Consider the following 54,951-nt stretch of genomic DNA (forward strand, 5'->3'; position numbering starts at 1 on the left):
ATCAGTTCCTCCAGTATGACCTTGGCGCGAAACAAAGGCCAGCTACGACGAGGGATATGATCGCACGGAACTAAACAGTTAATCACGGCAGAGAGCCGTGCGGGTTGATTGTCGCTCAGCGACAATAATCCTTCAAGCTGCATATAACGGCGCTGCAAGGACCACTCGTCATTTTGTTCCAGCATCATGGCGCCGACAAGCCGGATAATAGCTTTGTCGTTGGGGAAGATGCCGATGACGTTGGTGCGGCGCTTGACCTCGGCGTTCAGGCGCTCCAGGGGATTGGTGCTGTGGATCTGGGTACGGTGCGCCTTGGGGAAGCCCATGAAGGTCAGCACTTCCTGCTCTGCGTCGTCCATCATGGCAGCCAGTTTGGGGAACTTGCCCCGCAACTGGTCAGCCACATTTCGCCATTGTGCGCTGGCCGCTTCCGAGCTCTCCTGCACGAAGATAGTGTTGATCATGGCCAGCACGGCCTGGCGCTGGCCTTTGCCGACATGGGCCAGCGCATTGCGGATGAAGTGCACGCGGCAGCGCTGCCAGCTGGTTTTGAAGACTTTGCTAGCGGCGGCCTTGAGCCCTTCATGAGCATCGGAGATGACCAGCTTCACGCCGCGCAGGCCGCGTCGGCTCAGGCCCCGCAAGAACTCGGTCCAGAACGGTTCGGCTTCAGAGGGGCCGGTGGCCACCCCAAGAATCTCCCGCACGCCGTCGGTGTTGACGGCCACAGCGATTATTACGGCTACCGATACCACCCGCCCGGCCTGGCGCGACTTGACGTAGGTGGCGTCGATCCAGAGATAGGGCCGATCGCCCTCGATGGGACGGTTGAGGAAGGCGTGCACCCGCTCGTCAATCTCCTCGCACAGGCGGGACACCTGGCTTTTCGAGACGCCGCTCATGCCCATCGCCTTGACCAGATCGTCGACCGAACGGGTGGAGATGCCCTGGATGTAGGCCTCCTGGATAACGGCGGTGAGGGCCTTTTCTGCCGTGCGGCGTGGTTCCAGGAAGCCCGGGAAGTAGCTGCCGCTGCGCAGCTTGGGAATTTTCAGGTCCACCTTGCCGGCACGGGTTTCGTAGGCGCGGTCGCGGTAGCCATTGCGGCTGTTGATGCGCTCCTCGCTGCGCTCGCCGTAGGCAGCGTGGCACAGGGCTTCCACGTCCATTTCCATCAGCCTTTGCAGGGCATGCTGCAGCGTTTGGCGGATGAAATCTGCGTCTGCCCCCTTTTCGGCGAGCTCGGATAATGCGATAGTGGCGTTGGTCATTGTGCTTCCTCATGGTTGAGTTGAGTCTTCGCAAACCCAAATTTACCTCAAGAATCACAATGGCCGCCCCTTCAGGCAGCCTTCCTAAACGCCGATTCCGGCGATTTCTTCATACACCACTCTGTGGGGCACCATCGTCAAGTGAAAACAGAGGTAATCGCTGCACAGCTGACTTGCATCAAAGCCCCAGCAGTACCCCGGAACTGTTGAGGGATATGGATGGTCGAACCATGGCAGGCACATCCGTGCCTTTTCATGGAGGATAAGATCATGCAGCAAGCTAACGAGATCCAGCGCCGTTTCCACTTGGTGCAGCATGCGATAGGGCAGGCGGCGCAAGCCTGTTCCGCTGAGCGCAGTCTCCCGGGCGAATTGCGCGACTGTATACAGCGGCTCGACAAGCACGCTGATCGCGCGCCGCAGGTACTGCTGTCACAAGATGGTCAGAGCATCCGCAAGCTGGCAGTGGACATGGAGCAGCTGGGCGGTCGAGCCGAGCGTGTGTGCGCCAACGTCACCCAACTCACCCCGCAACTGAAAAGCGCCGTCCGGCATATGCATAGCCAACTGCTGGAGTTCAAGCAGGAAGTGAAGTAGTCCTTTCGTGGGGCGCTCAGGCTAACACCATACCGCGTGGCCGAGGCGTTGGCCGCACTGGGCAAGCGCCTGGAACTACAGGTGGTCTGACTGTCACAGCACGCCGCGCGAACGCAGTTCAGCGATCTCGCCCGGGCTGTGGCCCAGCAGTTCGCGCAGTACTTCGTCCGTGTGCTGGCCCAGCAGCGGCGGAGCGACGCGGTTGCCGGTGTCGGTGGCCGACATGCGCATCGGGCTGCGCACCAGTTTCGTGCTGCCGGCGGTGGGGTGCGGCACCTCGATCACGATGCCGCGCGCCCGCACCTGCGGGTCTTCAACCACTTCGCCGACGTTGTTGATGGGGCCGCAGGGCACCCCGGCCGTTTCCAGTTCGGCTATCCACCACGCGCGCGGGCGCGTGGCCACCATCTCCGCCAGCAGCGGCACCAGCACGTCCCGGTGTTTTACCCGCAGCGGATTGGTGGCGAAGCGTGCATCGCCGGCCAGTTCCGGCCGGCCGCCCGCCTGTACGAATTTCTGGTACTGCCCGTCATTGCCGGTGGCGACGATGATGTGGCCGTCGGAACAGGCAAAGGTCTGGTAGGGCACGATGTTGGGATGCGCATTGCCCCAGCGCCGGGGCGGCTTGCCGCTGTTCAGGTAGTTGCTGCCCACATTGGCCAGCATGGCCAGCTGCACGTCCAGCAGCGCCATGTCGATGTACTGGCCGACGCCATCGCGGTCGCGCTGCATCAGCGCGGCCTGGATGGCGATGGTGGCGTACATGCCCGTCATCAGGTCGGTCAGCGCCACGCCCACTTTTTGCGGACCGCCGCCGGGCAGGCCGTCGCGCTCGCCCGTGACCGACATCAGCCCGCCCATGCCCTGTATCAGGAAATCGTAGCCGGCCCGGTGCGCATAGGGACCATCCTGGCCGAAGCCGGTCACCGAGCAGTACACGATGTCCGGCCGGATGGCCTTGAGGCTGTCGTAATCGAGGCCGTAGCGCTTCAGCTGGCCGACCTTGAAATTTTCCAGCACCACATCGCAATGCGGCACCAGCGCGCGGATCAGGGCCTGGCCTGCTTCGCTGGCGATATCGATGGTGACCGAGCGCTTGCCGCGGTTGGCGGACAGGTAGTAGGCGGCTTCGGTGGTGTCATTGCCGTCGGCGTCCTTGGCATACGGCGGGCCCCAGGCGCGGGTGTCATCGCCGCTGCCGGGGCGCTCGATCTTGATCACGTCGGCGCCCAGGTCGGCCAGGTTTTGCGAACACCACGGCCCGGCCAGGACGCGGCTCAGGTCCAGTACGCGGATGTGGCTGAGGGCTTTGCTGGTCATGTTCTCATTCCCATCGGTTGAAGTCTGCCTAGCTTAATCGCCGCGCGCCACGGCGGCCATCAGCGATGCGACATGAATTTTCCTTTAAGGCCAGGCGCGCTCCAGCGCTTCCACCATGGCGCGGGCGGCGCGCAGGCGGCTGGCGGGGGGAGGGATGGTTGGGCCGGTCGCGGTTCGGGTAAGCGGTGTCCTGCGCCAGCTTGCGGTAGTAGCCGGCCAGCTGGCGCGGCGTCCAGCCGGCGCGGGACGCCAGTTGCAGGCCGTAGCGGTCGGCTTCCACTTCCTGGTCGAAGTTGAGCTGCGCCAGCTTGGACATTAGGGCCACGTCGTGGTCCACAGCTTCCTCCAGTTCCTCGAACGGTTGCGCGGCCCGTTCCGGTTCCAGCCGCAAGGCCAGCTCGTATTCCTGCAGGTTGTGCCGCAGCACGGCATGGGCGATCTCGTGCGCCAGCAGCATGGCCAGCTCGGCGTCCGTCAGCGCCAGGCGCTCCACGTAGGATAGGCTGACGAGGATCTTGCCGCCCGCCATGGCATCGGCATTCTGCGCTGTGTCGCTGCTGGCGTGCACGTCCCACGCCCAGGCCGCCGTGCCGGGATGCTCGCGTGCCGCTTGCGCAGTCAGGCCGACGGCGATGCGCCGCAGCCGCGCCAGGAAAGCCTCATCCTGGTCCAGTTCGCCAGCCGCACGCAGCGATGCCAGCCGCTCCGCGTACATGCGCGCCGCCCCGGCCGCCACTTGTTCCTGTGTCAGGGGCAGTGCCAGCGCGGCGGCCAAGGCCGAGGCCGTTGCCAGCTGTGGAAAAAATGCCATATTGGTATCTCGGCCCGGGCTTTATGGTAGTGTTGAACGTTCTTCAGCCATCTTAGCAACGACAACACCATGTGGCCTTATCCTAAAATCGTGGCGCACCGGGGCGGCGGCACGCTGGCGCCGGAAAACACCATTGCCGGCCTGCGCGCCGGCCTGGCCTACGGCTTCCGGGCCGTGGAATTCGACGTCATGCTGTCGCAGGACGGCATCGGCGTGGTCATGCACGATCCCGACTTCGGCCGCACCGTGCCAGGCGCGGGCGCTGTGGCGCATACCGCCGCCGCCGAACTGGTGCGCAAGGACGCCGGCGCCTGGTTTAGCGCCGATTTCAAAGGTGAGCCGGTGCCGCTGTTCACGGAATTCGTCGATTACTGCAATTCCCAGCGCATCTGGATGAATATTGAAATCAAGCCGGCCCCCGGCCACGACGTTGAAACGGGCCGCTGGGTGGCGCGCACCACGCGCGGCCGCTTCCGCCCCGAACTGGACGCCGGCAAGTCCGGCGCCGCGCTGCCGCTGCTGTCATCGTTCAGCTACGACGCCCTGGCCGCCGCCCGCGACGAGGCGCCGGAGCTGCCGCGTGGTTACCTGCTGGACCGCATCCCGGACGACTGGCTAGCCCAGGCGGAAGAACTGCGGGTGGTGGCCATCCATACCAACCACAAGCATCTGACGCCAGCCCTGGCGGCCGCCATCCAGCAGGCCGGCTACGGATTGTTTTGCTATACCGTCAACACGCCCGAGCGTGCGCGCGAGATCCTGGCCTGGGGCGTGGACGGCTTCTGCACCGACCGCATCGACCTGATCGGCCCCGACTTCGCTTGACGCCGGCCCGGCCGCGTGCCTTTTTACCGCATTGAATCACGTATAATCCCTTTTTTGCACCAGCCAGATCACACTGTCGAGACATGAAATCATCCGAAATCCGCGAAAAGTTCCTGAAGTTCTTTGAATCCAAAGGTCACACCATCGTCCGATCCAGTCCGCTGGTGCCCGGCAACGACCCCACCATGCTGCTGACCAACTCCGGCATGGTGCAGTTCAAGGACGTGTTCCTGGGCCTGGACACGCGCCCGTACTCGCGCGCCACCACCGTGCAGCGCTGCGTGCGCGCCGGCGGCAAGCACAACGACCTGGAAAACGTCGGCTACACCGCACGCCACCACACTTTCTTCGAGATGCTGGGCAACTTCAGCTTCGGCGACTACTTCAAGCGCGACGCCATCAACTATGCCTGGGAACTGCTGACCAAGGTCTACCAGCTGCCGGCGGAAAAGCTCACCGTCACCGTCTACATCGAGGATGACGAAGCCTACGACATCTGGGCCAACGAAATCGGCGTGCCGAAAGAGCGCATCATCCGCATCGGCGACAACAAGGGTGCGCGCTACGCCTCCGACAACTTCTGGCAGATGGCCGACACCGGCCCCTGCGGCCCCTGCACCGAGATCTTCTACGACCACGGCCCGGACATTTGGGGCGGCCCCCCGGGTTCGCCGGAAGAAGACGGCGACCGCTTCATCGAGATCTGGAACCTGGTGTTCATGCAGTTCAACCGCGACGAGCAGGGCAACATGAACAAGCTGCCCAAGCCCTGCGTGGACACCGGCATGGGCATGGAGCGCCTGGCCGCCGTGCTGCAGCACGTACACAGCAACTATGAAATCGACCTGTTCCAGAACCTGATCAAGGCCGCCGCCCGCGAGACCGGCGCCACCGACCTGGAATCGAAATCGCTGCGCGTGATCGCCGACCACATCCGCGCCGCCTCCTTCCTGATCGTCGACGGCATCATCCCCAGCTCGGAAGGCCACGGCTACGTGCTGCGCCGTATCATCCGCCGCGCCCTGCGCCATGGCCACAAGCTGGGCCAGACCAAGCCCTTCTTCTACAAGCTGGTGGAAGACCTGAACATCGAGATGGGCAGCGCCTATCCCGAACTGGCCGAGGCCAAGGAACGCGTCATGCAGACCTTGAAGCAGGAAGAGGAGCGCTTCGGCGAGACGCTGGAACACGGCATGAAGATCCTGGAAGCGCAGCTGGCCAAGGACGCGACCAAACTGGACGGCGCCACCGCCTTCACGCTGTACGACACCTACGGCTTCCCGCTGGACCTGACGGCCGACATCTGCCGCGAGCGCAACGTCACGCTGGACGAGGAAGGCTTCAACGCCGCCATGGAACAGCAGAAGAAGACCGCGCGCGCGGCCGGCAAGTTCAAGATGGCCGCCAACGTCGAGTACAGCGGCGAAAAGACCAAATTCGTCGGCTACGACGACCTCAGCGTGAATTCCAAGGTCATCGCCCTGTACGCCAACGGCGCGCCGGTGCAGGAACTGAAAGCCGGCGAAGCCGGCATCGTGGTGCTGGACACCACCCCGTTCTACGCCGAGTCCGGCGGCCAGGTGGGCGACCAGGGCGTGATCAAGGCCGCCGGCGGCCTGTTCGAGGTGGAAGACACCCTGAAAATCCAGGCCGACGTGTTCGGCCAGCACGGCGTGCTGGCGCAAGGTTCGCTCAAGGTCGGCGACGCCGTCTCGGCCGAGGTCGACCTGGTCAAGCGTGGCCGCACCATTCGCAACCACTCGGCCACCCACCTGATGCACAAGGCCCTGCGCGAAGTGCTGGGCAGCCACGTGGCGCAGAAAGGCTCGCTGGTCGATCCGGACAAGACCCGCTTCGACTTCAGCCACAACGCCCCGCTGACCGCCGAGCAAATCGCGGAAGTGGAAGCCAAGGTCAACAAGGAAATCCTGGAAAACCACGCCACCAAGGCCCAGCACATGTCCTTCGATGATGCCGTCAAGCACGGCGCCATGGCCCTGTTCGGCGAGAAATATGGCGACGAAGTGCGGGTGCTGGACATCGGCACCTCGAAAGAGCTGTGCGGCGGCGTGCACGTGCAGCGCACTGGCGATATCGGCCTGTTCAAGATCGTCGCCGAAGGCGGCGTGGCCGCCGGCATCCGCCGCGTGGAAGCGGTGACGGGCGAGGGCGCCCTGGCCCTGGTGCAGGGCATGGCGCGCAAGCTGAACGAAGCCGCCGCCGCGCTCAAGGCCCATCCGGATGAACTGGCTGCCAAGATCGCCGGCGTGCAGGACCAGGTCAAATCGCTGGAAAAGGAACTGGCCGCGCTGAAATCCAAACTGGCCTCCGGCCAGGGCGACGAACTGGCCACCAAGGCGGTGGACGTGAACGGCATCAAGGTGCTGGCCGCCACCCTGGAAGGCGCCGATGTGGCCACCCTGCGCGAAACCATGGACAAGCTGAAGGACAAGCTGAAGACCGCCGCCATCGTGCTGGCCGCCGTCAATGACGGCAAGGTCAGCCTGATTGCCGGCGTCACGGCGGACTCCATCGGCAAGGTGAAAGCGGGCGAGCTGGTCAACTTCGTTGCACAGCAAGTGGGCGGAAAAGGCGGCGGACGCCCCGATATGGCGCAGGCCGGCGGCACCGATGCGGCGGCCTTGCCGGGTGCACTGGATGGTGTCGCAGCCTGGGTTGGCCAGCGGGTTTGAGGCTGATTTGATGCTGTAAAGCAGCGTAAATGCGGCCCGCGAGGCGACGCGGGCCGTTGCCGCTGTTTTTTTCGTGTTGTATACTCGCCAGCTCTCGTTGTGAACTTGCAACGTTGAATGAACTATTTTGGTGCAGCGCGTCAATCGCCGCTTTTTGGAGTAGTATGGCGCGAGTCGGTAAACAAAATATGCGGGATGACTGATGAGCGACACGATACTTGAGAACGAAACCGTGGAATTCCATAAGGAACTCGATGCACGCGGACTGAACTGCCCACTGCCTATCCTCAAGGCCAAGAAGGCCCTGGCGGAATTGCAGAGCGGCGAAGTGCTGCGCATCATGGCGACCGATCCCGGCTCCGTGCGTGACTTCCAGGCGTTCTGCAAGCAGACCGGCAATGGCTTGCTGTCCCATGTGCAGATCGGCCGCGAGTTCGTGTTTTTGATGCAGCGCAAATAACTTTTGCAGTAATTTTTTTCTTGCCGGGGCCGCCCGTCTGGTGCAGGCCCGTGCGTACGCAGGTGTTTCTGGAATCGTCTTTTTAGACGATTTCTTCTACCTAAAAATCGCACGATCGTGCTTTAATTTCGTGTGTCCGCCGGATATCTCTTATAATCTGGCTCACACTTGGTCCCGTTACACTTTATTTTTTCCAAAGGCACAGCTATGAAAGTCTTGGTACCCGTCAAACGCGTGGTCGACTACAACGTCAAGGTGCGCGTCAAGTCCGACGGCACTGGCGTCGATATCGCCAACGTCAAAATGTCGATGAACCCGTTCGACGAAATCGCCCTGGAAGAGGCCGTGCGCCTGAAGGAAGCGGGCAAGGTAACCGAAGTGGTGGCGGTGTCGGCCGGTGTGACCCAGGCCCAGGAAACCCTGCGCACCGGTCTGGCCATCGGCGCCGACCGTGGCATCCTGATCGAGACCACTGCCGAGCTGGAGCCGCTGGCCGTGGCCAAGCTGCTGAAAGCCGTGGCCGAGAAAGAGCAGCCGCAGCTGATCATCTTGGGCAAGCAAGCCATCGACGACGATTCCAACCAGACCGGCCAGATGCTGGCCGCCCTGCTGGGCTGGCCGCAAGCCACCTTCGCTTCGAAAGTGGTGCTGGAAGACGGCAAGGCCACCGTGACGCGCGAAGTGGACGGCGGCCTGGAAACCATCGCCCTGACCCTGCCCGCCATCGTCACCACCGACCTGCGCCTGAACGAGCCGCGCTATGTGACGCTGCCCAACATCATGAAGGCCAAGAAAAAGCCGCTGGACGTGACCAAGCCGGAAGACCTGGGTGTGGACGTCGCTCCCCGCCTGAAAACCCTGAAAGTGTCCGAGCCGCCCAAGCGCTCGGCCGGCATCAAGGTGCCCGACGTCGCAACCCTGGTGGCAAAACTGCGCACCGAAGCCAAAGTCATCTAAGGAAAACACATCATGGTCGCACTCGTAATTGCTGAACACGACAACGCCAGCCTGAAAGGCAGCACCCACCACACCGTGACCGCCGCCATCCAGGCCGGCGGCGAGGTGCATGTGCTGGTGGCCGGTTCCAACGCCGGCGCCGCCGCCGCTGCCGCCGCGCAGATCGCCGGCGTCTCCAAGGTACTGCTGGCCGACGCCCCTTATTTCGCCGACGGCCTGGCTGAAAACGTGGCTGAGCAGATCCTGGCCGTGGCCGGTTCATACTCGCACATCCTGGCGCCCGCCACCGCCTACGGCAAGAACATCCTGCCGCGCGTGGCCGCCAAGCTGGACGTGGCCCAGATTTCGGAAATCACCAAGGTCGACTCGCCCGATACCTTCGAGCGTCCCATCTACGCCGGTAACGCCATCGCCACCGTGCAATCGTCGGACAAGGTGAAAGTCATCACCGTCCGCACCACCGGCTTCGACGCCGCCGCCGCCACCGGCGGTTCGGCCGCCACCGAGAACGTGGCCGCCGTGGCCGACGTCGGCAAGTCGTCCTTCGTGGGCCGCGAAGTGGCCAAGTCGGACCGTCCGGAGCTGACTGCCGCCAAGATCATCGTGTCCGGCGGCCGCGGCATCGGCTCGGCCGAGAACTTCAAGGTCCTGGAACCGCTGGCCGACAAGCTGGGCGCCGCCATGGGCGCCTCGCGCGCCGCCGTCGACGCCGGCTTCGTGCCGAACGACTGGCAGGTGGGCCAGACCGGCAAGATCGTCGCCCCGCAGCTGTATGTGGCGGTCGGCATCTCCGGCGCCATCCAACACCTGGCCGGCATGAAGGATTCCAAGACCATCGTCGCCATCAACAAGGATCCGGAAGCGCCGATCTTCTCGGTGGCCGACTACGGCATCGTGGGCGACCTGTTCGAAGTCGTGCCTCAATTGGTCAAAGAACTCGGCTAAGGCCTTAGGAGGGCGTTTCAAAAAGACCATGGCGTCGTTGCAGCTCCTCGCCGTGCAGTCGCACTGCCTTCGGAGCTGCGCCTAGCCACGCTCATTTTGAAACGCCCTCCGAGCGCCGCATGGCCACGTAGGTCCGGCATAGCGCCCGGGCCGACGTGGCTTTTTTTTACCCAAAATATCGTCCAACCCGCAACAACGGAGACTGAGATGCCCTATCAAGCCCCCCTGAAAGACATGCTGTTCGTGATGAACGAACTGGCCGACCTGGCTGCCGTCAACGCGCTGCCGGGCAACGAGGACGCGACTCCGGACACGGCCGAAGCCGTGCTGGAGGAAAACGCCAAATTCGTCAGCAACGTGGTGGCGCCGCTGAACCACCCCAGCGACAAGGAACCGAGCTGGTGGCATGACGGCCAGGTCACCACCTCCAAGGGCTTCAAGGCAGCCTTCAAGGCCTTTGCCGAAGCGGGCTGGCAGGGCGTACAGCATCCGGCCGAGTTTGGCGGCCAGGGCTTGCCCAAGCTGTTCGCCACCCCCTGCATCGAGATGCTGAATTCGGGCAGCATTTCCTTTGCCCTGTGCCCGCTGCTGTCGGACGGCGCCATCGAGGCCCTGCTGACCGCCGGCAGCGACGAGCAGAAAGCCATCTATCTGGAAAAGCTGGTGTCGGGCGAGTGGACCGGCACCATGAACCTGACCGAGCCGCAGGCCGGCTCCGACCTGGCCGCCGTGCGCACCCGCGCCGAGCCGCAGGCTGACGGCACCTACAAGATTTTCGGCACCAAGATTTTCATCACCTACGGCGAGCACGACTTCTCGGACAACATCGTGCACCTGGTGCTGGCCCGCACCCCGACCGCGCCGGCCGGCGTCAAAGGCATTTCGCTGTTCATCGTGCCCAAGTTCCTGGTCAACGCCGACGGCAGCCTGGGCGCGCGCAATGATGCGCACTGCGTATCGATCGAGCACAAGCTGGGAATCAAGGCCAGTCCGACCGCCGTGCTGCAATTCGGCGACCACGGCGGCGCCATCGGCACCCTGGTGGGCGAGGAAAACCGCGGCCTGGAATACATGTTCATCATGATGAACGCGGCCCGCTTCGGCGTCGGCCTGCAGGGCATAGGCCTGGCCGAGCGCGCCTACCAGAAGGCGGTGGCGTTCGCCAAGGACCGGGTGCAGTCGCGCGACCTGGCCGGCTCGGCCGGTCCGGTGTCCATCATCCACCATCCGGACGTGCGCCGCCTGCTGATGAACATGCGCTCGCAGACCGAGGCCGCGCGTGCGCTGGCCTACTTCGGCGCCGGCCTGAGCGACATCGCCCACAGCCATGCGGACGCCGGGGTGCGCGCGGCCAACCTCGCCGTGTATGAATACCTGGTGCCCATCATCAAGGGCTGGTCTACGGAAATGTCGCAGGACGTGGCGCGCGATGGCGTGCAGGTGCATGGCGGCATGGGCTTCATCGAGGAAACCGGCGCCGCCCAGCACTACCGCGACGCCAAGATCCTCACCATCTACGAAGGCACGACCGCGATCCAGGCCAACGACCTGGTGGGCCGCAAGACTGTGCGCGATGGCGGCGCCGTGGCGCGCGGCCTGATCGCCCGCGTGCGCGAGACCGCCGCCGAGCTGGGTGCCTCCTGCAATGCCGACATCGCCGCCATCCAGGCCCAGCTGGAAGCTGGCGCCCACGACCTGGAAGCGGTGGTCGAGTTCGTGCTGGCCAACGTCAAGGCCGATATCAAGGGCGTATTTGCCGGCAGCGTGCTGTACCTGAAACTGGCCGGCATCGTGCTGGGAGGCTGGCAGATGGCGCGCGCCGCGCTGGCCGCGCAGCGCAAGCTCGCTGCAGGCGAGGGCGACGCCGCGTTCTACCAGGCCAAGATCGTCACGGCGCGCTTCTTTGCCGACCACATCCTGTCGCAAGCCTCCGGCCTGCGCCACGCCATCGTGGGCGGCAGCAGCGGCGTGCTGGCGCTGGGCGTAGACCAGTTCTAAGCACTACGCGCTTGCAACCCAAAGCAGCCTCCGGGCTGCTTTTTTTATGTGAATTCGCGCATATCGTAGGCACCTCACGCGCAAAGTCGTCACGATCCTTCTTGTCGTCATAAATGGCGCTACACTGACATGAAGGTACGCGAACTCATTGATTTGCTTCGATCCCACGGCTGGTATCACGTTCGGACGAAAGGAAGCCATCGTCATTTTCGGCACCCAACTATCCCAGGAACAGTAACTGTAGCGGGAGGCCAGGGCGTCGATGTGCCTCCCGGCACCTTACAGGCCATCTAGAAGCAAACTGGACTAACGAAGTAGGAGGTGACATGCGGTTTTTAGTGATACTCGAAGAAGGCCCGCAGTCCTTTGGCGCCTATGCTCCAGATCTTCCGGGCTGCATCGCAGTGGCGGAAACCAGGGAAGAGGCATTATCCATGATGCGTGAAGCGATCGTATCGCACTTGGAGGTGCTGCGCGCCGAAGGCCTGCCGATTCCCCGTCCATGTTCGACCGTGGAATCGGTTGAGGTTGAGGCAGCTTAAATCGTCGGGTGTATAGCCGTGGCTGGCGCCTTGCCCAGGACGTCGACCAAGGCTTGATACACACGCACCGGTTCCTCGGCGATGCGGTTCAGCACGTACAGGAAGTGCTCCTGGCCGAACACTGCGTATTCGCGGGTGGGGAAACCACGGTCGCGCAGGGCGGCAATCTGTTCGGTGCCTAGCCCGATCAGGGATTCGAATTCGTAGCGGCGCAGGTCCACGCGTTCTTTGATGATGAGTTCGCTGAGATCCTGCTGGATGGCGCGGTCGTGGGTGGCGATCGAGCACTTGTGGCCGCTCAGCAGCAGTTCGCTGGCGTAGTGGCGGTAGGCGTCGGCCAGCTCCGGGCTGTTGCGCTCCCAGGCCACGCCTTCCGGCTCCAGGTAGGCGCCCTTGACCAGGCGGATGCGCCCCGGCAGCTTCATCAGCGCCGGCAAGTCCTGCGCCGTGCGGTGGCGCCGGGCCGGCACCGTGATGCCGACATTGTGCAGCCCGTCCTCCCGGTGCAGCCGCGTGTACAGCGCATAAATATCGTCGCTGCGCTCGTAGCCTTCCATGGATATCATCACCTCGCGGTTGATCTCGGCGGCGGCGTGCGCGATACGGCGCGCGTTGCGGTAGCCCAGCTCGCGGTCCACCAGCATGCCCACGTGCGACAGGTCGAACGAAATGGAACAATTCAGGTTGCGCGCGACTATGCCGCGCACCAGCTCCGTGAACACCTCGGTCTCGGCCATGGCGAACGCCTCGTCGCGGCAGCTTTCGCCCATGTACTCGGCCGAGGCCGCATGGCCGCTGGCGACGATCTGTTCAACCCGCGCCAGGGCCTCATCCACGCTCTGGCCCGCCACATAGCGCTGCGACACCTTGTGCATGTAGGCGCGCAGCACCGGATCACTGCAAAACTTTTCCTTGGCTCCCTCATCCAGCGCCAGGCCGCGCAGGGCAGCGGCGGCCTGGTCGACCAGAGGCTGCCATGCTGAGGGAAAGGTCGGGGTGGGGATGGCTGGCACGATGGGCTCCGGTCATGCATAAATAAGGAAGCAGCAATTCTAACGGCTGGCGGCTGGTTGGCGCATAATGGCATGCCCATGAATGCAGAATCCGCCGCAGCCGCGCCCGCTCCCTCCGACGCCGCCATCCGCCGCCGTTCGCTGACGGCCGCCTGCGCCGCGCACGCCGTCCACGATGGCCTGACCGACGTCATGTATGTGCTGCTGCCCATCTGGCAGGCGCAATTTTCCATCAGCTTCGCCATGGTTGGGCTGCTGCGCGGTTCCTACATCGGCATGATGGCCGGCTTCCAGCTGGTGGCCAGCCGCATGGCGCGGCGCTGGGGCAGGGAGCGCCTGCTGGTGGGCGGCACCGCGCTGGCCGGGCTTGCCTATCTGATCGCAGGCCAGGCGGCCGGCATGGCCACGCTGATGTTTGCCCTGCTGCTGGGCGGCCTGGGCGCCAGCAGCCAGCACCCGCTCGCATCCTCGCTGGTCACCGATACCCACGAGGCCGGCGGCGGCGTCAAGGAGGCGCTGGCCCAGTACAATTTTTCCGGCGACATCGGCAAGACCCTGATACCGGGCGCCGTCGGGCTGCTGCTGGTGGTGGTGAGCTGGCAGGCCAGCGCCATGCTGATTGGCCTGCTGGGTCTGGCGGCGGCCGCCTTGCTGTGGTGGCTGATACCGGCCCAGGCCGACCTGCTGACCCATCAACAGACCTTGAACAAGCCCACGCCAGGCGCCGGCTCCGTGGGCGGCCTCAGGGCGCTGCTGGCCACCGGCGTGCTGGACAGCGCGGCCCGCATGGGCTTTTTGACCTTTTTGCCCTTCCTGTTGAACAGCAAGGGCGCCGGAACCGCGGGCGTCGGCATCGCCTTGTCGCTGCTCTTTGTCGGCGGCGCTTTCGGCAAGCTGCTGTGCGGCTACCTGGGTGCGAGGCTGGGCATGATGAAAACCGTGTGGGTCACGGAATCGGCCACCGCCGTCCTGATCATCAGCGCGGTCTGGCTGCCGCTGTCGGCCATGATGGCCAGTTTGCCGCTATTGGGATTGGCCCTGAATGGCACCTCGTCGGTGCTGTATGGCGCGGTGCCGGAGCTGGCCGCGCCAGGAAAGCGCGAGCAGGCCTTTGCCCTGTTCTACACCGGCACCATAGGCGGAGGCGCCCTGGCGCCCGTGATCTTTGGTTGGCTCGGTGACCAGGCCGGCATTGCCGCCGCCGTGGTCATCCTGGCCATCGTGCTGCTGCTTACCCTGCCACTGTCGTGGCGGGTGCAGAAAGAGGCCGCCCTCTAAGCTTTAGTCGCGCACGATACTGCCGTTGGACGGGCGCACGCGGTCGCCGGCCAGCAGCCCGGGATCGTGGTCGAAGCTGTAGCTGGCACGTTTGCCGTCGTTGTGCTCGACCTCCACGGTCCACACCTTGGTGGACTTGGCCTTTTTCTCGATTTCCTTGCCGGCGTAGGCGCCGCCGGCGGCCCCCGCCGTCCTCCCCCGCTACCGTGGCCAGCTGGCGGCCGTGGCCGCTGCCGACCTGGTTGCCCAGCAGGGCGCCGGCCACGCCGCCCGCGATCAGGCCGACCGCGCTGCCTTCGCCGGCTTTTTCGCCCACGCGCACGGCCACCACCTTGCCGCACTCATGGCAGGCCGCCGGCTTGGCCGGACCGGATTTGAGGTCGGCCTTGGCGGCCGCCAGCGCATTGTCATATTCCTTCTTGGCGTCGCGCAGGCATTGCATGCGGGCCGAGGAGCTGCTTTCCTCGGCGCAGAGTTTCTTGTCTTCCGCGTAGCGCGCGGCGATGCGCTTGCTCTCGGCGGCGTAATGTTCCTTGGGCGTGGGCTGGGCCTGGACGGCGGCTGCGGCGGTCAGCAGGCTGGCCGCCATCAGGGCGGCGGTGAGGGCACGGTTGGCCATGTTGTTCTCCTTGTAGTGGCGGGGTTACCCGTAAGCGCCCCCAGTGTACAGCAAGTCAAACAGGCGGGCGATGGCGGCTATCGTGCATCCGGCCCCGACCATCATGGTGGCCACCAGCAGCAGCGCCAGCGGCCAGTTGGATGCGCTCTGACGGCCCGAGCCGCTGTTATACGTGGCATCCCATTTTTCATCCGGGGTCAGCCCCAGCACCAGCGCCTGCAGGAAACCTGCCAGCACCGACAGGATCAGCGGCAGCAGCTTGAAATACGGATCGGCGCCCGGCGCCGCCAGCGCCACCGCCAGGGAAGCGGGCAGGGCGGCCAAGTGCAGCCACAGCCAGGGATCGCGCCGCCCCGCAAGGTAAGCGCGGTGAGCGCCCACTCCGCCCAATAGCGCGGCCAGCAAGGTGGCCAAGGTCTTGTTGTGATGCAAAACAGCCATAGTGATAAGCAAGTTGCAAGGAAAACGCCAGTATCGTGCATAATGGCGCCCCCGGCATGCCTTTTTTGCGATCCCAGCTATTGCCCACGGCGCCGGAACAGGGGATAATCTTCGATTACCCTATCCGCCCGATTATTTCATTAACGCTTGCTGCTCAGCGGCAAAGCGCGCTATAATTTGCGGCTTTTTCCGTCCTAGCACACTTTTTGGAAATATTATGGTCGTTATTCGTTTAGCTCGTGGAGGCGCCAAGAAGCGTCCTTTCTACAACATCGTTGCAACCGATTCGCGCAACCGCCGCGATGGCCGTTTCATCGAGCGTATTGGCTTCTACAACCCGATGGCTTCCGGTGGTGAAGTGCCCCTGCGCATTACCGCTGACCGTCTGGCTCACTGGCAATCCGTCGGCGCCCAGCTGTCGCCGGCCGTGGCCCGTCTGGTCGCCACCAACGCCAAGGCAGCCGCCTAAGTCACTGGATACCAGGTTTGACCGGTCTGACTCCCACCGGGGTGAAAATCCCCGACGACCTGCTGCAAGTAGGTTTCATCTTCGGCGCCTATGGCGTCGCCGGCTGGGTCCGGATACGGCCCTTCTCGGAAGATGCGGAAGCGCTGCGCACGGTCAAGACCTGGTGGCTGGACAAGCCCACCCTGCGGGACGTCGATGTACGCCAGGCCAAGCTGCATGGCGGTGATGTCGTGGCCCAGCTGGTGGGCGTGACCGACCGGGACGTGGCCGAAGCGCTCAAGGGCGCCGCCGTCTACATCCCCCAAAGCCGGTTCCCAGCCTTGTCGGACAATGAATTTTACTGGGCCGAGCTGATCGGCCTGGAAGTCGAGAATGTGCAAGGCGAGCCGCTGGGCAAGGTGGCCGACATGATGAGCAATGGTCCGCAGTCGATCTTGCGCGTGGTCGCCCCCCTGCCAGCGGAATCCGACCCCAAAGCCGAGGCGCAGGAGCGCCTGATCCCGTTCGTGGACGCCTATGTCATCAAGGTGGACAAGGAAGCGAAGAAGATCACGGTGGACTGGGGCCTGGATTATTAATCGCCTGGCATGGCGCAGCCTACAGAGTGGAAAGGTCGGCGATGCAATTTGATGTCGTGACCCTGTTCCCGGAAATGTTCGCGGCGCTGACGCAGTCGGGCGTCACCCGGCGCGCGTTTGAACAGCAGAAGTGGGGCCTGTCGCTGTGGAATCCGCGTGATTTCACAGAGAACAATCACCGCACCGTGGACGACCGCCCCTATGGTGGCGGTCCGGGCATGGTGATGCTGGCCAAGCCGCTGGAAGCCGCGCTGAACGCGGCCAGGCGGCGCCAGGTGGTGGCCGGCTTGCCTGCGCCGCGCGTGGTGTTCATGTCGCCGCAGGGCAAGCCGCTGACGCACGAGCGCGTCATGCAGCTGAAGCAGGAGGCCGGCCTGGTGATCCTGTGCGGCCGCTACGAAGCGGTCGACCAGCGCCTGATCGACCGCTGCGTCGATGAGGAAATCAGCCTGGGCGACTTTGTACTGTCCGGTGGCGAGCTGCCGGCCATGGCCCTGATGGATGCCGTGGTGCGCCAGCTGCCCGGCGTGCTGAACACCGATGCCTCGGCGGTCGAGGACAGTTTCGTCAACGGCCTGCTGGATGCGCCGCACTATACGCGGCCGGAAGTCTACGAAGGCGAGAGCGTGCCGCCCGTGCTATTGGGCGGCAACCATGCCGAGATCATGAAGTGGCGCCGCCAGCGCATGCTGGAGGCGACGCTGCGCAAGCGTCCCGAGCTCCTGGAGCAGGCGCGCGCGCAAGGCCTGCTGGACAAGCAGGACGAGAAGTTTTTGGCGGGTTTGTAAAACCGCCGTTGCGCGGACCGCAAGGTCCGCTTGTTTAACCCCATCCTCTACTGGGCATAGCGCGCCAGCAAGATGGTTTTTGGAGCCAAAAATGGATCTGATTCAACAACTCGAGCAAGAAGAAATCGCTCGCCTGGGCAAAAACATTCCTGAGTTTGCACCTGGCGATACCGTGGTCGTCAACGTCAACGTGGTCGAGGGCACCCGCAAGCGCGCCCAGGCTTACGAAGGCGTGGTGATCGCCCGCCGTAACCGTGGCCTGAACTCGAACTTCATCGTTCGTAAAATCTCGTCCGGCGAAGGCGTCGAGCGTACCTTCCAGCTGTACTCGCCGCTGATCGCTTCGATCGAAGTGAAACGCCGCGGTGACGTGCGTCGCGCCAAGCTGTACTACCTGCGTGATCGTTCCGGTAAATCGGCACGTATCAAGGAAAAACTGCCGAACCGCCGTCCGGCCGCAGCGAAAGCAGAAGCTTAATAGCGTCTGTGTTTGGAGAAAGGGGTGCCATCGCGGCGCCCCTTTTGCGTTATGGAGGCATGAAATGGTCAAACCCCTGTTCGATCCCCAGCAACTGCCGGTGGACGCCGTGGCCGGCGAGCCGGCCCTGCATCCGGAGCGCCTGCTGCCGGACTGGCTGCGCGGCCGCTTCCTGGCGCCGCCCGTCGAGTGGGAGCAGGAAGTCCCGGAAGGCAATATCAGCGGCCGCGCCGTGCCTACCCCGGCCGCCGTGCTGATCCCACTGGTGGCGCGTCCCGAAGGGCTGGCCGTGCTGCTGACACAGCGCACCGCCGACCTGAGCTCGCATCCCGGCCAGATCAGCTTTCCCGGCGGGCGCGCCGAGGAGTCCGATGATGGCCCGGTCGATACCGCCCTGCGCGAGACCGAGGAAGAAATCGGCCTGGCGCGCGCCCGGGTGGAAATCCTCGGTACGCTGCCCGACTACCTGACCGGTACCGGCTACCTGGTCACGCCCGTGGTCGGCCTGGTGGCGCCGCCCTTCGAGCTGGTGGCCGAGCCGGGCGAGGTGGCCGAGGTGTTCGAGGTGCCGCTGTCCTTCCTGATGGATGGCCAGAATCATTTGCGCCAGTCCTTCATATTGCCGGCCAGCGGCGTGCGGCGCCGCTTCTATGCCATGCCCTATGGCCGCTACTACATCTGGGGCGTGACCGCCGGCATCCTGCGCAACCTGTTCCACTTCCTGCGGGTGTGAAGGCCGCCGGATAAAATTTGATTCCCGCCCCTCACTGCGCTATCGTAGCGGGCATTGCAGCATTGCCGACACTAAGGACGTTTGATGACATTTCTTTCCATTCTATGCGCACTCCTGATCGAGCAGATGAAGCCCCTGCGGGCCGACAATCCCATCTACGCGGAGATCAAGCGGCTGGCGCTGAGGATGGAGACTTGGTTCAACGCCGGCCACCACACCCATGGCCGCCTGGGCTGGTTCCTGATGATGGGCATCCTGATGCTGCCCACCGCCTTGATCTACTGGGTGCTCAAGCACTATGACTGGTTCCTGGCAGCGTTCGCCTGGAACGTCCTGATCGTCTACCTGACCCTGGGCTTCCGCCACTACAGCCATTACTTCACCTCCATCCAACTGGCCCTGAACGCGGGCGACGAAGCCGCGGCGCGGGCCCTGCTGGCCGAATGGTGCAAGATCGATACCGTCGGCATGGAAAGCACCGAGATTTCCCGCATCGCGGTGGAAAAATCCCTGATCACCACCCACCGCAACGTGTTCGGCGTGTTCTTCTGGTTCCTGATGCCGCTGGGGCCTGCCTGCGCCGTGATGTACCGCGTCTCGGAACACCTGGCGCGCGCCTGGAACGAACCTGACCACATGAAAAATGAAGCTTTCGGCCAGTTCGCCGCCAAGGCTTTCTACTGGATAGACTGGATCCCGGTGCGGCTGACGGCCGTGGCCTTCGCCGTGGTCGGCAACTTCGAGGACGCCATCTACGCCTGGCGCAACTTCGCCGGCCGCTGGGCCGACGAAGCCAAGGGCATCATCCTGGCCGCAGGCGGCGGCGCCATGGGCGTGCGCCTGGGCACGCCTGCCGAGAACGCGGCCAAGGTACTGCCGGCCGACGCCGCCACCGTCGACCTGTCCGACGACGAGCCGGACGTGCTGCCGGGCGAGGAACCTTCGGTGCGCGCCCTGCAAAGCACGGTGGGCCTGGTGTGGCGCGCGCTGCTACTGTGGATGCTGTTGTTATTGCTGCTGTCCGGCGCGGTATGGCTGGGGAATACGCCCTGATAGGACTACAATGTAGTTATTGCTTCCGCCCGGCAAGGGTGGGAGTGATAACCGGATTGAGAACTGTAATCAAATCAAGGAATTACGTGTCCAGGTCTTCTATAAGATATAATACGTAAGATTCTTGCAGAGTCGCACCCACCGGCGCCTGCCGCCGGTTGTTTTTCCTGCATTCCCTTGTTACCCACAAGTCTGAGCAAGCCGCCTATGGCCGAGTCCGCACAAAACCAGCAACCCTCCGAGGAATCGTTCATCATCCTTGGCATTACCAGCAACGGCCGCCCGTTCCGCCCCAGCGACTGGGCCGAGCGCCTGTGCGGGGTGATGTCCTGCTTCCGGCCGGAGGGCACGGTGAGCCGCAACGCCCACCTGCAGTTTTCCCCCTACGTGCAGCCGACCGTGGTCAATGGCGTGAAATCGGTGGCCGTGAACGGCAAGCTGCGTGCGCTGGAGCCGCTGGCCTATCACTTCGTGGTGTCCTTCGCCAAGGATAACGACCTGCAGATGGTCGACGCCTGCCTGCTGCCTGAAAAGAAATAATTAAGCGTAGTTAAGGTCAAATTAATTCCCCGGCTCTCCCCAGCTGGACGGCGAACTTGTATGCTGCCAGTTCGTCCGTTTTCCAGCGAGAGCCCATGTTCCCCATCCGCCTGAAACACACCGCCGCCGCCAGCATGCTGCTGTGCGGCCTGTCCTTTGTCGCCACCGGCCCGGCCTGGGCCCAGGCGCTGCCGGCCGGCGTCACGCGCGGCCCCTCGGTGGAGGGCATCACCGAATACAAGCTGCCCAATGGCCTGAAGGTGCTGCTGTTCCCGGACGCCTCCAAGCCCACCGTCACCGTCAACGTCACCTACCTGGTCGGCTCGCGCCACGAGAATTATGGCGAAACCGGCATGGCGCACCTGCTGGAACATATGATGTTCAAGGGTTCGCCGAAGAACCGCAGCATTCCGCAGGAATTCTCGGCGCGCGGCATGGACTTCAACGGTACCACCGCCAACGACCGTACCAACTACTACGAGGTGTTCCAGGCCAGCCCGCAGAACCTGAAATGGGCGCTGGACATGGAAGCCGACCGCATGACGCACTCCTTCATCGCGCGCAAGGACCTGGACTCGGAAATGACGGTGGTGCGCAACGAGTACGAAAGCGGCGAGAACTCGCCCTTCCAGGTGCTGATGAAGCGCATGCAGAGCGTGGCCTACGACTGGCACGCCTATGGCCGCTCCACCATCGGCAACCGCAGCGATATCGAGAACGTCCGCATCGAGAACCTGCAAGCCTTTTACCGCACCTACTACCAGCCCGATAACGCGGTGCTGCTGGTGGCCGGCAAGTTCGATCCGGCCCAGACCCTGGCATGGATCAGCAAGTCCTTCGGCGCCATCCCCAAGCCCAGGCGCACGCTGCCCCCGTTCTGGACCGTGGAGCCGACCCAGGACGGCGAACGCAGCTTCGTGGTGCGGCGCAAGGGCGACATGCAGATCGTCATGCTCGGTTATAAGATCCCGTCGGCCCTGCATGCGGACGGCGACGCGCTCAGTTTCATGAGCGAGATCCTGGGCGACACGCCCACCGGGCGCCTGCACAAGCAGCTGGTGGAAACCGGCAAGGCGGCCCAGGTGTTCGCCTTTGGCGAGACTGGCTATGCGCCCGGCCTGGAGCTGATCGGCGCCGTGGTCAAGGCCGGCCAGCCACTGGAGCCGGTGCGCGACGCCCTGATCGCGGCGGTGGAAAGCTTCGCCAGCACGCCGCCCACGGCCGAGGAAATGGAGCGGGTGCGCCGCAACTTCGCCAACGGCATCGAGAAGTCGCTCAACGATCCGCAGAAGGTGGGCGTGGCGCTGTCGGAGGAAATCTCGCTGGGCGACTGGCGTTTGCTGTTCCAGGGCCGCGACAAGCTGGCGTCCATCACGGCCGAGCAGGTCAGCGCGGCCGCCGCGCGCTACCTGCGGCGCGACAACCGCACGGTCGGCACCTTCGTCCCCGAGGACCAGCCGCTGCGCGCCGAGATCCCGGCTGCGCCCTCCGTGGCCGAGGTGCTCAAGGACTTCAAGGGCAAGCCGGACACGCTGCAGTCGGAAGTGTTCGATCCCGGCCAGGACAACATCAACGCCCGCACCGCCATCCGCACCATTGGCGGCCTGAAGGTGGCGCTGCTGCCCAAGAAGAACCGGGGCCAGGCGGTGTCGGTCAACCTGCAGCTGCACTGGGGCGACGAGAAGAATCTGTTCGGCAAATCCATCATCTCGGCCGCCGCCGACGAGATGCTCATGCGCGGCACCAGCAAGTACACCCGCGAACAGCTGGCCGACGCCTTCTCGCGCCTGAAGATCAGCGGCGACCTGTATCACTTCGACACCACCGGTCCCAACCTGTCGGAGGCGCTCAAGCTGGTGGCCCATGTGCTCAAGGAGGCCAGCTTCCCGCAGGCCGAGTTCGAACAAATGAAGCAGCAATGGATAGTGGCGCTGGAATCGGCCCGCAACGAGCCGCAGGCGGTGGCGCACCAGGCCATCGAGCAGCACTTCGACCACTACCCGAAAGGCGATCCGCGCGCCTCCATGACCATCGCCGAACAGCTGGCCGCCGTGCAGGCGCTCAGGCTGGAAGACGTGGTGGCTTTCCACCGGCAATACTATGGTGCCTCGCACGGCGAGCTGGCCATCGTGGGCGACTTCGACCAGGACGCCGCCGCCAGGACCGTGGCCGAGGCCTTCCAGGGCTGGGACAGCAAGGTGGCCTATGCGCGCCTGCAGAACACCAATGCGGACACAGCCCCGCTGCAGCTGAGCCTGGACACGCCGGACAAGGAAAACGGCGTCTACACGGCGCGCCTGAACCTGGACCTGAACATAGACGATCCCGATTATCCGGCGCTGGACCTGGCCAATTACATCTTCGGCGACGGCGGCCTGAAATCGCGCCTGATGGACCGCATCCGCCAGAAGGATGGCCTGTCCTACGGCGGCGGTTCCAGCCTGGCGGCCGGCGACCAGGACCGCGCCGGCAGCTTCAGCATCGACGCCATCGCCGCGCCGCAGAACCTGGCCAAGGTGGAGGCGGCCGTCAGGGAAGAACTGGAGCGGGTGCGCAAGAGCGGATTCACGGCGGCGGAACTGGCCAACGCCAAATCCGGCCTGCTGCAGATGCGCATCCAGAACCGCAGCAAGGACCCGGTGCTGGCCGCCGGCTGGACCAAGAACCTGGAACTCGGCCGCACCTACGCCTGGAGCAAGGCCTACGAGGACAAGCTGCGCGCGGTGACGCTGGAGCAGGTCAACGCGGCCTTCCGCAAGGCCATCGATCCGGGCAAGCTCAGTGTGGTGCTGGCGGGCGACCAGTCCAAGGCCAAGTAAGCGATATCGCGCCCCTTAGCCTAGTTCTGGCAGCAGGGCGGGTGCGGTTTCTTTCAGCAGGTCGATGAAGCGCCGCAGCTTGGCCGGATAGTGGCGCGCGTGCGGATAGACGATGTGGAAGGGCAGCGGTGCTGCCTGCCATTGCGGCGCCAGCTGCACCAGCTTGCCCTGCGCCAGTTCCTCGCGCATGGCCCACGAGGACGCCACGCACACGCCCATGCCCAGCACGGCCGCATTGCGCACCGCGTACAGGCTGTCCGTGCTCAGGCGAGGATTGATGGCGATGGTGCGCGTCTCGCCGCTGCCGCAATGGGTCAGGGCGATCTCGCTGCGGTAGAAGGTGCGCAGCGCCAGCCAGGGCAGGACGGCCATCTGGTCCGGGTGCCGCGGCGGATCACCGTCGAACAGGGCGGGCGAGGCCACCGCGATACGCGGCACGTCGGCCAGCTTGATCGCCACCACGCCCGGTTCGCTGGCATTGCCGACGTGGATGGCGCAATCGATATTTTCCGCGATGAAGTCCGGCATGCGGTCCTGCAGCAGCCACTCCACCGATACCCTGGGATAGCGTCTCAAGTACTCCGTGACAGGCGCCACGAGCTGGTGCTGGCCGAAGGCGTGCGGCGCCACCACCCGCAGCGTGCCTTCCGGCTCGTCGCGCACGCCGCGCAAATCTGCTTGCAGCGAGGTCCATTGCGCCAGCAGCTCCTTGGCCCGTTCGTAGCCGCGCTGGCCGTCCCCGGTCAGCTGCATGGCGTGCGTGGAGCGCTGCAGCAGGCGCACCCCCAGCATGCGCTCCAGCAGCTGCAGGCGGCGGCTGACGGTGGGCTGGGTGGTGCCCAGCTGCGCGGCGGCGGCCGAGAGGCTGCCCGCTTCGACGATGCGGACAAAGGTCTGCATCAGGTCCAGGCGGTCGCTGGCGGCGTAAGTCGGTGAACTCTTCATACGTCCAGCGTATAGCAATTGTGCGGTCTGGTCCACTACCGTGCGCTGTCCACGCCGACCATACTGCGGGGATCAACCAAGCAAGGGAGGCAGTGCGATGAATATAGGGTTTATAGGCGTGGGCGCCATGGGCGCGGCCATGGTGCCGCACCTGGTCAGGGCCGGCCACCAGGTCGGCGTGTGGAACCGCAATCCGGCCGCCTGCGCCCGGCTGGAAGGCGTGACGGTGCTGGACTCGGCCGCCCAGGCGTTTGACAACGAGGTGGTGCTGACCATGCTGTCCGAGGACAGCGCCGTGCGGGCCGTGATCCTGCAGCATGGCGTGCTGCAGAACGCGCGCAAGGATTGCGTGCATGTGATGATGGCGACCATCTCGGTGCAGCTGGCCGGCGAGCTGGCTGCGCTGCACCGCGAGGCCGGCATTGCCTACGTGGCGGCGCCGGTGTTCGGCGTGCCGGCGGTGGCCGCCGCCGCGCAGCTCAATATCGTGGCGGCCGGCGACCCGGCGGCCCTGGCGCGGCTGCAGCCGCTGTTCGATGTCCTGGGCCGCAAGACCTGGCCGATGGGCGAGGATCCGCGCCGCGCCAACATCGCCAAAATCTCGGGCAACATGATGATCGCGCTGGCCATCGAAGCCATGGGCGAGGCGGCTGCGCTGAGCGAAAGCTACGGCCTGCCTGCCGCCGATCTGCTGGACCTGCTGACCAATACCATCTTCGCCAGCCCCAGCTACCAGCGCTATGGAAGCTTCATCGCCAGCGGCAGCTACGAGCCGGGCTTCAAGCTGCGCCTGGGGCTCAAGGATGTCAACCTGGCGCTGTCCGCCGCCGAAGCCAGCGGCACCGCGCTGCCCGGCGTGGAAGTGGTGCGCGAGCATATGCACACGGCGCTGAAGCTGGGCCTGGAGTCGCGCGACTGGTCCGTGTTCGCCAGCATCCCGCGCGGGCGCTGAGCTTATTTCGCTGGCCGTGCCTTGGCCAGCACGCCGCGCCGCTGCTCGGGCAGGTGCGCGCCCGGATCGACGGCGCCGTCGAAGGCGTAATGCTGGAAGATGGCGCCCCAGGCGGCGCGCAGGGCGGGCGGCTGGGCGCCCATGCTGCGCATGGTCTGGACCAGGGCGTCGAAGCCGCTGCCCGGCTGCACTCCCTGTACATCGCCGGGCCACCAATAGTTGACCATCATGTTCAGCGCACCGCTGGACTGCACGTGGTGCCACCACAGCGGCGGAATATACAGGGCGTCGCCCGGTTCCAGGTCGGCCACCTGCGCGGCCTGCATGGCCAGCGGGAAGCGCGGGTGGCGCGCCAGGTCGGGGCGATGGAAATCCACCATGCTGATGGGCGTCGGTGTGGGCGCGAAGTCCAGCGGGCCGATGTACAGGTTGGCCACCTGCTCAGGCGGGAACAGGGTGAAGCGGCGCGCGCCGCTGACCACGCAGGCCAGGTTGTACGATTCATCGAAATGCGCCGGCGTGATGATGCTGTTGCCCAGCCACAGGCGCGGCCGCACCGAGGCCGGCAGCGCCGGCGCCGCATGCTCCTGCGCGAACCCAGGCAGGCACTGGTCCACCAGCGCGCTTTGCACCGCCACCGAGGGCGGCGCCTCGAACTGCGAATAGCGCGCCAGCTGCTCCACCACGCGCGACACCGTCACCTGGTTGCGCACGAAATTGAAGCCGCTCATGTCGGCGTTGTAGAACAGCCGCCCGCGCTCGGCCGGCGGCGTCATGACGGCGTCCACCTCGCGCCCGCTGTCGCAGTGCAGAAGGTAATGGCACAGTTCCTCCGGCGAGCGCAGCGCCTTGTGCACGGCCGGCCAGTGCCGGACGTAGCCGCGCAGCACGGCGGGACGGTAGGCGCTGGCAATCTCGGTGTCAAAGCGGTCGGGGGCTAGGCCGTGCCATTCGGGCACGCGGGCGGTCTGGTCGTTCATGGCGGCTGCGGGTATAAATGTGGCGGATGTCGGGCGTGCACGCTGCACGCCATCGTAACAGCGTTGGCGCAAAAAAGCCCGCCAGGGCAGGGCGCCTGGCGGGCTGTATCTACCCGTGGGTAGCGGAGCTTAGTACTTGATCTGCAGGCCGGCGTAATACTGCGCGCCGTTGGCGTAGAAGCGCGCCGGCTGATCCTTGTTGTAGATGTAGTTCTTCAGGATAGGGTTATTCAGGTTCTGGCCGCTGATGGTCAGCACCACGTTCTTGCTGATGTTGTAGTTGAACGAGGCCGACAGGGTGCCGGTGGCGTCCTGGTACAGCGGCGTGCCCCGGTCCTGGGCTGCCAGGAACTCCGAGCGCCACGAGTAGCTGATGCGGGCGTTGAACTTGTCGTTCTCGAAGTAGATGCCGCCGTTGGCGGTGGTCTTGGAGGCGCCCAGCATGTCGCACGGATCGCCGCTGGTGGCGGTCTGGAACGCCGGGCAGCTGCCGAAGTCCAGGTGCGAATCGGTCAGGGTGACATTGCCGTCCACGCCGAAGCCCATGCCCACCGGTACCTGCGCCGCCAGTTCCAGGCCCTTGACCTTGGCGCCGACGTTGATCGGCGAGGTGATGGTGTAGGTGGCGAACACCGACTTGTTCTGCTGCTGCGAGGCGCGGGTGTCGAGGAAGTTGCCGGTGCTGGTGCCGTAGCCCACGTAGTCCTTCAGGTCCATGTAGAACAGGCCGGCCGAGACCAGCGCGCGCGGCGCGAAGTACCACTGCAGGCTGGCGTCCAGGTTGGTGGACTTGATCGGCTTGAGGTTGGCGTTGCCGCCGTTGCCGGTGTGGGTCTCGTCGGTCAGCAGCACGGCGCCGCCCAGCGCGCCGTAGTCGGGACGGGTCATGGTGCGCGACACGCCCAGGCGCCCCACCAGGTCCGGGCGCAGGTCGAACTTCAGGTTCAGGCTGGGCAGGGGGATGGTGGTGTTGTTGTCGGTCGCGGTCTGGTTGACGTAGCCGCCCCACGGATAGGCGGGCAGGTTCTTGCCGGCCGGCTGGTTGGGCAGGATCTGGTAGCCGTTCGAGGTGCCCTCGGTGCGCACCACGCGCAGGCCGACGTTGCCGCTCCAGCCTTCGCCTTCCATCTCGCCCTGGATGTAGATGGCCTTGGTGTTCTCCTTCAGGTTGAACATGTCCTGGTAGTAGGTGCGGCTGACGTCGCGGTTGGAGTGCAGATTGCCCCAGGCCTGCAGGATGGCGGGATCGAGCTGCCACACGTTTTTCGGGAAGTCGCCACCCAGGTCGCTGCCGAAATCGGACGGGTAGGTGGTGCCGTTCCAGGCCGGGTTGGTGCTGCTGCCGCCGACGTCGGTGTTGGACCAGTTCGGACCCTGCGCCACTTCGAAGTTGCTGCGGGTGTGGTGGGTGCCGCGCACGCCGAACTTGATTTCGTTGAAGGCGCCGGCCTCGATCTTGAAGGCGGCGTCGATCTGGCCGTAGGTTTCCTTGTCGTCCGTGGTGGCCGGCGAGACGCCGAACACCCAGTCCAACGGGGTGCCGGTGAACACGGCGGTATTAATGTTCGGGAACTTGACGGTGGCCGGCGAACCGAGGCCGTTCAGGGTGTAGCTGGCGCCGGAGTTGTTCACGTCGCCCTCGAACACGCCCTGGCTAGGGGTCTCGCCGTGGCCCTTGGTGCTGCCGGCCTTGGCGGTCAGCACCAGCTTGTCGTTGACGCGCCATTTGCCGTCCAGGTCGAAGAACTCGGTCTTGGCGTAGGCGCCTTCGCGCACGATGTTGTCCACGATGCCGTAGCGCAGCGGCTTGGCGGCCGTGCCCTTGTTGCTGAACGAGGCCGACACCAGGGTGCCGTTGCGTATCACATAGCCCGGATCGGGCGCCACGCCGGACACCAACATGCCCGAGCCCTGCATGTCGGTCATGTAGTTGGTGTTGTAGTTGGAGGCGTCCATCTTGGAGCTGAAGTAGGTCGCTTCCAGGCTGAAGTCGCGGCTGGGCTTGAACTGCATGTCGACCAGGCCGCCGGTGCGCTTGCGCTCCTGGGTGAACAGCGAGGAGCCGATCAGGCGCGGGAACCACACGTTGGCCAGGTCGGGATTGGTCTTGAGCACCGGGTTGTTCGACTGCACCTGCGACCATTGCAGCAGTTCCTGGCCGTCGCGGCGCAGGTGGCGCTTCTCGGAGAAGCCCTGCAGCATCACGCCGAAGGTGTTGCTGTCGTTCTTCCAGTTGACCAGGCCGCTGATCTGCGGATCGGTCTTGCCGGGCAGGGTGGCGTACACCGCTTCCACCTTGGCCTCGGCCGAGATCTGCTGCTTGAAGTCCAGCGGGTGGCGGGTGCGGATATCGATGGAGCCGCTGGAGCCGCCTTCCACCTGGTCGGCGGTGGGGGCCTTGTAGACCACCACCTGGCCCACGATCTCGGACGGCAGCAGCGAGTAGCTGGCCGAACGGCCCACGGCGCCGCCCACCTGGTCCAGCACGAACCATTCGCCGGTGGAGACGGCGTGGCCGTTGATCAGGGTCTGGGTCAGCGACGGCGCCGTGCCGCGCATGGAAACGCGGTCGTTTTCGTCGAAGCCGCCGGAGCCTGCGCCCGAGGTCGAGATGTTCACGCCCGGCACGCGCTGCAGCGAGTCGGCCACGTTCTTGTCCGGCATCTTGCCCACGTCTTCGGCCGTGATCACGTCCACGTTGCTGGACGCATTGCGCTTGACCGCCAGCGACTGCTGCAGCGCACCGCGGATGCCGCTGATGACGACGACTTCAGGTTCCTTCTGCTCGGCCTGCTGCGCCTGGGCGCCCGCCGCGAGCACCAGCAGGGCTGCCGCAGTAGCGATTGGTGTCAGTTTGGACATGCCCTTGCTGTTATTGGTATGGTGCTTCATTGTTCCCCCCTTGAGTGGGCTCCGCCGAGCCCGACGATTGATGACGTTGTTGATTCATGGTGCGCCGGTCATGTTGGATTCCCATGCCGATGCTATTGTTTAAAACCACCTTCAAACCAATCCAACGCCAATATACTCGGGTTTGCATACCAGAACACTACCACTTGCTCATTCTTTTTTGTAATGTTGTAAGTTGCACACAAAGCACGTTCCTCACGGAAACGCATCTACCATCCGCTGGTAAAAAATGGGGGATCCGTGTAGAACGCCGGAGGTATGTTCTGGTCTTTTTTTGGTATTATTCAGCCACCCTGACCGCGAGGATGCCTTGAGCCGCGAGCCCGTCACCCCACTAGCCTACATCCGCCAGCAGCTGCAGCAGCCCGGCAACCTGCCCCTGTACCAGCGCCTGCAGCGCGCCCTGCTGACCGCCATCGAGCGCCAGCTGTTCAAGCCGGAGGATGCACTGCCGGCCGAGCGCCAGCTGGCGGCCGAGCTGGACATCTCGCGTATCACGGTGCGCAAGGCCATGGACGTGCTGGTGGGCGACGGCGTGCTGGTGCGCCGGCCCGGCTCCGGCAACTTCATCAACGGCCGCATCGAAAAGAACTTCGCCAAACTGACTTCCTTTTCCGAGGACATGCGGGCGCGCGGGCGCACCCCGCGCAGCGTGTGGCTCAAGCGCGCCGAGGGCACGGTGACGCCGGACGAGGCCATGCGTTTGCGTTTGAGTCCCGGTGCGCCGGTGTACCGCTTCCACCGCATGCGCTATGCCGACGAGGTGCCCATGTGTCTGGAATACGCCACCATCGTCGCGTCCTGTTTACCGTCGCTGGATGCGGTCGATGTGTCCATGTATGATGCCCTTGAAAGGGCAGGCAATCGTCCGGTGCGGGCGCTGCAGCGCTTGTCGGCGCTGCTGCTGAACGCGGAGCAGGCAGCGCTGCTGCAGGCCAGCGAGGGCGATGCGGGCCTGGCCGTGGAGCGCCTGGGCTTCCTGCGCGACGGCAGGGCGGTGGAATTCTGCCGCTCCTATTTCCGCGGCGACATGTACGACTTCGTGGCGGAACTGAACGCCACCTGAACCGCAAGGATAACCACCAGGGACAACCACCAAGGACAACATGAGTCTTCGTAGCCTACGGCCGGCAGTGCTGGCCGCGTGTGCGCTGGCATTGCCGGCGCTGCCGGCGGCAGCAGCCGCCGCACCGGAAATCGTCGCCTACTATCCCGGCTGGAAATCGGCCAGCTTCCCACCCACGCCGCGCAATATCGAGGCCGACAAGATCAGCACCCTGCTGTACGCCTTCCTGGACGTGTGCTGGGATGGCCGCCACGGCAATCCCGATCCCGCCATCCACGACGTGGCGCCCTGCCAGGACGCCAACGGCAAGGCGCTGGCCGACAATGGCGTGCTGGTGTTCCGCGACATGGCGGCGGACAGCGCCAACCTGCGCGCCCTGGCGGCCTTCAAGAAAAGCCATCCGCAGCTCAAGCTGATGGTGTCGGTGGGCGGCTGGAACTGGTCCAACCAGTTCTCCAACCTGGCCGATTCGGCCAATGCGCGCGCCACTTTCATCGGCTCGGCGGTGGCGCTGCTGCGCAAGTACAACCTGGACGGAATAGACATCGACTGGGAATATCCGGGCCGCCCCGGCGTGCCGTGCGCGCCCGGGCGCAGCTGCGCCAGCGACGAGGACCATGAGAATTTCGTGGAGCTGGCGCGCGAGATGCGCAGCGCCTTCGACACCGCTGGCCAGGCCGACCGCAAGCACTACGCGATCACCATCGCGGCTGGCGCCAATGCCGACTACATGAAGGATGCCAAGGGCGGCAGCGTGTGGCTCAAGGATTTGTCCGGCTACCTGGACTGGATCAACATCATGAGCTACGACTACCACATGCCGGCCGAGCCGCGCAGCGCGCACCATGCGGCGCTGGGCGCCGATGCGGCCGATCCCGCCCATGCCAGCGGCTACAACGGCGCGGCCGCGCTGCAGCGCTACCTGGCGGCGGGCGTGGCGGCAGACAAGCTGGTGTTGGGCGTGCCGTTCTACGGCTACGGCTGGAAGGGTTGCGCGGCCGGCCCCAAGGGCGACGGCCAGTACCAGCCCTGCAGCGGCGCGGCGACGGGCGGAGAGAACAAGGGCTCGTCCTATTCCTACGCCCACCTGCTGCGGCAAGGCTACCTGGCGGCCGACGGCGCCAGCGGCGGCAAGGGCTACGTGCGCTACTGGAATGCGGCGGCGCAAACGCCCTACCTGTACCATCCGGGCGAGCAGGTCTGGATCAGCTACGAGGATGCGCAATCGCTGCGCGCCAAGGCGGCGTTCGTGAAGGAGAAGGGCTTGCGCGGCGCCATGTTCTGGGAGCTGAGCGGCGACGACGGCAAGCACCAGCTGCTCAACGCCCTGGCTTCCGGCCTGCGCTAAAAAAAATCGGGGCCCGCGGCCCCGATCGATACTTTCTTCTACTGATTACTTGGCGGCCGGAGCGGCTGCCGCGGTCTGGTCGCGCTTGGCCCAGATGGCCCAGTAGCGGGCCAGGTCGCCACGGCCATCGTCGCCCTTGACCTGCTGCAGGGTGCTGACGGCATCATCCTTCTTGCCGGCCAGCGCATAGGCGTAGCCCAGGCGCAGCTTGGCGTCGTCCGGATTCTTGGCCACGCCCTTGGCGATACCCTGCTTCATCAGGTCCAGGCCCTTGTCATACTGGCCCATGGTCACGTACACATAGCCCAGGTTGACCAGGCCCACGCCATCCTTGGATTTCTGGGCGGCAGCTTCGCCGCTGGCGATGTTCTTGGCGTCGTCGGCGGCGCCCTTGTTGGCCTTGTCGCGCAGCTGCTTGTGCTTGGCCGCGTCCTTGCCGGTACCCAGCAGGCCCAGGGAAAAGCCCTTGTCCAGCGCATTCTTCGCCTCCGTGAAGAAGCCGGCCTGCAGGTCCAGCTCCGCCAGGTCGGAGTAATAGTCGCCGTCAGGCATCTGGGTCATGGCCACGTTCTGCAGGCGCAGCATGTCCAGGTCCAGGCGCTGGTTCCAGGTCGGCTTGCCGCGCGTGCGGTTCAGCAGGTCGTTCCAGTATTTGTCTTCCGGGTAGTAGGTGACCAGGTTCTCGACCGCGTCCAGGTAGGTCTGGTTGTCCTTGTTCTTGGTGCCGATGTTGGCCTGCAGCTGCATCAGCTCCATCGGCGGCTTGGTGCCGGCGGCCTTGTGCGCGGCCAGGTCCTTCAGCACTTCGGTCTTGGCCGTGGCCAGGTCGTTGCTGAAGAAGTAGGAACGCAGCAGGGCGCTGCGCACGGCGGCTGGGTCGCCGCCTTCGGCCGAATAGCGCTTGAAGGTGGTGACGGCGTTGGCGTAGTCCTTGCTGTTGTAGTAGGAATTGCCCAGCGCCTGGATGAAGTCCAGCTTGTCCTTGGGCTGCAGGCGGCCGGAATCGATCACGGCGATCAAGCCCTTGTTGGTCAGCTCGGCGTTGCCGCTGGCCGAACCCAGGGCCACGCGCATGCGGTTGAGGACGAAGTTTTCATACTCGGTCTTGTTCGGCATGGCTTCGACCTGGTCGATGCGCGACTGTACCTCGGTGTAGTTCTTGGCCGCCATCAGTTCCTTGACCTGGTTGGGGTCCAGCAGCTTGAAGATTTCAGGGCGCACCGAATCCGCCTTGGGCGCCGCAGCCGGGGTTTCCGCTTTTTCGGCAGCTAATGCGGCGTTCATGCCGAGCATGGCGGGCGCCGCGTTCAGGCCGACGGCGGCCAGGAGCAGGCTAATACGGGCGAGACGGAATTGGGACATGGTAAATCCTTCGATCGTGGTCATTAGACGCGCGGCGGATAGCGCCACCGCGTCGCGAATTATTGGGCAGGCATCGGGCAGGAGCAGCCCGCCCGAAAAGCGCCCATTCTGCCACCACTCGTGGCGCAGGAAAAGGGCGCTCCAGCCAAACCTGCATATTGTTACATAAAACCCTGGCGCATTCAGGATTCAGCCGTGCGCAGGCGCGGCAGGGCGCGCCCCTCTGCGTTGAAGAGCAGGCAGTGCGCCGGCGGCAGGTACACCTCCACTTCGGCGCCGGCGGCGGGAGCCGCGCCGCCGCTGGCGCGCACCGCGATCAGGTCCGGCGCGCCGGGCAGGCAGCCATACACGATGGATTGGTCGCCCAGGTATTCCACATGGCCCACGCGCAGCCGCACCCGGTTGCCCGCGCCGCCAGCCCCCAGGACCAGATGTTCGGCGCGCACGCCGATGGTGGCCGGGCCGCCGGCGCCCAGCGGCACCGCGCCGCCGGTATCGGCGTCTACCTCGATCAGCGCGCCGCCGCGCAGGCGCACGCTGGCGCCGCGCGCCGACAGTGCCACCACCTCGCCGGGGAAGAAGTTCATCTTGGGCGTGCCGAGGAAGCCGGCCACGAACAGGTTGGCCGGATGGTTGTACAGCGCGTGCGGGGTGCCGACCTGCTCGATGCGGCCGCCGTTGAACACGGCGATGCGGTGGCCCAGGGTCATGGCCTCGACCTGGTCGTGGGTCACGTACACCATGGTCGTCCCCAGCTCCCGGTGCAGGCGGCTGATCTCGACCCGCATCTGCACCCGCAGGCTGGCGTCCAGGTTGGACAGCGGTTCGTCGAACAGGAACACCTCCGGCTTGCGCACGATGGCGCGGCCGATGGCGACACGCTGGCGCTGGCCGCCGGACAGTTCCTTGGGCCGGCGCTTGAGCAACGGCGCGATCTGCAGGATGTCGGCCGCGCGCTCGACGGCGGCGCGCACCGCATCCGGCTTGTGCCCGGCCAGTTTGAGCGCGAACGCCATGTTCTCGTACACCGTCATGTGCGGGTACAGGGCGTAGGACTGGAACACCATGGCGATGCGCCGCGCGGCCGGGGCGATATCGTTGGCCAGCACGCCGCCTATGTGCAGCTGGCCGGCCGTGATGCCTTCCAGTCCCGCGATCATGCGCAGCAGGGTGGACTTGCCGCAGCCGGACGGTCCCACGAACACCATGAATTCGCCGTCGGCGATATCCAGGTCGACGCCGTGGATGACCGGCGTCTTGCCGTCATAGCTCTTGACGATGCCTTGCAGGCTGAGGGCGGCCATGGGTCAGCCCGCCACGGCCGGCTGCCGGGGAGCCTCCGCCTGGTCTGGCTGCGGCTGGGGCGCCGTCATCGGGATGAATTGCGACAGGATGGCGACCGGGATGGCGCTCAGCAGCACCCAGATGAAGAAGTGCTGGTAGCCCAGCGCGATCTGGATATCGCCGCTGAACAGCTTGAACAGCACGAAGCCCAGCTGCATCACGCCGGTGGAAAAGGCGTAGTGCGCGGTCTGGTATTTGCCCGGTGCGACCACCTGCATCATGTACAGGATCAGGCCGACGAAGCCGAAGCCGTAGCCGAACATCTCGATGCCGAGCGCGACGCTGATGGTGGCCAGGTCGGTGGGCAGTGCCGTGGACAGGTAGTAGAACACCAGGTTGGGCAGGTTGACCGCCAAAATCAGGGCCAGGATGGCGCGCTTCAAGCCCAGCCAGGACGTGAAGTAGCCGCCGCCTATGCTGCCGATGATGAAGGAAATGGTGCCCACGGTGCCGTACACGGCGCCCACTTCGGCGGTGGACAGCCCCAGCCCGCCCAGGCTGCGCGCCTCGCGCAGGAACAGCGGCCCGATGGACTGCACCTGCGCCTCGCCGGCGCGGAACAGGATGATGAACAAAATCGAGACCCAGATGCCGGGCTTTTTGAAGTATTCGACGATCACTTCCCACAGCGTGCGCGCCACCGCGCCCACCGTGGCCTCGCCGTTCACCACGTTGCGGGCCTGCGGCAGCGACCAGCTGTTGTACAGGCCCAGCACCAGCATCATCGCGGCCAGCAGCAGGAAGCAGATGGTCCAGGCGGGCACCACGCCCAGGGTCTTTTCATAATGGCCTGCCAGCACCAGCAGGCCGCCGTTGGCGAGGAATTTACCGGCGTTGAAGAAGGTCCCGGTCCAGCCGGCGTAGGCTGCCTGGTCTTTTTCGCTCAGGCTGGCGATGTACAAGCCGTCGCAGGCAATGTCGTGGGTGGCGGAGGCAATCGCCACCAGTCCCAGCATGGACAAGCTGGCCGCGAACCAGAACGGCGTGTGCAGCGACAGCGCCACCAGGCCTAGCGACACGGAGCCGAGCAGCTGGAAGCCGACCACCACCAGCTTCTTGCTGCTGGCCAGTTCCAGGAAGGGACTCCACAGCGGCTTGAGCACCCAGGCCATGCCGATCAGCGCGGTCCAGTGATTGAGCACGTCGTTGGCCACGCCCAGGCTCTTGAACATCTGGTTGGCCACCAGCGCCACGGCAAAGAAGGGCAGGCCCTGCGCCAGGTACAGGCTGGGCACCCAGAAGCGCGGGCTGTGTTTGTTTTGCTCTTGCATCGGCGTCTCTCGTTGTGTCTCTCGTTATTGTGGTGAGGTCAGGCGAAACCGGGCACCGGCGCCTTGCCCTGCGCTTCCAGCTGGCCGGACAGCCAGGCATTGACCGCCTCGAGCGCCGGCTGGGCGAAGCCGTAAGTCAGCAGCGCTGGCGCGGCGATGTCCAGCGCCTGGTAGGGGTTCCACAGCGCCAGGTGCAGGTCCGGGCGCCAGGTGGCGCGCGCATGCTCGCCGTAGCGCAGGCGCGAGGTCGAGGCCAGGATGGTGTAGCGGCCGTCGCGCGGCAGGGCGCTCCAGTCGAAGCACTCGGCGTCGTCGTAGGTGACCAGTTCCACGTCGTACAGCTGGCGCAGCGAGTCGGCCACCACGGCCGCCGGCACGCCCGCCTCCGAGACGCCGTCGCTGACCACGTCCTGGCGCGCCACCAGGCGCACGTGGGCGCCCCTGGCGGGACGGCGCGGCGCGCCATAGGCGGTCAGGGCGCGGCGCCAGCCCTCTGCCATCAGCAGGCGGTCGGCGGCATCTTCCTTGTACGAGCGCGGCTTGCACGGGTAGGCCAGGGCCAGCGCGGACAGGCGCTGCAGGCGGGCGTCGATATCGGCCGCCGACAGTTCACCCGCATCGATGGCGGCGGCGATGGCGTCCAGGGTCTCATTTTGCGTCTCCGGCGTGCCCAGCGCCATCACCATGTCGGCGCCGGCCGCCAGGGCGCGCACGGCGGCGTTGCCGACTCCATAACGGCCGGCGATGGCGTGCATGTCCATGCCGTCCGTGATGACGATGCCCTGGTACTGCCATTCATCGCGCAGCAGTCCGGTCAGGATGCGGCGCGACATGGTGGCCGGGTTGTCGGCGTCCAGCGCGGGGTAGACGATATGGGCCGTCATCACGGCCGGCGCGGCGGCCGAGGCGATGCGGAACGGCGCCAGTTCCAGCTGCTCCAGCTGGGCCAGCGGCTTGTCCACCGTGGGCAGGTCGCGGTGCGAATCGACGCTGGTGTCGCCATGGCCGGGGAAGTGCTTGACGCAGCAGGCCACGCCTTCCGCATGGCTGCCGGCCATCCAGGCCATGGCCAGTTCGGCCGCGCGCCGGGGTTCGGCGCCGAAGGAACGCTCGGCGATGACGGGATTGTGGGGATTGTTGTTCAGGTCCAGCACTGGCGCGAAGTTCCAGTTGAAGCCCAGCGACTTGACGGCGCGCGCCACGGCTGCGCCGGTGCGCTGCGCCAGCTCGGTGTCGTCGGCCGCGCCCAGGCCCATGGCGGCCGGCGGCGCCGGCACCCAGGTCGAGCGCACCACGGCGCCGCCTTCCTGGTCGATGGCGATCAGCGATTCGGGACCCATCAGCGCGCGCAGGTCGGCGGTCAGCTTGCCCAGCTGCCCGGAGTCCGTCATATTGCCCCGGAACAGGCACACGGCGCGGATGCCGTTGGCCTGGATGAAGGCGGCCGTGGCCGGGTCCAGCACGGTGCCGGGGAAGCGTATCATGATCAGCTTGCCGGCCAGTTGTCTCGATGTGGTTGGGTGGGTCATTTCACAGCTCCGTCCATGCCGCGCATGAAGTATCGTTGGGTAAAAAGGAAGGCTGCCAGCGTGGGCAGGATGGTCAGTATGGTGCCGGCCGCGATCACGCGGGTACTGCTGCCAAAGGTGCCGCGCAAGTACAGCACACCGACCGACAGCGGGAATTCATCGGGCTTGCTCATCACGATGGAGGGCCAGATGTATTCGTTCCAGCTTTCCACCGCCGTCAGGAGGCCGACCGTCGCCAGCCAGGGCGCGATCAGGGGCAGGGTGATGCGGCTGAAGATGATCCATTCGGAGGCGCCGTCCACGCGGGCGGCGTCGACCAGCTCCTGCGGCACTTCCTCGAAGGCTTGCTTGAGCAGCAGGATGGCCACCGCCGTCACCACGTTGGGCAGGATCACGCCGGTGTAGGTGTCCACCAGGCCCAGTTTCGTGACCGTGATGAAGTTGACCAGGAAGTTGACCTCGGACGGCAGCACCAGGGTGGCCAGGATCAGGCCGAACACCAGCCGGCGGCCACGGAAGCGCATGCGGGCCAGCGGGTAGGCCGCCATGGCGCACAGCACCAGCTTCCAGAACACGGTGCAGGCCGAGATCAGCACCGAATTGACGAAGAAGTCCCATAGCGGAATGGCGTCGAACACGGCAATGAAGTTGGCCAGCGAGGGCTGGCGCGGCCAGAAGGTGGGCGGGAAGGCGAAGATATTGCCTTCGGTGGACAGGGCCGTCACCAGCGTCCACCAGAATGGGAACACGCACACCACGGCCAGCAAAACTAGCAGCAGATAGTGCGCCAGCACTTGCAGTGGGCGGGCGCTCATTGCTGCCTCGGGCGGACATGGCGCAGGCACAGCGCCGCGATGGCCACGCAAAACACCGACACCACGAAGCTGGCGGCCAGGGCGCGCGGCAGCTTCAAATGCTTGAGGCCCTGGTCGTAAGCGTAGTACAGGGCGGTGAAGGTGGAGTTCATGGGGCCGCCCTGGGTCAGCACGTCGACCTCCTGGTAAGCCTTGAGCGCGGCCAGCACCGACAGGATGGTGCACACCATGATGGTGGGCCGCAGCATGGGCACGGTGATGCGCCAGAAGCGCTGCCAGCGGGTGGCGCCGTCCAGGATGGCGGCTTCCTGCATGTCGGACGGAATGCTTTGCAGGGCGGCCAGGTACATCACCATGTACCAGCCCAGGCCGCGCCACAAGGTAACGAACATGATGGCGAACAGGGCGATGGTGTCGTTGGACAGCCAGCCCACCGGGGCGCCCACCAGGCGTAGCGTCAGCAGCACGTAGTTGAGCGCCCCCTGCTCGTGGAACATGAAGCCCCACATGATGCCGACCACCGACACCGTGGTCACCACCGGCACATAATAGGCGGCGCGGAACCAGCGTATCGCCGGCAGCTGGTTGTTGACCAGCACCGCCAGCGCGATGGCGCCCAACTGCACGAAGGGCACCATGAGCAGGAATAACAGGGAATTACGCAGGCCGGTGACGAACATCTCGTTATCGAAGAGGTAGCGGAAGTTGTCCAGGCCGACCCAGTGGGTGGGGCGTATCAGGCTGTAGTCGGTGAAGGCCAGCCAGGAGCCGAACAGTACCGGCCAGAACGAGAACACGGCCAGCAGCGCCAAGGCGGGCGACAGGAACAGCCAGGCGGTGGTGTTCATGCGCATGCTCAGCGGCTCCGCTGGGCGGCCAGTTTCTTGTTCCAGACCGCCACCGCCTGGTCCAGCGCCTGCTTAATGTCCTGCTTGCCGGTGACGCCGGCCTCCACCGCCTTCACCAGGTAGCGGCGCAGCTCGTCGTAGTCTTCGATGCCGGCCACGTACAGGGTGTGCGCGTGCGGTATCGATACCGCGCCGGCCGGCACGGCTTTTTCGGCGGCGCCGGCGCCGGGCGGCAGGCTGGTGAAGAAGGGATCGTTGGCCGCCTTGGCCATGGCCGGGTAGACGCTGGCCTGGCGCGCGAAGGCCAGTTGGTTGGCGTCGCCGGTCAGGTAGCGTGCGAACCTGCCCACCGCCGGCAGCAGCGCCGGTTTGACGTTCTTCGGCACGGCAAAGTGGATCAGCCAGCCGCCGTCGGCAATGCCGGTCGGGCCCAGCGGCGCGGGCGCCACCTCGGTGATGGCGTAGATGTCGGCGGCGTCGCCCTGGATGCGCTTGAGCGCCGTCGGCGGCGCCAGCAGCATGCCCAGGCGGCCGCCCTTGTAGGCGTCTATCGCGGCCGGGAAGTTATCCTCGGCGAACAGCGCATCCTTGAGCAGGCCGCCGGCCTGGTAGGTCGCGGCCAGCTTGGCCACCAGGGCTACGTGGGCCGGCGAGTTGAACACCGCCTTGCCCTGGCTGATCACGGCCAGGCCCTGCTGCATCATCAGGCCGTCGATCTTGGACAGGGCCGGGCACAGGCCGGCCTTGCCGGTGCGCGCGGCGATCTGGCGCGCATAGGCAAGCTGCTCATCGAGGTCGCGCGGCGCGCGCGTGATGCCGGCCTGCCTGAAGATCTGCGTGTTGTAGGCGATCACGGCGACGTTGCTGTACATGGGGAAGCCGTAGGTCTTGCCGCCGAAGGTGAGGTCCTGCAGGGTGCTGGGCAGGTAGCGACCTCGGACCTCGCCCAGCAGTTCGTCGACCGGCGCGAGCAGGCCGTCGCGCGCGAATTCATCGGCCCAGGGCACGTTGAGGTTGACCAGCGCGGGCGGATTGCCGGCCACGATGCGGGTCACCAGCTTGGCCTGTATCACATCCCAGGGAAAGTCCACCCATTCCAGCTTCACGCCCGGGTTGGCCGCTTCGTAGTTGCGCACCAGGGTCTCGAAGTAGGGCGTGAACTTGGGCTTCATGCTGAAGGTCCAGAATTCGATTTTGTCAGCCGCCACGGCCGCCGAGGCAAGCAGGCTGGCGGCGGCCAACGCCAGCAAGCATCGCGCCGCTCCTGCGCAAGCAGGAGCCCATGCTGAGCGTGACGGCATGCTCGGCATGGATTCCCGCGTTTGCGGGAATGACGGGGCCTGTTTCATCTCAATTGGTCTTGGTGACTTTGCTCAGGTGGCGCGGCTGGTCCGGGTCCATGCCGCGCGCGGCGGACAGCTTGGCCGCCATCACGTAGAAGGCCTGGATCGCCACGATGGGATCGAGGTCGGGCGTGGCCGCCACCGGCAGGGTCAGGTCGCGCTCGGCGATATCGGCCGGCGCCGCCAGCAGCACGCGCGCGCCGCGTCCGCGCATTTCCGAGGCCAGGTGCAGTAGGCTGGCCTGGGCCGGGCCGCGGGTGGCGAAGATCACCAGCGGATAGCCATCCTCGATCAGCGCCATGGGGCCGTGCTTGATCTCGGCGCCGCTGAAGGCTTCCGCCTGCAGGGCCGAGGTTTCCTTGAATTTCAGCGACGCTTCCAGCGCCACCGGGAAGCTCATGCCGCGTCCCACCACCATGATGTTGCGGGCCGGGGCCAGTACCTCGATGGCGGGCGACCAGTCCTCGGTGGTGGCGGCGCGCAGCGATTCCGGCAGCGCCTCCAGCCCGGCCAGCAGTTCGGGATCGTTCTGCCACTGCGCCACCAGGCGCGCACCGGCCACCAGGCTGGTGATGAAGCTCTTGGTGGCGGCCACGCTTTGTTCCTTGCCGGCGCGCAGCGGCATGGCCCATTCGGCGGCCTGCGCCAGCGGCGAAGCTATGTCATTCACCAGCGCCACCGTGGTGGCGCCGCCGTCGCGGAAGTACTTGACCGGCTCCACCACGTCCGGGCTCTGGCCCGATTGCGAGATCGAGATGGCCAGCGTGTCGCGCGTGATCAGCGGCGATCTGTTCAGCGTCACCAGCGACATGGGCAGCGACGCCACCACCCGTCCCAGGCGCGCCATGATCAGGTAGGCCAGGTAGGAGCAGGCGTGGTCCGAGCTGCCGCGCGCGATGGTCAGCGCGGTGGAGAACGGGGTGCTCCTCAACTTGCGGCCCAGCTCTGCGTAGCGCTCGGTGTCGCTGGCCAGTTGCAGGGCGACGCAATCGGCGGCCGACAGGGCTTCTTTCAACATCATTGAGGTCACAGCAATTCTCCTTCGATATACACGGCTTTGAGGTTCAGGTCACGGTCGAGCACCACCAGGTCGGCGTAGGCGCCGGGGGCCAGGCGGCCCCGCTCCTGCAGGCCGAGGTAATCGGCCGCATAGGTTGAGACCCGCGCCGAGGCGTCCGCCAGATCGAGGCCGAGTCCGGCCAGGTTGCGCAGCGCCTGGTCCATGGTAAGGGTGGAACCGGCCAGCGTGCCGTCGGGCAGCCGCACGCCGCCCATGCACTTTTGCACGCGGTGGCGGCCCAGCATGTATTCGCCATCCGGCATGCCGGTGGCGGAAGTCGAATCGGTGACGCAGTACAGGTGCGGTATGGCACGCAGCGCCACCTTGATGGCGCCCGCATGCACGTGCAGCAGGTCGGGTATCAGCTCGGCGTAGCGGGCATGCGCCAGCGCCGCGCCCACCATGCCGGGCTCGCGGTGGTGCAGGCCGGTCATGGCGTTGAACAAATGGGTAAAGCCGTGCGCGCCGTTTTCCAGCGCCGCCACGCCATCCTCGTAGCTGCCCAGGGTGTGGCCGATCTGCACCCGCATGCCGGCCTCGGACAGTTCGCGCACCAGCGCCAGGTGGCCGTCGATCTCGGGCGCCACGGTGATCAGTTTGATGGGGGCGATGGATTCCAGGCGCTGCACGTCGGCCAGCGTGGCCGAACGCGCGTAGGGCGGCTGCGCGCCCAGCTTGCCGGAGTTGATGAAGGGGCCTTCCAGGTGGGTGCCCAGCACGCGCGCCTCGCCGGCGCCGCGGTTGCGCACCGCCTCGCCGATGCCGGCCAGGGCCAGGTCGATATCCTCGGGCGGCGCGGTCATGGTGGTGGCCAGCAGGCTGGTGGTGCCGTGTCTGGCGTGGATGGCCGCGATGGCGTGGATGGCGGCGCCGCCCTCCATCACGTCCTTGCCGGCGCCGCCGTGCACGTGCAGGTCGATGAAGCCGGGCAGGATGTAATGGTCGCCGTTGTGCGCCGGATTGCCGTCGGCGCCGCTGATCGCAGCGATGCGCTGGCCGAACTGCAGTTCACCGTGGACCCAGCCGTCCGGCGTCAGGATATTGCCTTTGATTGCACCGCTCATCTGCGCGACTCCGCTACGTGGTCATACATGTTATTGGTCCCGCAGGCGCTGCTGTATCAACAGCAGCGCGCCGGCGGCGGAATCGCCCTCGGCCGGCACTACCCGTTCCAGCAGCGCGGGCGGCAGGTAGGGACGCAGCGGCGCGGCCAGGCCGCCGCACAGGGCGATCGGCAGGCCGCCGGAGGCGTCCAGCGCCTGCGCCATCAGTTGCACCTGGCGTCCCGCTTCGAGCAGGATGGCGGCGGCGGTGGCGTCCGACCCGCCATGCTGCAGCACCATGCGCGCCAGGGTGGCGTATTCGGTCTGGGTGGCCCGGGCCAGCCAGCCCTGGATGGCGTTGCGTTCGCCGCCGCAGGCTGCGATCACCGCGTCGGCAAACACGCCGCCTGGCACGCGCCCGTCCAGCACCTGCTGGATATGGTTGACGGCGCGCAGGCCCATCCAGGCGCCGCTGGCCTCGTCGCCGGCCGGGAAGCCCCAGCCTCCGACTTCGACATGGCGGCCGTCGGCCAGTTTCACTTCGCCCACGCTGCCGGTGCCCAGGGCGATGATGGCGCCCGGCCGGCCGCCATGGGCGCCCAGCACCGTGGTGTGGCCATCGCTTTCCAGCGCCACCCGGGCGTAGCCGGGATTGGCCTCGACAAACTGGGCGGCCCAGGCGCGGTTGTGCACCCCAGCCAGGCCCAGGCCGATGGCGACCGCGGCGCGCGGCGGCACATCCAGCCCGGCGCCGTGGAAGGCGCTGGCCGCCGCCGTTTCCACCGCGCTCCATGCCTTGGCGATGCCGTGGCTCAGGCCGGACGGGCCGCTCTGGCCCTCGCCCAGCGGCGTGCCATCGGCGCGGGCCAGCCTGACCCGGGTGCCGGTGCCGCCGCCATCGGCGCCGAGTAAGTATTCAATCATGGGTGTGAGTGTAGTCCTGGGGTGAGGGCACTATATGGTTGCGTAACCAGCTTGTCAACAGGTATTTAACTGGTATTGTTAAATTTTGAAGTGGACTGCACCGAATGTCCGCGACGGAAAATGCAAGTGCTTGTTTCCATTCAGGTTGTGCGCTATGTGGCGGGGAAGGGCATGTGGTGCGCAAGCATGCCACTTTGGTCTGGTTCTGGTTAGCCAGAAACGACATCGCCCGGTCTGAGCCGGGCGAAGGGGAGGGGGCGGACTGCGTTACGCTCAGTTGCGTTCGCGCATGCCGGTGCGTTCGTAGGTGATCAGGCGCGAGCGCTCGGCCATGATGGCCTTGCCCGCCAGTTCGGTGCGGCCCTTGACGTTGACGGTGGCGCTGCCGGGGCCACGTACCACCACGTCGGCCTGGTTGGTCCACAGCTGGCGCGCGCTCAGGTTGCCGGAACCACTGAGCTGGGCGGTGAGGGCGTCTATCTTGCCGTCCAGCTTGACTTCGCCGGGTCCGCTCATGCTGACCCGCACGGTCTTGCAATCGGTATTGGCGCTTAGGTCGCCGGAGCCGCTCAGTTCGGCGTCCAGCGAATCGCTGACCTTGCTCAGGTAGATATTGCCGGGGCCACGGCTGCGCGCCACGGCGCGCGCCACGGCCAGGCTCCTGGCGTTCAGGTCGCCGGAGCCGTTGACTTCGGCGTTCAGGGTGCCGGCGCTGCCGTTCAGGGTCATGTTGCCGGGGCCGGCCAGCAGCACGCGCACATTCTGCGCCTGCAGGCCGCGCACTTCCAGGTCGCCGGAACCGCGCAGTTCCGCCTCGAAGGCCTTGATGTTGCCCGATACGCAACCATTGCCGGGGCCGCGCAGGGTGGCCGTCACGCTGTCGACCGCCAGGCCGCAGGTGCGCAGGTCGCCCGAGCCGCTGACTTCGGCGCGCAATTCCCTGCTGGCGCCGCGCACCGTGAAGTTGCCCGGGCCGTGCACCTGGGCGTTGACGCGGCTGGCGCGCACATCGTTCACCTCCAGGTCGCCGGAGCCGTCCATTTGCGCATTGAGTTCCTGGGTCACGCCGCTGGCGCTGACATTGCCGGGGCCGCCCAGCTGGATGTTGAGGCCGGCCGATTTCAGCTGGCGCAGGTCGAGGTCGCCGCTGCCGCTGGTTTTCACGGTCAAGTCGCGCACGTTGCCGCTGGCGCGCAGGTTGCCCGGTCCCTCGGCATGGATGGACAACTGCTGGCCCTGGAACTGTTCCAGCGACACGTTGCCGCTGCCGCTCATTTTCAGGTTTTTCAGGTTGGCCGCGTAGATGCGCACCGTGGCCTGTTTCGAGGTCTTGCCGAAGCTAAAAGTCCAGCCCTTGCGCTTGGGCGGGCTGACGGTGAGGGTGTCGCCCGAGACCGAGGTTTCTATCTCGCTCAGCTGGTTGCGCGGGCCGGACAGTTCCAGCGGCCGTTCGCCCTGGGCCACGATGACCACGTTGTAGGGGCCGTTGACGGCGATCGAGGTGAAGGGAGAGACCGTGCGGGTCTCGCTGGCGATGGTGTCGGCGTCGGCGCTGTACACCAGCGGGGCGGACAGCCCGCCTGCGGCCAGGACGATGGACAGGGCCAGGGGTTTGAACAAGGGAGTCATGTCAGGTCGATATAGGGTAGCCTAGTTATGGACAAGATAGGGCAAACTGCCCGGCGCCGTCCGCAGAAAGGGACAGAAGTGCGGATATGCGGTATCAGCTGCAAAAAACGGGACCCAGGCCGCGCGCCGCCACCGCTGGAGCGCCTATATGTGTTTTGGGCGCCTGGTGTCATAATGGCCGCAGGGCCGGGCCGTGACAGGGCGGAAAGCCGGCGGAGGAGTGGACATGATCAAATACATGGGGACCAGGAATACCGACGAGGGCGCGGTGCTGTACATATTTCTCATCAACGGCTTACAGAAGGAAATCCGCGAAAGCGACCTGAAGCAGTATCCGGGCTGCTACGAGGCCTTGCCGGCCTCGGTCAGGACGCGCATCAGCGCCAGCCGCAACTGGCTGTCCAAGGCCTGATGCGCCTGCCTGTCCTCGCCTCTGGCCTGTCCCTGGCCCTGGCGCTGGCCGCCGCGCTGGCGCCGCCGGTTGCCGCGCAGGGCGTGCCCACCCACTTCGGCACCATCATCGGCAACGGCCTGCTATGCCGCGACGAAACCGACAATGGGTATTTCTACAATTACCTGCTCAAGGCCTTTGGCGCCGCCTACAAGCATGAGGGCGGCGCCTACTGGTTCCGCACCGATAACGCCAACCTGTGGGGCATCCCCATTTCCGAAGTGATGGTCAGCGATGACACCAGCGCCCTGGTGTTTGTCGGCGCCGTGGCCGAAGCCACCCCGGAGGAACTGGAAAAGGCGATTATCGACAAAGTGGGCGTGCATTATGCGAGAATCGATAGCTCGCCCTACCCGGTGCGGGAGGCCAAGCCGGCCAGCCGCATCGTGTATTTCGACACCAAGTCCAAGATTTACTGCGCCAAGTTCAAGCCGCTGCCGCCGGTGCAGCCGCCGCCGGTGCGCCAGCGCTTCCCGGCGCCCACCACACGATGACATGTACACGCACTATTTCAGCCTGAAGCAATCGCCGTTTTCCATCGCCCCCGATCCGCGCTACCTGTACATGAGCGAGCGTCACCGCGAGGCGCTGGCGCACCTGCTGTACGGCATAGGCAGCGGCGGCGGCTTCGTCCTGCTGACCGGCGAGATCGGGGCCGGCAAGACCACCGTGTGCCGCTGCTTCATGGAGCAGATCCCGGACAACTGCAAGCTGGCCTACATCTTCAATCCCAAGCTGTCGGTGCCCGAGCTGCTGCAGACCATCTGCGACGAGTTCGGCATTGCGCCGCCGGCCGAGGCCGGCATCAAGGGCCATGTGGACGCCATCAACAGCTACCTGCTGGCCAGCCATGCCCAGGGCCGCAACAACGTGCTCATCATCGACGAGGCGCAGAATTTGTCGGCCGAGGTGCTGGAGCAGCTGCGCCTGCTGACCAACCTGGAGACCAGCGAGCGCAAGCTGCTGCAGATCATCCTCATCGGCCAGCCGGAGCTGCGCGCCATGCTGGCGCGGCCGGAGCTGGAGCAGCTGGCGCAGCGGGTGATCGCGCGCTACCACCTTGGTTCGCTGTCCGAGGACGAGACCGGCGCCTACGTTGAGCACCGCCTGGCGGTGGCGGGAGCGACCGCCATCACACCCTTCCCGCGCCGGCTGATGGGTCTGGTGCACCAGTTGGCCAAGGGCGTGCCGCGCCGTATCAACCTGCTGTGCGACCGCGCGCTGCTGGGCGCTTACGTGGAGAACCAGCCGCAGGTGACGCGCGCCATCCTGCGCCGCGCCGCGCAGGAAGTGTTCGAGGGTCAAGCCCTGCCGGCACGCTACGGCGCGCCGCAGTTCGCGGCCGCCGCCGTGGCCGGGCTGGTGCTGCTGGCGGCCGGGGCGTGGTACTTGGGCGGCCGCAGCGGCGGCGCCGTCCACGTGCCGGCCGCGCTGGCTGCCAGCAATGGCGTGGCCATCGGTACGGGGGGCGGCGCGGCGGGGACTGCCCAGCCTGGAACGCCGGGCGCCGGTAGCGCCCTGGCCGGAACGCGGGCTGGCGCCAGTGCGGCGAACAGCGCTGCTGGCGGTAATGCGGCTGTCGGTGGCTCCGGTGTCCCGGGCCGTGGTGCGGCCGGTTCCGCCGGCGGTGGCGGTCCGGCTAGCGGCGCCGCGCCGGCGGCGGCCACCGGCATGATGGCCGCCGCGCCCGGGGCGGAAAGCAGCGGCGCCGTGCTGCGCAAGCTGGCGGCGCTGTGGGGCGAGCAACTGCCGGAAGGCGAGGCCTGCCAGGTTGCCGCACGGCTGAACCTGCGCTGCCTGTCGGGCAAGGGCGGCATCGCCGAGCTGCGCCTGCTGGACCGTCCCGCCATGCTGACCTTGCATGACGATCCCACCCGTCCCACCTACGCACTGCTGACCGCCATGAACGAGCGGGCGGCCACGCTGCGCATCAACGGCCGTGAGCAAAGCGTCAGCCTGCGCGAGCTCGATACCCGCTTCGACGGTGAATACACCACGTTCTGGCGCGCCCCGCGCAGCTGGCGCGACCAGGTATCCGGCGGCGACCGGGGGCCGGACGTCGACTGGTTGGCCAAGCGTCTGGCGCAAATTGACGGCTTGCAGAAACCGCAGGAAAACCAGCCCCTGGACGCCGGCCTGCAGCGCCGCCTGGTGGAATTCCAGGCCGCGCAGCAATTGAAGGCGGACGGCGTGGCCGGCCCCAAGACTTTTATCCGGCTCAATCAGCTGGGCGGCGTGCAGGAGCCCCGCCTGCTGGCCGTGGCAGGGAAATAACGCTATGTCCTACATCCTCGAAGCCTTGAAGAAGGCGCAAGCCGAACGCCAGCTGGGCGCCGCGCCCACCCTCCATGCCGCCACCCTGGCGGGCGCCACGGCCGCCCAGCGCGGCAGCGCCTGGAAAAAGCCGCTCATGATTGCCGTGCCTGCCATGGGCGCCGCCATCCTGGTGCTGCTGGGGCTGTTGTGGAAACAGTCGCAGACCGCGCCCGATGGCGCAGCCGCTCCGGCCGCCGCCGATGGCGCCCGGCTAGGCGCCGCGCCGCCGCCACGGCCGGCCTTGCCGCAGCAGCAGGCAGCCTTGCAGCAAACAGCGCAGCAGCAAGGGCTGCCGCAGCAGCCAACTTCGCAGCAGCCAACTTCGCAGGCGCCGCGGCAGCAGGCGGGGCTGGGGCAGGCTTTGCCGCCAGAGGCGCCGTCGCACGCCGCCACACCGCCGTCCGCCCAAGCCGCGCAATCGCTGCCGCCCGGCCAGGCTAGGCCCACCCAGGATGGCCCGGCGCGGTCCGCACGGCGCCAGGAGCAGCCGGCCGCCCCGTCCGCACGCACCACCGCCAGGGTGGAGCCTGCAAGGCCGGCCCCAGCCGCCCCTGAGGCCGCGCGCGCCGAGACCCCGTCCGCGAAGCCTTCCGCCAGCGACGACGCCGTGGTGCAAACGCTGCGCGACCTGCCCGAGCCGATACAGCGCGCCATCCCCGCCATCACCATGGGCGGCTATATCTACTCCAAAAACCCGGCCGACCGCCTGTTGGTGATCGATAAGGTGCTGCGCCGCGAGGGCGAGGAACTGGCGCCCGGCTTCGTGCTGGAAAAGCTGCTGCCCAGGGAAGCGATTTTCAACTACAAGGGTTACCGCTACCGCGCTCCCTACTGAGCACTGGAGCACTGTCATCAGGCCGTCACGCGGCGCGTTTATGCTTTCCGGCATGGTTAACCATGTCAGGAAAGCAATCATGAAACACCTACGCCTGTTTCCGTTTGTGATAGCCGCCGCCTACTACCTCCCGCGCGCGGCCCACGCCGCCGAGTTGTCCGCCACCGCCCAGGGCGAGCCTGGCGGCTATGGCGTCATCCTGGCGGTGGCCGGCCTGATCTCCCTGGCCGTGCGCCGCCGCCGCAACGAACGCTTCAAGATGGCTTCCGAACTGTGACCGCAGGGCGCTCGGTTTTGCCATGTTGCTGCGTATAATGGGGCAACATCAGTGGCAAGAGAGGCACAGCAATGCATAGAGCAAGTCCCGCCCAGGCGCGTCCGGTCCTGGGCGTCGTCGGTTACTCCGGCAGCGGCAAGACCACCTTGCTGGAATACCTGATCACCCGGCTGGCGGCCAGTGGCCTGACCGTCAACGTCATCAAGCACAGCCATCACGACCTGGAACTGGAACCGCCGCGCAAGGATAGCGCGCGTTTCCGCAGCGCCGGCGCGGCCGAGGTCATGGTGGCCTCGCCCTACCGCTACGCCATCGCCCGGGAATTGCGCGGCGCTCCCGAGCCGACCCTGGACGAGCAACTGGCGCGCCTGTCGCCGGCCGACCTGACGCTGCTGGAAGGCTTCAAATCTTTTCCTATCGATAAACTGGAAGTCTACCGTCCCTCGGCCGACCGTCCGCCGCTATACCCCACCGATCCGCACATACAAGCGGTCGCGTCCGACCGCAGCCGCCCCGATGACTTGCCTGAAGGCATGGCCTGGCTGGATTTGAATACACCGGAAGCCGTGCTGGACTGGATACTGGCCTGGCTGGAAAAAAATCCGAAAAAAAGTGCGGGGCAGGGCTAAAGTTCCGCGCTGGATCGCCGTAAATGAGGTGATACCCGTTAATGGAGGTCCACATGGACGTTTCCAGCGTCGCCCAGCTTTCCACCACCATGGCAGATACCGGCAACAAGCAGGCGGTGGGCATTGCCGTGCAAAAACGCGCCCAGGACATCCAGGCGTCCAGCGCCTCGGCCCTGATCGAAGCGATACCGCCGGTACCGAATCTGCCTTCCCACCTCGGCAATACCATCAATACCAAGGCTTGATTGCCGGCTTGCTTCTCCTTGCTGTCGATACCCAGCAGTTGCTGGTAAGCTAGCAGCTGTGGTGTGCACGTCGCGCACCGTCATCATCTGCAAGGAGACATCCATGAATCGCAACGCCCTGCTGGCCGCCGCCCTGGCCACCGTCTGCGCCGCTGGCGCCACCACTGCCGCCCACGCCGCCGACGACAAGGAAAAATGCTACGGCGTCGCCAAGGCCGGCACCAACGACTGCGCCACCGGCGCCCACAGCTGCTCCGGCCAGGCCAAGACCGACAACGCTCCGGACGAATGGAAAATGGTGGCCAAGGGCACCTGCCAGAAAATGGGCGGCAAGACCACCCCGCCGGCCAAGTAAGCGATGGATGCAGGGAGCCCGGGGGCCGCTGACGCCGCAGGCGGCAGGGCCGGCGATGCTTTTGGCGCTGGCGTCGGGCTGCGGGCTCCCCATTACCGGCAATTCCTGGCCTCCCGGCCGCGCGTGGCGTGGCTGGAGGTGCACAGCGAGAATTACCTCGACCTGGCGGGCCGGGATTTCCACGTGCTGCAGGAGCTGCGCCGCGACTATCCGGTCAGCCTGCATGGGGTGGGCCTGGGGCTGGGATCGGCGCGCGGCTTTGCGCGCGAGCACCTGGAGCGGGTCAGGGCGCTGGTGCGGGCGCTGCAGCCGGCGCTGGTGTCCGAGCACCTGTGCTGGGGCGCGGTCGATGGCCGCCAGCTGAACGACCTGCTGCCGCTGACCCTGGACCGCGCCGCCCTCGACCTGATGTGCCGGCGCGTGGCGCTGGTGCAGGATGTGCTGGGGCGCCAGATCCTGGTCGAAAATGTCTCTACTTATGTGCGCTTCCAGGCCGACGCCATGGGCGAAGCCGAGTTCCTGGCCGAGCTGGCCGCGCGCACCGGCTGCGGCGTGCTGCTCGATATTAACAACCTGTACGTCAACCAGTGCAACCATGGCGAGGACGCCCTGGCCGCCATCGCCGCCATACGTCCCGGCATGGTGGGCGAGATGCACCTGGCCGGTCACCTGGTCACGCCCGAGGCGGTAATCGACGACCATGGCAGCGCGGTGGCGCCTGCCGTGTGGGCGCTGTACCGCGCCGCGCTGGCGCGTTTCGGCCCCGTGCCCACGCTGGTCGAGTGGGATACCGATGTCCCTGCGCTGGACGTGCTGCTGGCCGAGGCCGGCAAGGCGCAGCAGCTGCTGGACGCCGCCGCTGTGCCTCCGCCCGCAGGGGCCGAACCGCCCGCTGCGCACACCCTGGCGCACGCGCAGCAGCAGTATGCGGCCACAGTGCCGCCGCTGCCCGCGCCGCCGGCCGCAGATGCTTTGGCGCAGGAGCAGCAGCAGTTTGCCGCCGGCCTGCTCGATCCGGCGCTGGCCGCGCCCGCCCTGGCTCGGCTGAAGGGCGAGCATACAGGCCATCGCTACGCCCTGTATCGCGGCAACCTGACCGCCAACTGGGACAAGGCGCTGTCGGCAGCGTATCCGGTGATACGCATGCTGGTGGGCGAGGAATTCTTCACGGCGCTGGCGCGCGCCTACGGCCGCGCCCATCCGTCCGATAGCGGCGACCTGAACCGGTTTGGCGCGCGGTTCCCCGCCTTCCTGCGCGGCTTCCCCCATGTGGCCGAACTGCCCTACCTGCCCGACATGGCGCGTCTGGAGTGGGCCCTGCACCGCGCCCATTACGCCCCGGCGGCGCCGGCCTTGACAGCGCAGCGCCTGGCCGCCATCCCGCCCGGGGCGCTGGAGCTGGCCAGCCCGCAACTGCAGCCGTCCTGCACCCTGTTTGCTTCCGAACTGGCCATCGTCGCGCTGTGGCAGGCGCACCAGCCGGACGGTCCCGCCTTCCCGGACGAGATGGCGCAGCCCTGCCACGGCCTGGTGCTGCGGCCGCAGTGGCAGGTGCAGTTGCGGCCGCTGGCGCCGGCCGCCCACGCCGCGCTGTCGGTGCTGGCGGATGGCGGCAATCTCGGCGCGGCCCTGGACGCGGCCTGCGCCGTGGATGGGCAATTCGATGTGGCCCATCACTTGCAGCAGTGGCTGGAGTGGCAAATCCTGCAGGATTTCAATACACGATAGTGGGTGCAAAACACGGCCCGATGCGGGAGCGACCTGGGCGCCGCCCTTGCCTATACTGGGTTTTTCATTCAGTGGGGAGGGATCGCGATGAAGGCATTATCCGGTTTGGTGTTGAGTTTGCTCTTGGTGCAGGGGGCGCAGGCCGCGCCGCCAGCCATGCAGTCCGCCAGCAAGCTCAGTTTCGGCGAGGCGAACACCCTGTTCGTGGCCGACTGGAAGGGCGCCCGCATCTACGCGCTGGCGCTGCCGGCGCCCGCCAGCCCGGCTGGCAAGCCCTTTAATCTGTCCGACGTGCAGGGGCCCATCGCCAAGGCCCTGGGCGTGGCGCCGGCCGCGCTGCGCTTCGAGGACCTGGCGGTGCAGCCCGGCAGCGAGCTTGCCTACGTGGCGCTGACCGTGCGCGACGCCAAGGGGCGCGGCAAGCCGGCCATCGTCAGCATCGATGCAGCCGGCAAGGTCAGGCGGCTCGATGTGGGCAAGGCCGCCAGCTCGGTCACTATCACGGACGCGCCCAGCGCCGACGTCAGCTTCTGGCGCGACCTGCCGCAGCAGACCCTGACCGTCACCGACATGCGCTATTACCAGAACAAGCTGTACGTGGCGGGCCTGTCCAACCGCAGCTTCGCCTCCACCCTGCGCGTGTACGATTACCCGTTCAACGGCAAGTCCAGCGCCACCACGGTGGAGATGTACCACCCGGTGCACAACCAGGTCGAAACCCGCGCGCCCATCCGCAGCATGGCCGTGATGGACATAGGCGGCGAGCCCACTCTGGTGGCGGCCTACACCTGCACGCCGCTGGTTACCATCCCGCTCAAGGACTTGAAGGATGGCGCGCACATCGTGGCCCGCACGGTCGGTGAACTGGGCTGGGGCAGCGCCCCCAACGGCCTGGTGAGCTTCAAGGTGGGCGATGCGGACTATGCCCTGCTGGTCAACTCCAGCCGTTCGGCCGACCTGCTGAGCGCCGCCGACCTGGCCGCTGCCGCCGCCGCGCCCGGCCTGGACCGTCCCATCAAGTGGCCGGACCAGCCCTATCTGGGCGTGAAGGCCACCATGGCGCCCATGTCGGCCGTGATGCGCATCGATAACCTCAATCCGCAGCTGCTGCTGGCGCTGCGCCGCTCGGACGCCGGCGGCGAGATGCAGCTGGTGTCCATCCCCAAGGGCGGCTACTTGCGCCTGAGCGACTTTGTCAACGAGTACGACTTCCCCGACTATCGCTATCCGGCCGGCGATACCTTCCGCGATTTCCACCAATATGCGCGCACCATCGAAGGCTATCCTGAACTGGCGCGCTAGGACGGCGTTGCTGGCGCTGGTCCTGGGGCCGGGGGCGGCCTGGTCCGGCGCCAGCGTCACGCCGTCCGGGGCGGAGGTGCCGGAAAACCTGTTGCGCATCGAACTGCGTTTCGCGCAACCGTTGGCCGCGCCCCTGGACATGGCCCATGTCGCGCTGCTGGACGGCGCCGGCCAGCCGCTGCAGGGCGCATTCCTCGACCTGCCGCTGCCCGGCGCTGATGGCAACAGCGTCGCGCTGCTGCTGCATCCGGGCCGCATCAAGAGCGGCGTCGGTCCCAACCTGGCGCTGGGACCGGCGCTGCGCAGCGGCGCCACGGTCACCCTGCGCATAGACGATCCGCAGCTGGCGCAACCGTTGGAACGGCGCTGGCGGGTGACGGATCCGCTGCGCAGCCGCATCGATCCCGCGCAGTGGCAGGTGCGGGCGCCGGCCAGTGGCGGGCGGCAGCCGCTGCGCGTCCTGCTGCCGGCTGCCCTGGACGGCGCGGCGGCCCAGGACATCGCCGTGCAGGGACCGGACGGACGGCGGCTGCGCGGCGTGGCGGCGCTGGTGGACGGCGAACGGGAATGGCGTTTCACGCCGGCGCGGGCGTGGCGGCGCGGCGCCTATCTGCTGCGCATCCATCCCAGGCTGGAGGACCCGCAGGGCAACCGCCTGTGCGCGGCGTTCGAGGAGCCGGACCAGAGCGCCCGGCATTGCGAGGAAGGCCGTCGCGCCTTCGTGCTGGAGTAACAACCCTTTGCAGCATGGCTAAGGCTTCGCCGCGGCGCCATGCCGTGCTTATGACCAGATCAAGAAGAGGGCGGGGGGGTGCGGAAGGCGCGCATGACCAGCGCTTCGCCGGTCAGGTCGTTGTGCAGCTTGCTGGCCCTGGCGGTCAGTTCCATCATGCGTTCCAGCTGCTCGTCTTCGAAGCGGGCCAGTTCCTCGACTGCCGTCTGTAGGGCCGCGGCCAGCTTGGCGCGCGCCGCCTGGTAGTGGGAACCCTGATACTGGCCGGTGTTCTTGAGCAGCTCTTCGGCGTTCTCTATCACCTGGCGCAAATCGCCTATCAATCGTTCCTGGGTCTGGATATTGCGTTGCGGGCCGCTCATGGCCTTCCCCTCGGGGTAGTATTGCTCAAACGATGATGCTGACTATAGCCCAACGGCGGCGGACGCCGTTTTGCGCCCGCGCAAAGGCGGGCCGCTCAGCCGTCCACACTGATGCGGATATCGCCCACGCTGACCTGCTGGCCGGCGCGGATCTTGGCGGTCTTGCGCAATTCCTGCTTGCCATCCACCTTGACCGCGCCGCTGGCCACCAATACCTTGCCTGCGCCGCCGCTGTCGACCAGCCCGACCAGCTTGAGCAGCTGGTTGAGTTCGACAAACTCCCCGTTCAGTTCAAAACTTACTTTCTGCATTTTATCCTCTGTTGCCTAGACGTGAAGGCGAGTTTGCCCGCCCACCGGGTAGTGTAGCGGCATTCCGACAAGTGCGCTGGAAACCATTGTCCACGGTGATTTCTCATTGCTGTCTAGAAAAAAAATTGTTAATCTGGGTTCACTGCTGAAAATTGTGGCAGCGTTCGTTTTCTGGTGAGTTGCAAGATGAAGAAGTCCACGTTGGTCGCCATGTGTTGCCCGCTTGCCGGGATGGCGGGCGCTTATGCGGCCGAAACGGGCCGCCAGCCGGCCGTGGCCGTCAGTGCGCAGGAGGATTCCACCTTCGTCTATACGGCCGACGGCGCGCCGGCCCTGGTGCGGCGCGACAGCAGCGCGATCAGCCTGTACATGGGGCATGGCTCGCGCTTCAAGCTGGGCTCGGCCTCTTACAGCGGCAACGAGGAATGGCTGGAACCCATGGTCAAACAGCGCAGCAAGCGCTACCTCAGCAGTGCGGAATTCGAACAGAAAGTGGGGCGCGCGGTCGGCAGCCTGACGGTCGGCATGCTGCGCGAAAAGGGCGCCACCGCCGGCAGCCAGCAGACCCAGCTGATGGCCCTGAGCGCCCGCTCCACCACCACCTTCACCTCGGCCTCGGCCGGCTATGCGCTGACGCCGGAAACCCGCTTCATGGCCACCGCCTCCTACGGCAAGACCGAGGGACTGGGCGGCGGCGACAGCCTGATCGCGCAAATGACGTCGGTGCGCACGGCGGCCTACAGCGCCGGCGTGTCCACCATCAATGTGCTCAATACGCAGGACCGCCTGGGCCTGACCTTTGCCATTCCC

Annotated in this window: 55 protein-coding genes (1 of these 55 only partly in view); 33 read left to right on the forward strand and 22 right to left on the reverse strand. The window is 66.0% G+C overall.

Annotation, left to right across the window (positions count from 1 at the left end; genetic code table 11):
- A partial coding sequence (locus tag ACLB1G_RS21340) for an IS256 family transposase (protein ID WP_491629256.1) occupies positions 1 to 1,271 on the reverse strand: 1,271 nt, incomplete at its 3' end.
- Positions 1,272 to 1,541: 270 nt separating this feature from the next.
- Between ACLB1G_RS21340 and ACLB1G_RS21345 the strand changes: the two genes are divergently transcribed.
- Positions 1,542 to 1,868: a hypothetical protein gene (locus ACLB1G_RS21345; RefSeq protein ID WP_491629257.1), complete on the forward strand. Its 327-nt coding sequence runs from the start codon at positions 1,542 to 1,544 to the stop codon at positions 1,866 to 1,868.
- 93 nt (positions 1,869 to 1,961) lie between these two features.
- On the opposite strand, the gene ACLB1G_RS21350 is transcribed toward ACLB1G_RS21345, so the two are convergent.
- Complete coding sequence (locus tag ACLB1G_RS21350; RefSeq protein ID WP_491629258.1) at positions 1,962 to 3,188, reverse strand: CaiB/BaiF CoA transferase family protein; 1,227 nt, start codon at positions 3,186 to 3,188, stop codon at positions 1,962 to 1,964.
- Between the two features lie 28 nt (positions 3,189 to 3,216).
- Positions 3,217 to 3,999: a M48 family metalloprotease gene (locus ACLB1G_RS21355; RefSeq protein ID WP_491629259.1), complete on the reverse strand. Its 783-nt coding sequence runs from the start codon at positions 3,997 to 3,999 to the stop codon at positions 3,217 to 3,219.
- A 69-nt stretch (positions 4,000 to 4,068) separates the two neighbouring features.
- Between ACLB1G_RS21355 and ugpQ the strand changes: the two genes are divergently transcribed.
- The 8 genes from ugpQ to ACLB1G_RS21395 all read left to right on the forward strand — a co-directional run bounded on the left by ugpQ (position 4,069) and on the right by ACLB1G_RS21395 (position 12,419).
- Positions 4,069 to 4,824, forward strand: a complete 756-nt coding sequence (gene ugpQ / locus ACLB1G_RS21360; protein ID WP_491629260.1) for a glycerophosphodiester phosphodiesterase — start codon at positions 4,069 to 4,071, stop codon at positions 4,822 to 4,824.
- Between the two features lie 83 nt (positions 4,825 to 4,907).
- Positions 4,908 to 7,517, forward strand: a complete 2,610-nt coding sequence (alaS, locus tag ACLB1G_RS21365; RefSeq protein WP_491629261.1) for an alanine--tRNA ligase — start codon at positions 4,908 to 4,910, stop codon at positions 7,515 to 7,517.
- A gap of 202 nt (positions 7,518 to 7,719) precedes the next feature.
- Complete coding sequence (locus ACLB1G_RS21370; protein WP_491629262.1) at positions 7,720 to 7,977, forward strand: sulfurtransferase TusA family protein; 258 nt, start codon at positions 7,720 to 7,722, stop codon at positions 7,975 to 7,977.
- Between the two features lie 207 nt (positions 7,978 to 8,184).
- Positions 8,185 to 8,934 carry an electron transfer flavoprotein subunit beta/FixA family protein gene (locus ACLB1G_RS21375; RefSeq protein WP_491629263.1) on the forward strand — a complete coding sequence of 250 codons (750 nt, stop codon included), beginning with the start codon at positions 8,185 to 8,187 and terminating at the stop codon, positions 8,932 to 8,934.
- A 12-nt stretch (positions 8,935 to 8,946) separates the two neighbouring features.
- Positions 8,947 to 9,879: an electron transfer flavoprotein subunit alpha/FixB family protein gene (locus tag ACLB1G_RS21380; RefSeq protein WP_491629264.1), complete on the forward strand. Its 933-nt coding sequence runs from the start codon at positions 8,947 to 8,949 to the stop codon at positions 9,877 to 9,879.
- 207 nt (positions 9,880 to 10,086) lie between these two features.
- Positions 10,087 to 11,877 (forward strand): acyl-CoA dehydrogenase, encoded by a 1,791-nt coding sequence (locus ACLB1G_RS21385; protein ID WP_491629265.1) that lies wholly within the window; start codon positions 10,087 to 10,089, stop codon positions 11,875 to 11,877.
- A 129-nt stretch (positions 11,878 to 12,006) separates the two neighbouring features.
- The gene (locus ACLB1G_RS21390) at positions 12,007 to 12,171 is read left to right on the forward strand and encodes a type II toxin-antitoxin system HicA family toxin (protein WP_491629266.1); all 165 of its coding nucleotides are present in this window, start codon (positions 12,007 to 12,009) and stop codon (positions 12,169 to 12,171) included.
- Between the two features lie 32 nt (positions 12,172 to 12,203).
- Entirely contained in the window at positions 12,204 to 12,419 is a 216-nt protein-coding gene (locus tag ACLB1G_RS21395; RefSeq protein ID WP_491629267.1) for a type II toxin-antitoxin system HicB family antitoxin, read from the forward strand.
- Here ACLB1G_RS21395 and ACLB1G_RS21400 read toward each other — a convergent pair.
- Positions 12,416 to 13,432 (reverse strand): proline dehydrogenase family protein, encoded by a 1,017-nt coding sequence (locus tag ACLB1G_RS21400; protein ID WP_491629268.1) that lies wholly within the window; start codon positions 13,430 to 13,432, stop codon positions 12,416 to 12,418. The genes ACLB1G_RS21395 and ACLB1G_RS21400 overlap by 4 nt on opposite strands.
- Before the next feature lie 78 nt (positions 13,433 to 13,510).
- On the opposite strand from ACLB1G_RS21400, the gene ACLB1G_RS21405 reads away from it, so the two are divergent.
- The gene (locus ACLB1G_RS21405; RefSeq protein WP_491629269.1) at positions 13,511 to 14,710 is read left to right on the forward strand and encodes an MFS transporter; all 1,200 of its coding nucleotides are present in this window, start codon (positions 13,511 to 13,513) and stop codon (positions 14,708 to 14,710) included.
- Here ACLB1G_RS21405 and ACLB1G_RS21410 read toward each other — a convergent pair.
- Together ACLB1G_RS21410 and ACLB1G_RS21415 are read right to left on the reverse strand one after the other, a co-directional pair.
- On the reverse strand, positions 14,664 to 15,329 hold the full coding sequence (locus ACLB1G_RS21410; protein ID WP_491629270.1) for a hypothetical protein: 666 nt from the start codon (positions 15,327 to 15,329) through the stop codon (positions 14,664 to 14,666). The two genes, ACLB1G_RS21405 and ACLB1G_RS21410, sit on opposite strands and share 47 nt — an antisense overlap.
- 24 nt (positions 15,330 to 15,353) lie before the next feature.
- A complete protein-coding gene (locus ACLB1G_RS21415; protein WP_491629271.1) occupies positions 15,354 to 15,770 on the reverse strand; it encodes a hypothetical protein in 417 nt (138 codons plus the stop codon).
- 217 nt (positions 15,771 to 15,987) lie between these two features.
- Between ACLB1G_RS21415 and rpsP the strand changes: the two genes are divergently transcribed.
- The 8 genes from rpsP to ACLB1G_RS21455 all read left to right on the forward strand — a co-directional run bounded on the left by rpsP (position 15,988) and on the right by ACLB1G_RS21455 (position 23,228).
- Positions 15,988 to 16,239 carry a 30S ribosomal protein S16 gene (rpsP, locus tag ACLB1G_RS21420; RefSeq protein WP_491629272.1) on the forward strand — a complete coding sequence of 84 codons (252 nt, stop codon included), beginning with the start codon at positions 15,988 to 15,990 and terminating at the stop codon, positions 16,237 to 16,239.
- Between the two features lie 41 nt (positions 16,240 to 16,280).
- The gene (rimM, locus tag ACLB1G_RS21425; protein ID WP_491629569.1) at positions 16,281 to 16,817 is read left to right on the forward strand and encodes a ribosome maturation factor RimM; all 537 of its coding nucleotides are present in this window, start codon (positions 16,281 to 16,283) and stop codon (positions 16,815 to 16,817) included.
- A gap of 41 nt (positions 16,818 to 16,858) precedes the next feature.
- A complete protein-coding gene (gene trmD / locus ACLB1G_RS21430) occupies positions 16,859 to 17,605 on the forward strand; it encodes a tRNA (guanosine(37)-N1)-methyltransferase TrmD (RefSeq protein ID WP_491629273.1) in 747 nt (248 codons plus the stop codon).
- Positions 17,606 to 17,696: 91 nt separating this feature from the next.
- Positions 17,697 to 18,083, forward strand: a complete 387-nt coding sequence (gene rplS, locus ACLB1G_RS21435) for a 50S ribosomal protein L19 (protein WP_491629274.1) — start codon at positions 17,697 to 17,699, stop codon at positions 18,081 to 18,083.
- A 64-nt stretch (positions 18,084 to 18,147) separates the two neighbouring features.
- A complete protein-coding gene (locus ACLB1G_RS21440) occupies positions 18,148 to 18,816 on the forward strand; it encodes a CoA pyrophosphatase (protein WP_491629275.1) in 669 nt (222 codons plus the stop codon).
- A gap of 84 nt (positions 18,817 to 18,900) precedes the next feature.
- On the forward strand, positions 18,901 to 19,869 hold the full coding sequence (locus ACLB1G_RS21445; protein WP_491629276.1) for a CobD/CbiB family protein: 969 nt from the start codon (positions 18,901 to 18,903) through the stop codon (positions 19,867 to 19,869).
- A 207-nt stretch (positions 19,870 to 20,076) separates the two neighbouring features.
- The gene (locus tag ACLB1G_RS21450; RefSeq protein ID WP_491629277.1) at positions 20,077 to 20,409 is read left to right on the forward strand and encodes a DUF3579 domain-containing protein; all 333 of its coding nucleotides are present in this window, start codon (positions 20,077 to 20,079) and stop codon (positions 20,407 to 20,409) included.
- Between the two features lie 95 nt (positions 20,410 to 20,504).
- On the forward strand, positions 20,505 to 23,228 hold the full coding sequence (locus tag ACLB1G_RS21455) for a M16 family metallopeptidase (RefSeq protein WP_491629278.1): 2,724 nt from the start codon (positions 20,505 to 20,507) through the stop codon (positions 23,226 to 23,228).
- A gap of 15 nt (positions 23,229 to 23,243) precedes the next feature.
- On the opposite strand, the gene ACLB1G_RS21460 is transcribed toward ACLB1G_RS21455, so the two are convergent.
- Positions 23,244 to 24,173, reverse strand: a complete 930-nt coding sequence (locus ACLB1G_RS21460) for a LysR family transcriptional regulator (protein WP_491629279.1) — start codon at positions 24,171 to 24,173, stop codon at positions 23,244 to 23,246.
- Between the two features lie 97 nt (positions 24,174 to 24,270).
- Between ACLB1G_RS21460 and ACLB1G_RS21465 the strand changes: the two genes are divergently transcribed.
- Positions 24,271 to 25,125: an NAD(P)-dependent oxidoreductase gene (locus ACLB1G_RS21465; protein ID WP_491629280.1), complete on the forward strand. Its 855-nt coding sequence runs from the start codon at positions 24,271 to 24,273 to the stop codon at positions 25,123 to 25,125.
- 2 nt (positions 25,126 to 25,127) lie between these two features.
- Here the strand turns inward: ACLB1G_RS21465 and ACLB1G_RS21470 are convergent, their stop codons facing one another.
- Entirely contained in the window at positions 25,128 to 26,105 is a 978-nt protein-coding gene (locus ACLB1G_RS21470; RefSeq protein WP_491629281.1) for a cupin-like domain-containing protein, read from the reverse strand.
- Between the two features lie 129 nt (positions 26,106 to 26,234).
- Positions 26,235 to 28,967 carry a TonB-dependent receptor gene (locus ACLB1G_RS21475; protein WP_491629282.1) on the reverse strand — a complete coding sequence of 911 codons (2,733 nt, stop codon included), beginning with the start codon at positions 28,965 to 28,967 and terminating at the stop codon, positions 26,235 to 26,237.
- A 358-nt stretch (positions 28,968 to 29,325) separates the two neighbouring features.
- Between ACLB1G_RS21475 and ACLB1G_RS21480 the strand changes: the two genes are divergently transcribed.
- Both ACLB1G_RS21480 and ACLB1G_RS21485 read left to right on the forward strand, forming a co-directional pair.
- Positions 29,326 to 30,081 (forward strand): GntR family transcriptional regulator, encoded by a 756-nt coding sequence (locus ACLB1G_RS21480; RefSeq protein ID WP_491629283.1) that lies wholly within the window; start codon positions 29,326 to 29,328, stop codon positions 30,079 to 30,081.
- 40 nt (positions 30,082 to 30,121) lie between these two features.
- Positions 30,122 to 31,429, forward strand: coding sequence for a glycoside hydrolase family 18 protein (locus tag ACLB1G_RS21485; protein WP_491629284.1), 1,308 nt, complete (start codon positions 30,122 to 30,124; stop codon positions 31,427 to 31,429).
- 45 nt (positions 31,430 to 31,474) lie between these two features.
- On the opposite strand, the gene ACLB1G_RS21490 is transcribed toward ACLB1G_RS21485, so the two are convergent.
- The 11 genes from ACLB1G_RS21490 to ACLB1G_RS21540 form a co-directional block, all read right to left on the reverse strand.
- Complete coding sequence (locus tag ACLB1G_RS21490; protein ID WP_491629285.1) at positions 31,475 to 32,791, reverse strand: tetratricopeptide repeat protein; 1,317 nt, start codon at positions 32,789 to 32,791, stop codon at positions 31,475 to 31,477.
- 182 nt (positions 32,792 to 32,973) lie between these two features.
- Positions 32,974 to 34,095, reverse strand: coding sequence for an ABC transporter ATP-binding protein (locus tag ACLB1G_RS21495; RefSeq protein ID WP_491629286.1), 1,122 nt, complete (start codon positions 34,093 to 34,095; stop codon positions 32,974 to 32,976).
- Positions 34,096 to 34,098: 3 nt separating this feature from the next.
- Positions 34,099 to 35,406 carry an MFS transporter gene (locus ACLB1G_RS21500; RefSeq protein ID WP_491629287.1) on the reverse strand — a complete coding sequence of 436 codons (1,308 nt, stop codon included), beginning with the start codon at positions 35,404 to 35,406 and terminating at the stop codon, positions 34,099 to 34,101.
- A gap of 38 nt (positions 35,407 to 35,444) precedes the next feature.
- Positions 35,445 to 36,935 (reverse strand): glycoside hydrolase family 3 protein, encoded by a 1,491-nt coding sequence (locus ACLB1G_RS21505; RefSeq protein ID WP_491629288.1) that lies wholly within the window; start codon positions 36,933 to 36,935, stop codon positions 35,445 to 35,447.
- A complete protein-coding gene (locus ACLB1G_RS21510) occupies positions 36,932 to 37,750 on the reverse strand; it encodes a carbohydrate ABC transporter permease (RefSeq protein ID WP_491629289.1) in 819 nt (272 codons plus the stop codon). The genes ACLB1G_RS21505 and ACLB1G_RS21510 overlap by 4 nt, the downstream gene beginning before the upstream one ends.
- Positions 37,747 to 38,598, reverse strand: coding sequence for a carbohydrate ABC transporter permease (locus ACLB1G_RS21515; RefSeq protein ID WP_491629290.1), 852 nt, complete (start codon positions 38,596 to 38,598; stop codon positions 37,747 to 37,749). The genes ACLB1G_RS21510 and ACLB1G_RS21515 overlap by 4 nt, the downstream gene beginning before the upstream one ends.
- Before the next feature lie 8 nt (positions 38,599 to 38,606).
- Positions 38,607 to 39,848 (reverse strand): ABC transporter substrate-binding protein, encoded by a 1,242-nt coding sequence (locus ACLB1G_RS21520; protein ID WP_491629291.1) that lies wholly within the window; start codon positions 39,846 to 39,848, stop codon positions 38,607 to 38,609.
- Positions 39,849 to 39,948: 100 nt separating this feature from the next.
- A complete protein-coding gene (locus tag ACLB1G_RS21525; RefSeq protein WP_491629570.1) occupies positions 39,949 to 40,962 on the reverse strand; it encodes an SIS domain-containing protein in 1,014 nt (337 codons plus the stop codon).
- 5 nt (positions 40,963 to 40,967) lie between these two features.
- The gene (nagA, locus tag ACLB1G_RS21530; protein WP_491629292.1) at positions 40,968 to 42,065 is read right to left on the reverse strand and encodes an N-acetylglucosamine-6-phosphate deacetylase; all 1,098 of its coding nucleotides are present in this window, start codon (positions 42,063 to 42,065) and stop codon (positions 40,968 to 40,970) included.
- 30 nt (positions 42,066 to 42,095) lie between these two features.
- Positions 42,096 to 42,968 (reverse strand): glucosamine kinase nucleotide-binding domain-containing protein, encoded by an 873-nt coding sequence (locus ACLB1G_RS21535; protein WP_491629293.1) that lies wholly within the window; start codon positions 42,966 to 42,968, stop codon positions 42,096 to 42,098.
- 273 nt (positions 42,969 to 43,241) lie between these two features.
- Positions 43,242 to 44,597, reverse strand: coding sequence for a head GIN domain-containing protein (locus ACLB1G_RS21540; protein ID WP_491629294.1), 1,356 nt, complete (start codon positions 44,595 to 44,597; stop codon positions 43,242 to 43,244).
- Between the two features lie 226 nt (positions 44,598 to 44,823).
- On the opposite strand from ACLB1G_RS21540, the gene ACLB1G_RS21545 reads away from it, so the two are divergent.
- The 11 genes from ACLB1G_RS21545 to ACLB1G_RS21595 all read left to right on the forward strand — a co-directional run bounded on the left by ACLB1G_RS21545 (position 44,824) and on the right by ACLB1G_RS21595 (position 53,468).
- A complete protein-coding gene (locus tag ACLB1G_RS21545) occupies positions 44,824 to 45,009 on the forward strand; it encodes a hypothetical protein (protein WP_491629295.1) in 186 nt (61 codons plus the stop codon).
- The gene (locus ACLB1G_RS21550; RefSeq protein WP_491629296.1) at positions 45,009 to 45,542 is read left to right on the forward strand and encodes a hypothetical protein; all 534 of its coding nucleotides are present in this window, start codon (positions 45,009 to 45,011) and stop codon (positions 45,540 to 45,542) included. Before ACLB1G_RS21545 ends, ACLB1G_RS21550 begins: the two co-directional genes overlap by 1 nt.
- Before the next feature lies 1 nt (position 45,543).
- Entirely contained in the window at positions 45,544 to 47,322 is a 1,779-nt protein-coding gene (locus ACLB1G_RS21555) for an ExeA family protein (protein ID WP_491629297.1), read from the forward strand.
- A 4-nt stretch (positions 47,323 to 47,326) separates the two neighbouring features.
- The gene (locus ACLB1G_RS21560) at positions 47,327 to 48,199 is read left to right on the forward strand and encodes a general secretion pathway protein GspB (RefSeq protein WP_491629298.1); all 873 of its coding nucleotides are present in this window, start codon (positions 47,327 to 47,329) and stop codon (positions 48,197 to 48,199) included.
- Between the two features lie 79 nt (positions 48,200 to 48,278).
- Complete coding sequence (locus ACLB1G_RS21565) at positions 48,279 to 48,476, forward strand: hypothetical protein (RefSeq protein WP_491629299.1); 198 nt, start codon at positions 48,279 to 48,281, stop codon at positions 48,474 to 48,476.
- Between the two features lie 71 nt (positions 48,477 to 48,547).
- Positions 48,548 to 49,105: a molybdopterin-guanine dinucleotide biosynthesis protein B gene (mobB, locus tag ACLB1G_RS21570; RefSeq protein ID WP_491629300.1), complete on the forward strand. Its 558-nt coding sequence runs from the start codon at positions 48,548 to 48,550 to the stop codon at positions 49,103 to 49,105.
- A 53-nt stretch (positions 49,106 to 49,158) separates the two neighbouring features.
- Positions 49,159 to 49,350 carry a YjfB family protein gene (locus tag ACLB1G_RS21575; RefSeq protein ID WP_491629301.1) on the forward strand — a complete coding sequence of 64 codons (192 nt, stop codon included), beginning with the start codon at positions 49,159 to 49,161 and terminating at the stop codon, positions 49,348 to 49,350.
- A gap of 103 nt (positions 49,351 to 49,453) precedes the next feature.
- Complete coding sequence (locus ACLB1G_RS21580; RefSeq protein WP_491629302.1) at positions 49,454 to 49,705, forward strand: BufA1 family periplasmic bufferin-type metallophore; 252 nt, start codon at positions 49,454 to 49,456, stop codon at positions 49,703 to 49,705.
- A gap of 3 nt (positions 49,706 to 49,708) precedes the next feature.
- Positions 49,709 to 51,433 carry an MNIO family bufferin maturase gene (gene bufB, locus ACLB1G_RS21585; protein ID WP_491629303.1) on the forward strand — a complete coding sequence of 575 codons (1,725 nt, stop codon included), beginning with the start codon at positions 49,709 to 49,711 and terminating at the stop codon, positions 51,431 to 51,433.
- A gap of 111 nt (positions 51,434 to 51,544) precedes the next feature.
- Positions 51,545 to 52,735 (forward strand): hypothetical protein, encoded by a 1,191-nt coding sequence (locus ACLB1G_RS21590; protein ID WP_491629304.1) that lies wholly within the window; start codon positions 51,545 to 51,547, stop codon positions 52,733 to 52,735.
- On the forward strand, positions 52,695 to 53,468 hold the full coding sequence (locus ACLB1G_RS21595; RefSeq protein WP_491629305.1) for a hypothetical protein: 774 nt from the start codon (positions 52,695 to 52,697) through the stop codon (positions 53,466 to 53,468). Before ACLB1G_RS21590 ends, ACLB1G_RS21595 begins: the two co-directional genes overlap by 41 nt.
- 59 nt (positions 53,469 to 53,527) lie before the next feature.
- On the opposite strand, the gene ACLB1G_RS21600 is transcribed toward ACLB1G_RS21595, so the two are convergent.
- Complete coding sequence (locus ACLB1G_RS21600; protein ID WP_491629306.1) at positions 53,528 to 53,830, reverse strand: DUF883 family protein; 303 nt, start codon at positions 53,828 to 53,830, stop codon at positions 53,528 to 53,530.
- A 95-nt stretch (positions 53,831 to 53,925) separates the two neighbouring features.
- On the reverse strand, positions 53,926 to 54,141 hold the full coding sequence (locus ACLB1G_RS21605; protein ID WP_491629307.1) for an RNA-binding S4 domain-containing protein: 216 nt from the start codon (positions 54,139 to 54,141) through the stop codon (positions 53,926 to 53,928).
- A gap of 186 nt (positions 54,142 to 54,327) precedes the next feature.
- Here ACLB1G_RS21605 and ACLB1G_RS21610 point away from each other — a divergent pair, with 186 nt between their 5' ends.
- On the forward strand, positions 54,328 to 54,951 hold the 5' portion of the coding sequence (locus ACLB1G_RS21610; RefSeq protein ID WP_491629308.1) for a hypothetical protein. It continues 255 nt past the right edge of the window; 624 of the gene's 879 nt are visible here — the first part of the coding sequence; its start codon is at positions 54,328 to 54,330; its stop codon lies off the right edge, out of view.

This window comes from Duganella kummerowiae (assembly GCF_053572355.1).

What these genes read in the sequence shown, in the direction of transcription:
- ACLB1G_RS21345 (WP_491629257.1), top strand. Translation starts at nt 1,542, where the DNA reads ATGCAGCAAGCTAACGAGATCCAGCGCCGTTTCCACTTGGTGCAGCAT.
- ACLB1G_RS21350 (WP_491629258.1), bottom strand. Translation starts at nt 3,188, where the DNA reads ATGACCAGCAAAGCCCTCAGCCACATCCGCGTACTGGACCTGAGCCGC.
- ACLB1G_RS21355 (WP_491629259.1), bottom strand. Translation starts at nt 3,999, where the DNA reads ATGGCATTTTTTCCACAGCTGGCAACGGCCTCGGCCTTGGCCGCCGCG.
- ugpQ (WP_491629260.1), top strand. Translation starts at nt 4,069, where the DNA reads ATGTGGCCTTATCCTAAAATCGTGGCGCACCGGGGCGGCGGCACGCTG.
- alaS (WP_491629261.1), top strand. Translation starts at nt 4,908, where the DNA reads ATGAAATCATCCGAAATCCGCGAAAAGTTCCTGAAGTTCTTTGAATCC.
- ACLB1G_RS21370 (WP_491629262.1), top strand. Translation starts at nt 7,720, where the DNA reads ATGAGCGACACGATACTTGAGAACGAAACCGTGGAATTCCATAAGGAA.
- ACLB1G_RS21375 (WP_491629263.1), top strand. Translation starts at nt 8,185, where the DNA reads ATGAAAGTCTTGGTACCCGTCAAACGCGTGGTCGACTACAACGTCAAG.
- ACLB1G_RS21380 (WP_491629264.1), top strand. Translation starts at nt 8,947, where the DNA reads ATGGTCGCACTCGTAATTGCTGAACACGACAACGCCAGCCTGAAAGGC.
- ACLB1G_RS21385 (WP_491629265.1), top strand. Translation starts at nt 10,087, where the DNA reads ATGCCCTATCAAGCCCCCCTGAAAGACATGCTGTTCGTGATGAACGAA.
- ACLB1G_RS21390 (WP_491629266.1), top strand. Translation starts at nt 12,007, where the DNA reads ATGAAGGTACGCGAACTCATTGATTTGCTTCGATCCCACGGCTGGTAT.
- ACLB1G_RS21395 (WP_491629267.1), top strand. Translation starts at nt 12,204, where the DNA reads ATGCGGTTTTTAGTGATACTCGAAGAAGGCCCGCAGTCCTTTGGCGCC.
- ACLB1G_RS21405 (WP_491629269.1), top strand. Translation starts at nt 13,511, where the DNA reads ATGAATGCAGAATCCGCCGCAGCCGCGCCCGCTCCCTCCGACGCCGCC.
- ACLB1G_RS21410 (WP_491629270.1), bottom strand. Translation starts at nt 15,329, where the DNA reads ATGGCCAACCGTGCCCTCACCGCCGCCCTGATGGCGGCCAGCCTGCTG.
- ACLB1G_RS21415 (WP_491629271.1), bottom strand. Translation starts at nt 15,770, where the DNA reads ATGGCTGTTTTGCATCACAACAAGACCTTGGCCACCTTGCTGGCCGCG.
- rpsP (WP_491629272.1), top strand. Translation starts at nt 15,988, where the DNA reads ATGGTCGTTATTCGTTTAGCTCGTGGAGGCGCCAAGAAGCGTCCTTTC.
- trmD (WP_491629273.1), top strand. Translation starts at nt 16,859, where the DNA reads ATGCAATTTGATGTCGTGACCCTGTTCCCGGAAATGTTCGCGGCGCTG.
- rplS (WP_491629274.1), top strand. Translation starts at nt 17,697, where the DNA reads ATGGATCTGATTCAACAACTCGAGCAAGAAGAAATCGCTCGCCTGGGC.
- ACLB1G_RS21440 (WP_491629275.1), top strand. Translation starts at nt 18,148, where the DNA reads ATGGTCAAACCCCTGTTCGATCCCCAGCAACTGCCGGTGGACGCCGTG.
- ACLB1G_RS21445 (WP_491629276.1), top strand. Translation starts at nt 18,901, where the DNA reads ATGACATTTCTTTCCATTCTATGCGCACTCCTGATCGAGCAGATGAAG.
- ACLB1G_RS21450 (WP_491629277.1), top strand. Translation starts at nt 20,077, where the DNA reads ATGGCCGAGTCCGCACAAAACCAGCAACCCTCCGAGGAATCGTTCATC.
- ACLB1G_RS21455 (WP_491629278.1), top strand. Translation starts at nt 20,505, where the DNA reads ATGTTCCCCATCCGCCTGAAACACACCGCCGCCGCCAGCATGCTGCTG.
- ACLB1G_RS21460 (WP_491629279.1), bottom strand. Translation starts at nt 24,173, where the DNA reads ATGAAGAGTTCACCGACTTACGCCGCCAGCGACCGCCTGGACCTGATG.
- ACLB1G_RS21465 (WP_491629280.1), top strand. Translation starts at nt 24,271, where the DNA reads ATGAATATAGGGTTTATAGGCGTGGGCGCCATGGGCGCGGCCATGGTG.
- ACLB1G_RS21470 (WP_491629281.1), bottom strand. Translation starts at nt 26,105, where the DNA reads ATGAACGACCAGACCGCCCGCGTGCCCGAATGGCACGGCCTAGCCCCC.
- ACLB1G_RS21475 (WP_491629282.1), bottom strand. Translation starts at nt 28,967, where the DNA reads ATGTCCAAACTGACACCAATCGCTACTGCGGCAGCCCTGCTGGTGCTC.
- ACLB1G_RS21485 (WP_491629284.1), top strand. Translation starts at nt 30,122, where the DNA reads ATGAGTCTTCGTAGCCTACGGCCGGCAGTGCTGGCCGCGTGTGCGCTG.
- ACLB1G_RS21490 (WP_491629285.1), bottom strand. Translation starts at nt 32,791, where the DNA reads ATGTCCCAATTCCGTCTCGCCCGTATTAGCCTGCTCCTGGCCGCCGTC.
- ACLB1G_RS21495 (WP_491629286.1), bottom strand. Translation starts at nt 34,095, where the DNA reads ATGGCCGCCCTCAGCCTGCAAGGCATCGTCAAGAGCTATGACGGCAAG.
- ACLB1G_RS21500 (WP_491629287.1), bottom strand. Translation starts at nt 35,406, where the DNA reads ATGCAAGAGCAAAACAAACACAGCCCGCGCTTCTGGGTGCCCAGCCTG.
- ACLB1G_RS21505 (WP_491629288.1), bottom strand. Translation starts at nt 36,935, where the DNA reads ATGACCCACCCAACCACATCGAGACAACTGGCCGGCAAGCTGATCATG.
- ACLB1G_RS21510 (WP_491629289.1), bottom strand. Translation starts at nt 37,750, where the DNA reads ATGAGCGCCCGCCCACTGCAAGTGCTGGCGCACTATCTGCTGCTAGTT.
- ACLB1G_RS21515 (WP_491629290.1), bottom strand. Translation starts at nt 38,598, where the DNA reads ATGAACACCACCGCCTGGCTGTTCCTGTCGCCCGCCTTGGCGCTGCTG.
- ACLB1G_RS21525 (WP_491629570.1), bottom strand. Translation starts at nt 40,962, where the DNA reads ATGATGTTGAAAGAAGCCCTGTCGGCCGCCGATTGCGTCGCCCTGCAA.
- nagA (WP_491629292.1), bottom strand. Translation starts at nt 42,065, where the DNA reads ATGAGCGGTGCAATCAAAGGCAATATCCTGACGCCGGACGGCTGGGTC.
- ACLB1G_RS21535 (WP_491629293.1), bottom strand. Translation starts at nt 42,968, where the DNA reads ATGATTGAATACTTACTCGGCGCCGATGGCGGCGGCACCGGCACCCGG.
- ACLB1G_RS21540 (WP_491629294.1), bottom strand. Translation starts at nt 44,597, where the DNA reads ATGACTCCCTTGTTCAAACCCCTGGCCCTGTCCATCGTCCTGGCCGCA.
- ACLB1G_RS21545 (WP_491629295.1), top strand. Translation starts at nt 44,824, where the DNA reads ATGATCAAATACATGGGGACCAGGAATACCGACGAGGGCGCGGTGCTG.
- ACLB1G_RS21550 (WP_491629296.1), top strand. Translation starts at nt 45,009, where the DNA reads ATGCGCCTGCCTGTCCTCGCCTCTGGCCTGTCCCTGGCCCTGGCGCTG.
- ACLB1G_RS21555 (WP_491629297.1), top strand. Translation starts at nt 45,544, where the DNA reads ATGTACACGCACTATTTCAGCCTGAAGCAATCGCCGTTTTCCATCGCC.
- ACLB1G_RS21560 (WP_491629298.1), top strand. Translation starts at nt 47,327, where the DNA reads ATGTCCTACATCCTCGAAGCCTTGAAGAAGGCGCAAGCCGAACGCCAG.
- ACLB1G_RS21565 (WP_491629299.1), top strand. Translation starts at nt 48,279, where the DNA reads ATGAAACACCTACGCCTGTTTCCGTTTGTGATAGCCGCCGCCTACTAC.
- mobB (WP_491629300.1), top strand. Translation starts at nt 48,548, where the DNA reads ATGCATAGAGCAAGTCCCGCCCAGGCGCGTCCGGTCCTGGGCGTCGTC.
- ACLB1G_RS21575 (WP_491629301.1), top strand. Translation starts at nt 49,159, where the DNA reads ATGGACGTTTCCAGCGTCGCCCAGCTTTCCACCACCATGGCAGATACC.
- ACLB1G_RS21580 (WP_491629302.1), top strand. Translation starts at nt 49,454, where the DNA reads ATGAATCGCAACGCCCTGCTGGCCGCCGCCCTGGCCACCGTCTGCGCC.
- bufB (WP_491629303.1), top strand. Translation starts at nt 49,709, where the DNA reads ATGGATGCAGGGAGCCCGGGGGCCGCTGACGCCGCAGGCGGCAGGGCC.
- ACLB1G_RS21595 (WP_491629305.1), top strand. Translation starts at nt 52,695, where the DNA reads ATGCGCGCACCATCGAAGGCTATCCTGAACTGGCGCGCTAGGACGGCG.
- ACLB1G_RS21600 (WP_491629306.1), bottom strand. Translation starts at nt 53,830, where the DNA reads ATGAGCGGCCCGCAACGCAATATCCAGACCCAGGAACGATTGATAGGC.
- ACLB1G_RS21605 (WP_491629307.1), bottom strand. Translation starts at nt 54,141, where the DNA reads ATGCAGAAAGTAAGTTTTGAACTGAACGGGGAGTTTGTCGAACTCAAC.